At 37.9% G+C, this 57,671-nt stretch carries 50 protein-coding genes and 6 tRNA genes (2 of these 56 cut by a window edge); 31 read left to right on the forward strand and 25 right to left on the reverse strand.

Annotated elements, in window-relative coordinates; all coding sequences use genetic code 11:
* Positions 1–837, forward strand: partial view of an alpha/beta hydrolase gene (locus F960_RS10545; protein WP_004863825.1) — the 3' portion only. Its footprint begins 54 nt before the window's first position; the window shows 837 of its 891 coding nt (coding positions 55–891); its start codon lies beyond the left edge, outside the window; its stop codon occupies positions 835–837.
* Positions 838–868: 31 nt separating this feature from the next.
* Here the strand turns inward: F960_RS10545 and nudC are convergent, their stop codons facing one another.
* From nudC to dnaQ, 3 genes are all read right to left on the reverse strand, one after another.
* On the reverse strand, positions 869–1,621 hold the full coding sequence (gene nudC / locus F960_RS10550; RefSeq protein WP_004863827.1) for an NAD(+) diphosphatase: 753 nt from the start codon (positions 1,619–1,621) through the stop codon (positions 869–871).
* 5 nt (positions 1,622–1,626) lie between these two features.
* Complete coding sequence (locus F960_RS10555; protein ID WP_004863831.1) at positions 1,627–3,264, reverse strand: hypothetical protein; 1,638 nt, start codon at positions 3,262–3,264, stop codon at positions 1,627–1,629.
* Positions 3,265–3,402: 138 nt separating this feature from the next.
* A complete protein-coding gene (gene dnaQ / locus F960_RS10560; RefSeq protein WP_004863834.1) occupies positions 3,403–4,860 on the reverse strand; it encodes a DNA polymerase III subunit epsilon in 1,458 nt (485 codons plus the stop codon).
* Between the two features lie 215 nt (positions 4,861–5,075).
* Between dnaQ and F960_RS10565 the strand changes: the two genes are divergently transcribed.
* From F960_RS10565 to F960_RS10590, 6 genes are all read left to right on the forward strand, one after another.
* Positions 5,076–8,330 (forward strand): LysM peptidoglycan-binding domain-containing protein, encoded by a 3,255-nt coding sequence (locus tag F960_RS10565; RefSeq protein ID WP_004863836.1) that lies wholly within the window; start codon positions 5,076–5,078, stop codon positions 8,328–8,330.
* A 35-nt stretch (positions 8,331–8,365) separates the two neighbouring features.
* The gene (locus tag F960_RS10570) at positions 8,366–10,210 is read left to right on the forward strand and encodes an extracellular solute-binding protein (RefSeq protein ID WP_004863838.1); all 1,845 of its coding nucleotides are present in this window, start codon (positions 8,366–8,368) and stop codon (positions 10,208–10,210) included.
* 101 nt (positions 10,211–10,311) lie between these two features.
* Positions 10,312–11,382 (forward strand): microcin C ABC transporter permease YejB, encoded by a 1,071-nt coding sequence (locus F960_RS10575; protein ID WP_004863840.1) that lies wholly within the window; start codon positions 10,312–10,314, stop codon positions 11,380–11,382.
* Position 11,383: 1 nt separating this feature from the next.
* Positions 11,384–12,397, forward strand: a complete 1,014-nt coding sequence (locus F960_RS10580; protein ID WP_004863843.1) for an ABC transporter permease — start codon at positions 11,384–11,386, stop codon at positions 12,395–12,397.
* Complete coding sequence (locus tag F960_RS10585; protein WP_004863848.1) at positions 12,372–13,964, forward strand: ABC transporter ATP-binding protein; 1,593 nt, start codon at positions 12,372–12,374, stop codon at positions 13,962–13,964. Before F960_RS10580 ends, F960_RS10585 begins: the two co-directional genes overlap by 26 nt.
* A gap of 189 nt (positions 13,965–14,153) precedes the next feature.
* The gene (locus tag F960_RS10590; protein WP_004863850.1) at positions 14,154–15,398 is read left to right on the forward strand and encodes an NADH:flavin oxidoreductase/NADH oxidase family protein; all 1,245 of its coding nucleotides are present in this window, start codon (positions 14,154–14,156) and stop codon (positions 15,396–15,398) included.
* 36 nt (positions 15,399–15,434) lie between these two features.
* On the opposite strand, the gene F960_RS10595 is transcribed toward F960_RS10590, so the two are convergent.
* Positions 15,435–16,142: a glutathione S-transferase gene (locus F960_RS10595; RefSeq protein ID WP_004863852.1), complete on the reverse strand. Its 708-nt coding sequence runs from the start codon at positions 16,140–16,142 to the stop codon at positions 15,435–15,437.
* 190 nt (positions 16,143–16,332) lie between these two features.
* On the opposite strand from F960_RS10595, the gene F960_RS22975 reads away from it, so the two are divergent.
* Together F960_RS22975 and F960_RS10600 are read left to right on the forward strand one after the other, a co-directional pair.
* On the forward strand, positions 16,333–16,557 hold the full coding sequence (locus tag F960_RS22975; RefSeq protein WP_020846412.1) for a C40 family peptidase: 225 nt from the start codon (positions 16,333–16,335) through the stop codon (positions 16,555–16,557).
* Positions 16,544–16,939: a YiiX/YebB-like N1pC/P60 family cysteine hydrolase gene (locus tag F960_RS10600; RefSeq protein WP_020846411.1), complete on the forward strand. Its 396-nt coding sequence runs from the start codon at positions 16,544–16,546 to the stop codon at positions 16,937–16,939. Before F960_RS22975 ends, F960_RS10600 begins: the two co-directional genes overlap by 14 nt.
* Positions 16,940–17,001: 62 nt before the next feature.
* Here F960_RS10600 and F960_RS10605 read toward each other — a convergent pair.
* From F960_RS10605 to F960_RS10625, 5 genes are all read right to left on the reverse strand, one after another.
* Positions 17,002–17,077, reverse strand: a tRNA-Glu gene (locus F960_RS10605).
* 111 nt (positions 17,078–17,188) lie between these two features.
* Positions 17,189–18,112, reverse strand: coding sequence for a lipase family protein (locus F960_RS10610; RefSeq protein ID WP_004863856.1), 924 nt, complete (start codon positions 18,110–18,112; stop codon positions 17,189–17,191).
* Between the two features lie 126 nt (positions 18,113–18,238).
* A complete protein-coding gene (locus F960_RS10615; protein ID WP_004863858.1) occupies positions 18,239–19,660 on the reverse strand; it encodes an amino acid permease in 1,422 nt (473 codons plus the stop codon).
* Positions 19,661–19,776: 116 nt separating this feature from the next.
* Positions 19,777–19,852 (reverse strand) — tRNA-Glu (locus F960_RS10620).
* Positions 19,853–20,292: 440 nt separating this feature from the next.
* Positions 20,293–21,726 (reverse strand): amino acid permease, encoded by a 1,434-nt coding sequence (locus tag F960_RS10625; RefSeq protein ID WP_004863861.1) that lies wholly within the window; start codon positions 21,724–21,726, stop codon positions 20,293–20,295.
* Between the two features lie 119 nt (positions 21,727–21,845).
* On the opposite strand from F960_RS10625, the gene F960_RS10630 reads away from it, so the two are divergent.
* Positions 21,846–22,469, forward strand: coding sequence for an FMN-binding negative transcriptional regulator (locus F960_RS10630; RefSeq protein WP_004863865.1), 624 nt, complete (start codon positions 21,846–21,848; stop codon positions 22,467–22,469).
* A 47-nt stretch (positions 22,470–22,516) separates the two neighbouring features.
* On the opposite strand, the gene F960_RS10635 is transcribed toward F960_RS10630, so the two are convergent.
* From F960_RS10635 to pyrC, 3 genes are all read right to left on the reverse strand, one after another.
* Positions 22,517–22,592 (reverse strand) — tRNA-Glu (locus F960_RS10635).
* 20 nt (positions 22,593–22,612) lie between these two features.
* Entirely contained in the window at positions 22,613–23,272 is a 660-nt protein-coding gene (gene rnt / locus F960_RS10640; protein ID WP_004863871.1) for a ribonuclease T, read from the reverse strand.
* Complete coding sequence (gene pyrC, locus F960_RS10645; protein WP_004863874.1) at positions 23,257–24,291, reverse strand: dihydroorotase; 1,035 nt, start codon at positions 24,289–24,291, stop codon at positions 23,257–23,259. Before pyrC ends, rnt begins: the two co-directional genes overlap by 16 nt.
* 1,263 nt (positions 24,292–25,554) lie before the next feature.
* Here pyrC and F960_RS10650 point away from each other — a divergent pair.
* Positions 25,555–26,826 (forward strand): GGDEF domain-containing protein, encoded by a 1,272-nt coding sequence (locus F960_RS10650; RefSeq protein WP_004863878.1) that lies wholly within the window; start codon positions 25,555–25,557, stop codon positions 26,824–26,826.
* 116 nt (positions 26,827–26,942) lie between these two features.
* Here the strand turns inward: F960_RS10650 and argG are convergent, their stop codons facing one another.
* A complete protein-coding gene (argG, locus tag F960_RS10655) occupies positions 26,943–28,286 on the reverse strand; it encodes an argininosuccinate synthase (RefSeq protein WP_004863881.1) in 1,344 nt (447 codons plus the stop codon).
* A gap of 235 nt (positions 28,287–28,521) precedes the next feature.
* On the opposite strand from argG, the gene F960_RS21530 reads away from it, so the two are divergent.
* Both F960_RS21530 and F960_RS10665 read left to right on the forward strand, forming a co-directional pair.
* A complete protein-coding gene (locus F960_RS21530; RefSeq protein WP_004863884.1) occupies positions 28,522–28,875 on the forward strand; it encodes a hypothetical protein in 354 nt (117 codons plus the stop codon).
* Between the two features lie 370 nt (positions 28,876–29,245).
* Positions 29,246–29,569 (forward strand): hypothetical protein, encoded by a 324-nt coding sequence (locus tag F960_RS10665; RefSeq protein ID WP_004863888.1) that lies wholly within the window; start codon positions 29,246–29,248, stop codon positions 29,567–29,569.
* Positions 29,570–29,581: 12 nt separating this feature from the next.
* Here the strand turns inward: F960_RS10665 and F960_RS10670 are convergent, their stop codons facing one another.
* Positions 29,582–30,445: a LysR family transcriptional regulator gene (locus F960_RS10670; protein WP_004863890.1), complete on the reverse strand. Its 864-nt coding sequence runs from the start codon at positions 30,443–30,445 to the stop codon at positions 29,582–29,584.
* Positions 30,446–30,564: 119 nt separating this feature from the next.
* Here F960_RS10670 and F960_RS10675 point away from each other — a divergent pair, with 119 nt between their 5' ends.
* From F960_RS10675 to F960_RS10730, 12 genes are all read left to right on the forward strand, one after another.
* The gene (locus F960_RS10675) at positions 30,565–31,473 is read left to right on the forward strand and encodes a DMT family transporter (RefSeq protein WP_004863893.1); all 909 of its coding nucleotides are present in this window, start codon (positions 30,565–30,567) and stop codon (positions 31,471–31,473) included.
* Positions 31,474–31,515: 42 nt separating this feature from the next.
* On the forward strand, positions 31,516–31,842 hold the full coding sequence (locus F960_RS10680) for a hypothetical protein (protein WP_004863896.1): 327 nt from the start codon (positions 31,516–31,518) through the stop codon (positions 31,840–31,842).
* 74 nt (positions 31,843–31,916) lie between these two features.
* Positions 31,917–32,426 carry a P-loop nucleotide/nucleoside kinase family protein gene (locus tag F960_RS10685; protein WP_004863900.1) on the forward strand — a complete coding sequence of 170 codons (510 nt, stop codon included), beginning with the start codon at positions 31,917–31,919 and terminating at the stop codon, positions 32,424–32,426.
* A gap of 369 nt (positions 32,427–32,795) precedes the next feature.
* Positions 32,796–34,466: an L-lactate permease gene (gene lldP, locus F960_RS10690; RefSeq protein WP_171066259.1), complete on the forward strand. Its 1,671-nt coding sequence runs from the start codon at positions 32,796–32,798 to the stop codon at positions 34,464–34,466.
* Between the two features lie 21 nt (positions 34,467–34,487).
* Complete coding sequence (lldR, locus tag F960_RS10695) at positions 34,488–35,231, forward strand: transcriptional regulator LldR (protein WP_004863904.1); 744 nt, start codon at positions 34,488–34,490, stop codon at positions 35,229–35,231.
* A gap of 2 nt (positions 35,232–35,233) precedes the next feature.
* A complete protein-coding gene (gene lldD, locus F960_RS10700) occupies positions 35,234–36,388 on the forward strand; it encodes an FMN-dependent L-lactate dehydrogenase LldD (protein ID WP_004863906.1) in 1,155 nt (384 codons plus the stop codon).
* Positions 36,389–36,679: 291 nt separating this feature from the next.
* Positions 36,680–38,377 carry a D-lactate dehydrogenase gene (gene dld / locus F960_RS10705; RefSeq protein ID WP_004863909.1) on the forward strand — a complete coding sequence of 566 codons (1,698 nt, stop codon included), beginning with the start codon at positions 36,680–36,682 and terminating at the stop codon, positions 38,375–38,377.
* Between the two features lie 281 nt (positions 38,378–38,658).
* Positions 38,659–39,162, forward strand: a complete 504-nt coding sequence (locus F960_RS10710) for a chorismate--pyruvate lyase family protein (protein ID WP_004863913.1) — start codon at positions 38,659–38,661, stop codon at positions 39,160–39,162.
* A gap of 8 nt (positions 39,163–39,170) precedes the next feature.
* Positions 39,171–40,049, forward strand: a complete 879-nt coding sequence (gene ubiA / locus F960_RS10715) for a 4-hydroxybenzoate octaprenyltransferase (RefSeq protein WP_004863918.1) — start codon at positions 39,171–39,173, stop codon at positions 40,047–40,049.
* 211 nt (positions 40,050–40,260) lie between these two features.
* Entirely contained in the window at positions 40,261–40,710 is a 450-nt protein-coding gene (locus tag F960_RS10720; RefSeq protein WP_004863920.1) for a hypothetical protein, read from the forward strand.
* A gap of 366 nt (positions 40,711–41,076) precedes the next feature.
* On the forward strand, positions 41,077–41,325 hold the full coding sequence (locus tag F960_RS10725) for a hypothetical protein (RefSeq protein ID WP_004863923.1): 249 nt from the start codon (positions 41,077–41,079) through the stop codon (positions 41,323–41,325).
* Between the two features lie 125 nt (positions 41,326–41,450).
* Complete coding sequence (locus tag F960_RS10730; RefSeq protein ID WP_004863928.1) at positions 41,451–41,891, forward strand: hypothetical protein; 441 nt, start codon at positions 41,451–41,453, stop codon at positions 41,889–41,891.
* 124 nt (positions 41,892–42,015) lie between these two features.
* Here the strand turns inward: F960_RS10730 and F960_RS10735 are convergent, their stop codons facing one another.
* Positions 42,016–44,217, reverse strand: coding sequence for an OsmC domain/YcaO domain-containing protein (locus F960_RS10735; RefSeq protein ID WP_004863931.1), 2,202 nt, complete (start codon positions 44,215–44,217; stop codon positions 42,016–42,018).
* 455 nt (positions 44,218–44,672) lie between these two features.
* Here F960_RS10735 and F960_RS10740 point away from each other — a divergent pair, with 455 nt between their 5' ends.
* The gene (locus F960_RS10740) at positions 44,673–45,551 is read left to right on the forward strand and encodes a metal-dependent hydrolase (protein WP_004863935.1); all 879 of its coding nucleotides are present in this window, start codon (positions 44,673–44,675) and stop codon (positions 45,549–45,551) included.
* A 126-nt stretch (positions 45,552–45,677) separates the two neighbouring features.
* On the opposite strand, the gene F960_RS10745 is transcribed toward F960_RS10740, so the two are convergent.
* The 4 genes from F960_RS10745 to F960_RS10755 form a co-directional block, all read right to left on the reverse strand.
* The gene (locus tag F960_RS10745; RefSeq protein WP_373855039.1) at positions 45,678–46,121 is read right to left on the reverse strand and encodes a DUF2726 domain-containing protein; all 444 of its coding nucleotides are present in this window, start codon (positions 46,119–46,121) and stop codon (positions 45,678–45,680) included.
* A gap of 45 nt (positions 46,122–46,166) precedes the next feature.
* Positions 46,167–46,242, reverse strand: a tRNA-Asn gene (locus F960_RS10750).
* Positions 46,243–46,440: 198 nt separating this feature from the next.
* The gene (locus tag F960_RS22665) at positions 46,441–46,614 is read right to left on the reverse strand and encodes a hypothetical protein (RefSeq protein WP_004863940.1); all 174 of its coding nucleotides are present in this window, start codon (positions 46,612–46,614) and stop codon (positions 46,441–46,443) included.
* Between the two features lie 183 nt (positions 46,615–46,797).
* Positions 46,798–46,873: transfer RNA gene (locus tag F960_RS10755), tRNA-Asn, on the reverse strand.
* Positions 46,874–47,026: 153 nt separating this feature from the next.
* Here F960_RS10755 and F960_RS10760 point away from each other — a divergent pair.
* Complete coding sequence (locus F960_RS10760) at positions 47,027–47,563, forward strand: hypothetical protein (RefSeq protein ID WP_004863943.1); 537 nt, start codon at positions 47,027–47,029, stop codon at positions 47,561–47,563.
* Positions 47,564–47,621: 58 nt separating this feature from the next.
* Here F960_RS10760 and F960_RS10765 read toward each other — a convergent pair.
* The 3 genes from F960_RS10765 to F960_RS10775 form a co-directional block, all read right to left on the reverse strand.
* Positions 47,622–47,697, reverse strand: a tRNA-Asn gene (locus F960_RS10765).
* A 202-nt stretch (positions 47,698–47,899) separates the two neighbouring features.
* The gene (gene sodB / locus F960_RS10770; protein WP_004863946.1) at positions 47,900–48,526 is read right to left on the reverse strand and encodes a superoxide dismutase SodB; all 627 of its coding nucleotides are present in this window, start codon (positions 48,524–48,526) and stop codon (positions 47,900–47,902) included.
* 264 nt (positions 48,527–48,790) lie between these two features.
* Complete coding sequence (locus F960_RS10775; protein WP_004863947.1) at positions 48,791–49,549, reverse strand: Nif3-like dinuclear metal center hexameric protein; 759 nt, start codon at positions 49,547–49,549, stop codon at positions 48,791–48,793.
* A gap of 235 nt (positions 49,550–49,784) precedes the next feature.
* Between F960_RS10775 and F960_RS10780 the strand changes: the two genes are divergently transcribed.
* A complete protein-coding gene (locus tag F960_RS10780; RefSeq protein WP_004863950.1) occupies positions 49,785–50,975 on the forward strand; it encodes a S1C family serine protease in 1,191 nt (396 codons plus the stop codon).
* A gap of 101 nt (positions 50,976–51,076) precedes the next feature.
* Here F960_RS10780 and F960_RS10785 read toward each other — a convergent pair whose 3' ends face one another.
* From F960_RS10785 to radA, 3 genes are all read right to left on the reverse strand, one after another.
* A complete protein-coding gene (locus tag F960_RS10785) occupies positions 51,077–51,310 on the reverse strand; it encodes an EF-hand domain-containing protein (RefSeq protein ID WP_020846406.1) in 234 nt (77 codons plus the stop codon).
* Between the two features lie 364 nt (positions 51,311–51,674).
* On the reverse strand, positions 51,675–52,637 hold the full coding sequence (locus F960_RS10790; protein WP_004863957.1) for a Tim44 domain-containing protein: 963 nt from the start codon (positions 52,635–52,637) through the stop codon (positions 51,675–51,677).
* Positions 52,638–52,785: 148 nt separating this feature from the next.
* Positions 52,786–54,177, reverse strand: coding sequence for a DNA repair protein RadA (gene radA / locus F960_RS10795; protein ID WP_004863960.1), 1,392 nt, complete (start codon positions 54,175–54,177; stop codon positions 52,786–52,788).
* Between the two features lie 290 nt (positions 54,178–54,467).
* On the opposite strand from radA, the gene F960_RS10800 reads away from it, so the two are divergent.
* The 3 genes from F960_RS10800 to lysA form a co-directional block, all read left to right on the forward strand.
* A complete protein-coding gene (locus F960_RS10800) occupies positions 54,468–55,871 on the forward strand; it encodes an amino acid permease (protein WP_004863963.1) in 1,404 nt (467 codons plus the stop codon).
* Between the two features lie 189 nt (positions 55,872–56,060).
* Positions 56,061–56,288 (forward strand): LPS translocon maturation chaperone LptM, encoded by a 228-nt coding sequence (gene lptM, locus F960_RS10805; protein ID WP_004863965.1) that lies wholly within the window; start codon positions 56,061–56,063, stop codon positions 56,286–56,288.
* Between the two features lie 151 nt (positions 56,289–56,439).
* Positions 56,440–57,671: the 5' portion of a diaminopimelate decarboxylase gene (gene lysA / locus F960_RS10810; RefSeq protein ID WP_004863966.1), read on the forward strand. Its footprint extends 13 nt past the window's final position; 1,232 of the gene's 1,245 nt are visible here — the first part of the coding sequence; the start codon lies at positions 56,440–56,442; the stop codon falls past the right edge of the window.

Consider the following 57,671-nt stretch of genomic DNA (forward strand, 5'->3'; position numbering starts at 1 on the left):
TTGGCTAAAAATCGCTATAAAGATTTTCGATATTATGACATTCCAAGTTATGCGATAAATGGTTTAACACCTAAAAAAGGCTATGTCTTACAACAAAATATTGCATTTGGACTGAAAGCCAGACAACGTCTAGATTTGTATAAATCAAACAAACCCCATGCAAAAAAGCCGCTGATCGTTTTTGTTTACGGTGGTGCGTGGACGCATGGCGATAAAAGTTCTTATAAATTCCTCGGCGAAGCTTTTGCCAAAGAGGGCTTTGATGTTGCGATCGTCAATTATCACCTTGCCCCTGAGTATATTTTTCCAAGTTACGTTGATGATATTTCACTGGCACTCAATTATTTGCAGCAAAATGCTGAAAAATTGAAAATTTCCACTGAAAATACCATGTTAATGGGGCATTCAGCAGGTGCATTTAATGTCATGTCGTTGATGTATCAAGCACAGGCTTATCATAATTTTAATCAAGCGCATATCAAGGCAATTTTTGGAATTTCAGGTCCTTATCATTTTGATTATAAAGGAGACCCAATTGCTCAAGATGCTTTCGACCAATCGATTCCTTATGCTGAAGTGATGCCTTATTATTTTGTAGATAAGAATCACGTGAAACATTATTTATTTTTAGCTGCAAATGATCTCGTAGTCAAAGATCAAAATACTTTGGATATGCATCAAAAGCTGACTGAAGTAGGCAATCATAGTGAAATCATTCGTATTGCAAAAACTGGTCATAAGTCGATTATTGGAAGTGTTTCCAGTCTTTTTAGCCGCTTTTTTAGTACTAAGTCTGAAATTTTAAAACGAATGAATGAAGTACTTGATCAATCATAAATTCAGCATAGATTTATATAAAAAAGATGCCTTAAGGCATCTTTTTCGCATTGATCACATGATCAATCATGGCATGCGCAATACTTCCTGAAAAAGGTGTTTCAGGTAATTGATCAAATTTGAAGAATTGAGCATCACTGATTTCTTCTTCTTGTAAAACGATCTCACCAGATTCATATTCAGCTTTAAAAGCTAACATGAGATTGCTTGGAAATGGCCAAGGTTGACTTGCAAGATATTGAATGTTTTTAACTTTTAAGCCTACTTCTTCAAGAGTTTCACGAGAAACTGCTTCTTCTAGGGTTTCGCCTACTTCAACAAAGCCTGCAATAAGACCGTACATATTGCTTTTATTATTTGCATTTTTTGCCAATAAAATCTCATCCTCACCACGTGTAATCACGGTAATAATACACGGTTGTACGCGTGGATATTGATGATAGCCACAAGCAGGGCAAACCATTGCATATTCAGTCTTATGAACTTCAGTTTCGTGTCCGCAATGGCTACAAAATTTATGGTTGCGTCGCCATTCGAGAAGTTGCACGGCACGGCTCGCTTGTTCAAATTGCGCTCGCGTCCATGAGCTAATCAGTTGTCGGATGGGAACAAGTTGATATCCTTCTGGAATTTGTTCTTCATCTAATAAATCTCTGGCGATCACCTGATCACCAGAGCTAAAACTTAAATCATTTTCTAATTTTTCGACTTGTGGAAGTTGTAAATTTTCATCTACAAGGAGTTGATGGTGACGAAAGATATAGGCAAGTGATAATTTTGACATTTGGCTCAGTGTTTTAAATTATGGCTACTCGCTAATGCTACATTAAACATAGAATGTAAAATAGGTTGTTTATTTTGCAAATTGTCAATCATCAGGTCTAAACTCGCTAAAACATCTAGTATGTGCTCGATATGGATTGATGAAAGATCAATATTCTTGTGAATTTTCAACAAAATAAAGTTTGAACAATCAATTAAACTCTGTTGTAAAACCTGAACATTTACAAAGAGCGCAGCCCCACTTAATTCTTTTAAAGCGATTTGGCTTTTATTGAGCAATTCTGTATTTGGTTCAGATAGATATTGCACAAGATTTTTATGGGTTTCTTCGATGAGATTTTTACTTTCACTACAGAGTACCTCATAGGCATGATCTAAATGATCCAGTGAGATTTGAGTATTATTCACTTTAATTTTTATATGATTCGAAGTGTAATTTCTTTCTAAAATATCTAAAAAATTGATCGCATTTAAAATAGATTTCATCATGTTTTTTAGAAAAGTCTCATTTTCTTTGATATTTTCCAAAGTGATGTTTTGGTTGAGTTGTTTTAAATCATGATCAATATTTTGTAAATTGAGCACTGAAAATATATTGGAAAGTTGTTGTATCGAGAGCTTAATCTTTTCGACTTTTTCTGCTGTCATATTTTGATAATTATATTCAACATCACGTGAAATAGTTTTTAGTTCAAGGCTAATCAATTCTACGACTTTATGAATGGTTTCATAATCTGGACCATAAAGTTGTTTGGCAAATATCGTAAGCTGAATATCCGTTAATATCTCATCTCCAATTTTTAATTCTTCTCGGATCGTTTGAGAGGAGGGATGTTCTAGGCTGATCGCAAGGCTTAATGCATTTGCAAGGTCGTGTGAAGTGACTTGGAATTGCTCAGGATGCTGGTAGAAAAGGGCGATATTTTTTTCGATTTCTATCAAGCTGCGATAGCGTGGTTGATTTAGTGCAATTTGTTCAAAATTTTCAAAAACTAAATTGAGAATTTTCCAATAGTGCTTACTCGGTAATTCATGCGAATGTAGAACTAAATATTTACCGACAATCTCTAAGCCTTGTAGGTCTAAATCAGATTCTTGTTGTTGTAGAATGTTGTTTAAACAGTATTTATAAAGTTTATGGATATAGATCGTTTTTTCTAAGTCAGTAATCTGACTTTGAGGTTGATATTTCAGTTTGGAAATATCGTAATTTTCTAGTTTAGCACCTTCACTGCTAATGGGTTTTTTTAAGGCAATTTCTAAAACATTTAGGGTATCAAGTAAAAATTGTGGAACGTGAACTTCTCTTAGGCAGATGAAACCAATATATTTTTTGAGCATCGTCGTGCCTTCGGTGAGCGCTACGACTTGATCAGTTTTGATATCTGCAGGGTTTTGCATGATTTTTTGCATCAATTCTGCTGAATAAGCTGCAATATTTGCCAATAAAGGCATTTCTATCAGGTGTAGAACTTGGGCGCATTGTTTGATTTGGATAAGTGCATCGTCTATTCCAAAGGCTAATGTTTTATCTTCGACCAGATGCTCGACAGCATTTTCTACAAGTTGGATTGAATTTTCAACTTCATTTTTGATCATCAATAAACGGGTCGGATCAAAATGAATAGATGTTTGGTAAGACATAAATCTGCACCATCCCCAATAAAATTTTGTATAAATCAATTTATCTTTGACCACTGATTTTGTGGTCTTTTATAGCTTTGATTTACTATAACTGAAGTCGGGGATGTGTGTAGATTTATTCCTGCTTTTTACAGAAAATTATTTGGCAAAAATACAAGGTTCTCCGTGTTTTTCTGCAAATTTTTTGACCCAGTTCTCATGTGCTTCGAGTTCTTCTGGGCTTGGTAAAATGACGGGTAGATCAATTTGAATCGCTTGGCGAATATTTTGACTATGACTTTCATCTGAGGATTGTGACAGGGCATCTATGTCAAATGAGACCTGTCCACCTGTCATCGCTAGATAGACATCTGACAAAATCTCAGCATCGAGCAAGGCACCGTGGAAGGTACGATCGCGTTGCACAATTTCATAACGTCTAACCAACGCATCTAAGGAGTTCTTTTGCCCCGGATGTTTGCTTTTTGCAAGTGCTAATGTATCAGTTACTTCGCAGACTTCAGAAAGTGCAGGGAGTCCAGCACGTTTGAACTCCATGTCTAAGAAGTTCATGTCAAAGCTTGCATTGTGTGCAATGATTTCAGAGCCTTTTAGGTATTCAAATAAGTCTTGAGCAATCTCTTGATATTTGGGTTTATCTTTGAGGAAATCATCGGTGATACCGTGGACTTCGACCGAATCACCGACTTCTTTTTCTGGGTTGATGTAGATATGAATCGAACTGCCGGTCAATTTTCGGTTGATCATTTCGATTGCACCCACCTCGATGATGCGATCGCCATCTTGATAATAAAAACCTGTGGTTTCTGTATCGAGAATTAATTGGCGAGGTCCATAGGCTTCGATCGTTTGTGGTGTAATCACGATGGCAGGATGGACGTTGCTTTGCGCATGGGTCATTGGGGTTGGATCTTCTTCTTGTGTACGAGGTTCATTTTCAGGATCAAAATGCTGCTCTTGAGCTAAGTCTTGTTCAAAAACTGTATTTTCTACTTCAAGACTTGCTTCGGCATCTTGTGCATCTATATTTTCAGCTTCTAACAGTGTTTCATTTTCACTGTCATCATCATCTGCAAAACCTAAACCAAAGGGATCGTTTAGTAACCAATCATCCTCTTTTTTTTTAGGGTCAGCCATTGATGGGGCAGGTGTTTGCGTTGTATTTTTAATTTTGGCTAAGGTTTCGTCTGCACCTTGGTTGGCGAGTTGATCTGCCATTTCGTTACCCGCATGACCAGCATGACCTTTGATCCAGTTCCACTCGATTTCACGGCCTTGGCAAATACTGTCTAATTTTTTCCAAAGGTCAGGATTTTTGACGTCTTTCCAGTTTTTCTTTTTCCAGCCTTCGATCCATTCGGTGATACCACGTTTGACATAGTTAGAATCTGTCCAAATGATCAATTTATCTTCGGGTGAGCAAAAGGCAATGCCTTCAATCGCTGCAGTTAATTCCATGCGATTGTTGGTGGTTTCAGGCTCACCACCACATAGTTTATGTTGCTCAGTTTCGCTAATGATGTATGCACCCCAGCCGCCTAAGCCCGGGTTACCGCGACAGGCTCCATCAACATATAGTGTGATTGTTTGCGACATACACAAATCCTAACGTAAATTTGGGTTGAACAATAAACTCAGAAATCTTATTGTATACGCAAATCTGACATTTTCAGTGTGCGATCCTGAGTTTTTTTTAATGTCTTGTAACATTTGTCTTCAAATCGCGTTAAATTCGTCTTGTATCGACGACAAGCTCTACTAAAATGGCTTATCTAAAAAATAAATCGACTACGCGTTGTTCGGAAATTTGTATGTATAAACCAACCACAGCAGTGTGGCAGTCTTCTGCGGCATCTTTATTTAAAATTACTTTTTTAGCTTCTGCTCTTGCAGCACTTGGGCTTACAACTGGTTGTTCTTCAACTCCGAGTAAACCGACCGCGCAATCTTCTGGATTGTTGGATGCGGGAAGTTTTGATTCGATGGAAGACTTACTTTCAGCAACTGACATGCGAGCGGTGGAAGGGGATCGCTTACTCGTTTTAAAACACGGTGATGTTTGGAAACGTATGACAGTTGGTTTTAAAATGGATGAAAACCATTGGGATTCACGTATCGAGGCTCAGCGTAGTTGGTTTGTATCACGTCAACCCTTTTTGGATCGTCTGAGTGCTCGTGCTTCACGTTATTTATATCACACAGTAAAAGAAGCTGAACGTCGTGGTTTACCGACTGAATTAGCCTTATTGCCGATTATTGAAAGTTCTTATGACCCTGCAGCGACCAGTAGTGCAGCGGCAGCGGGGATGTGGCAGTTTATTCCAAGTACGGGTCGTATTTATGGACTGAGACAAACGGGTCTATATGATGGACGCCGTGATGTAGTCGAGTCTACACGTGCAGCGTATGAGTTTTTAGGTAGCTTATACAATCAATTCGGTTCTTGGGAACTTGCATTGGCAGCCTATAATGCTGGTCCAGGACGTATTCAACAAGCGATTAACCGTAACCAAGCTGCGGGATTGCCAACAGATTATTGGTCACTGCGTTTACCGCAAGAAACCATGAACTATGTACCTCGTTTTATCGCGGTTGCTCAGATTGTAAAAAATCAGAGTAAATATGGTGTTTCTTTACCACCGATTGCAAACCGTCCTCACTTTAGAGAAGTACAAGTGCAAGGTGGTGTAAGCCTTAACCAGATTTCTCAAATTACAGGTTTAAGTCGTCCTGAATTGTATCAATTAAATCCGGGTTATCGTGGTGAAGTGATCGATCCAGCAAGCCCAATGCGTATATTGATTCCTGCTGATCTCAATCCGAATGTGGATACTAAGCTTCGCGCATTAAAAGGTACGGGTGATAGTGGTTTTTGGGCGAGTAATAATACACCTGCTGCAACAACTACGACTACGCCATCTGCCAGTTATTCTTCAGGTGGTGTGACCAGTTCAGTGACTACACGTACAAGTGCAACGACCCCGTCTTTGAGCCAGACTTTGAGTACACCAACAGCGACCACTGTTAAGACAACGCCTAAGCCTGCTGTGACTTCAAATACAACAGCTGCGGTAACTAAACGTGTTACTACACCGAATGGGGCTGACGAGTTGGCTGCATTTGCGGCTAGAGCTGATGTACCAAGTGCACCACGTATCCCTGTAGCAGTAACACCTGTGACGAATGTTAAGCCTGTTAACGTCGAACCACCAATTTCAGCTCAAGAACGTAAAGATATCTTGGCTGATGTCAAAGCTGAGGGTGCTAAAACTTCTGTAGCGCAAGCTTTACAACCTGAGGCAAGCAAAGCTGAAACTGAACAAGTTGTACAAGAGATTAAAGCGATTGCACCGCAAGGCACAGAAGTTGTTGATCCTTATGATGGCAAAATTAAGTTAACTGCGATTCAAACCAGCCAATCAGTTGCCGATTTACAAGGTAAAGAAAATACAGTAGGTTTCGCTTATCCTAAAGGTTTGGCAGCTAGTGCTGATTCTGACGAAGCAAAACGTAACCAAGACAAAACCTTTATCAAAACAGATACTGATATCGTCGTGGTTCCTCCTCGAGGTAAACGTAGTACTTATACTGTTTTACCGGGCGATACTTTGGCGATTATTGCAGCTAAAAATAATGTCAATTGGCGTGATATTGCAAAATGGAACCAAATTGATCCAAATGGGACATTATTTGTTGGTTCTAGTTTGTATTTATATGATGCTAAACCTCAAGTGGATGCACCGAAGCCAAGTCAAGCAGCTACGCCAACGAGTTATGTGGTCAAACCAAATGACAGCTTAACAGGCGTTGCCAATGAGTTTAATTTGACCGTTCAAGAGCTTGCGAGTTTTAATAATTTAACACCGACCAGCAATCTATTTGTAGGTCAAAAGCTCTCACTCAAAGATATGGGCACAAAAGCGACAGCGAGTGCGGTAAAAGCTGAAAATAAAACACCTAAAATTAAAACCAAGGTATATGCCGTTAAGCGTGGTGAATACCTAAAATTGATCGCTGATCGCTATGCATTGTCAAATCAGGAATTGGCTGATTTGACTCCGGGTTTAAATGCGGGCAGTAATTTAATGGCTGGTCAAAAGATCAATGTTCCATTAAATACGGTCAATGCTGATGATGAAACGGATACCCGTTTGACCAGTAAAGTCGCGGAAAAAGTTAAAGCTGAAAGCACGATTAAAACAGAAAGCTATAAAGTTCAACGTGGTGATACACTTTCAAGTATTGCGGCTGAGCATAAAATTAGTTTGTCTGACTTGGCTGAGTTAAATAATTTTGCAGCCAATAAATCGTTGATGGCAGGTCAAAACATCAAAGTCCCAGCGGGCAATAGTGTGCCTGATAGCTATACCGTCCAATCAGGGGATAGCTTAAGTGCAGTCGCAAGTAAATATAATTTGCCAGTCGCAAAACTTGCTGATTTAAATGGTTTGAGTACAAATTCTGGCTTATTTGTTGGGCAAAAATTGCAGTTGACTGGTGATGCCACTCCTGCAAAAGCTAAAACCACTGTATCTGCAAGTAAACAAGCGGATGAGCCAAATGTTCATACTGTTAAATCTGGTGAAACTTTAGCAAGCATTGCCAAGAAGTATCATTTGCAATTGGCATTTTTAGCTGAGTTAAATGGTTTAAGTAAAAACTCTGCAGTACGTGTAGGTCAACGTTTGAAAGTAGATGGTGATTTACCTGAAAAATCAAACAAAAATGATGATAAGCTTGTTGCAAAATCTACAGCTAAAGTCACCAAAAATACCCAAAAATACACCGTACAATCAGGTGAGTCATTACACTCGATTGCAGGTCGTGTTGGCTTATCTGTAGGTGAGTTGGCGGATTTAAATAATCTAAGCGCTAAGGCAAATCTGATGCGTGGTCAAAGTATTGTCATCCCTAAAACCACCACAGAATATAAAGTGAAAAGTGGCGATTCCTTGATTCGTTTAGCTAGCAAATATGGCATAGATACCAATCAGCTCGCAGAAATGAATGATTTGAAACCAAACTCACCTCTACGTATTGGTAGTGTGTTAAAAGTTCCAAATTGATTCGATACTTGATAAAAATAAAGGAATAAAGCTGTATGCAACAGAGATTTGCGAAAGCAAAACCAATGGGTTTTGCTTTGGGCATAAGTTTAATGTGTTCGAGTGTTTGGGCTGTGGTGCAAACAACACCTTATATTTCAATATATGGTAAGCCTTTGTACTCAGCCCAAAGCATAATGCCTTATGCAAATCCTAATGCACCTAAAGGTGGCATCTTGAGTACCTCGAGCAATGGTACTTTTGACAATCTCAATAGCATGAATGGTAAAGGTCGATATGCCGAGGGCGTAAACTATCTATTTGATACTTTAATGGATAGTTCACTTGATGAACCTAATGTCATGTACCCACTTTTAGCTGAAAAAGTGACCTATGATCCTGAACATGCAAATTATATTATTTTTCATCTAAATCCAAAGGCACGTTTTAGCAATGGTACGCCTGTGACCGCTGAAGACGTCAAATTTAGTTTTGATACTTTTCAGACTAAGGCCAATTTAGGCTTGCAGATGTATTTATCAGATTTGGCAAAGACAGAAGTTTTGTCAAAATATGATGTCAAAATGACATTTAAATCCAAAAATAATACGGAAATGCCGCTGATTTTGGCGCAAATGGCGATATATTCCAAAGCGGATTGGGCTAAAAAAGACTTTGGTAAAGTGACCATGCAGCCAATTTTGGGGTCTGGTCCATATCTGATCGAACGCATTGATGCAGGACGTAGTATTACCTATAAGCGTAATCCCAATTATTGGGCGAAAGACCTACCAGTCAATCGCGGACGCTATAATTTTGATCGTTTGAAATACGTCTATTATCGTAGTTTAGAAGTAGCGTTTGAAGGTTTTAAGACAGGCCAATTTACCTTGCAAGAGGAAATGTCTGCTCGAAATTGGGTGACGAACTACGATTTTCCTGCTGTAAAAGCTGGAATGATTGTCAAATACAATGCCAAAGTAGAAAAACCCAAAGATCTACAAAGTTTTGTGATGAATACACGACGTGCGCCGTTCAATGATATTCATTTTAGACAAGCTTTGACTTATGCCTATGATTTTGAATGGCAAAATAAAGCTTATTTTTATGGGCAATATCAGCGATTACAAAGTTATTTTTCAGGTAGTGAACTTGCGGCAACAGGCAAGCCTAGCGCCAAAGAATTAGAAATTTTAAAACCTTATTTGGCAAAATTAAGCCCTTTGCAGGCGCAAGGCGTTTTGGCTAACTGGAAATATTCTGCTTCTGATGGTGGTGGCTTTAATCGCAACAATTTATTGATTGCACATCGAATTTTGCAAAATGCAGGCTATCGTTATCAAAATGGTCTATTGCTTGATCGTCATGGCAAACCAATTCGTATTGAATTTATGATTCATCAAGATAATTTACAACGAACATTGATGCCTTATGTGCGCAATTTGAAAAAACTGGGTATTAGCGTCAATATTCGTGTGGTTGATGTGCCACAGTATCTTGAGCGTACACGTAAAAATGATTTTGATATGATCACTTTACGTATGCCGATGAGTATTACTCCCGGCAACGAGCAACAACAACTTTGGGGTAGCAAAGCCGCTGATGAAGTTGGAAATTACAATTTTGCAGGGATAAAAAATCCTGCAATTGATGCCATGATTGAAAAGATTATCCAATCGAAAAATCGTGATCATGTGGTGCTTTATTCGAGAGTATTAGATCGCTTGTTACGTGCAGGCTTTTATCAAATTCCAACTTATGGTAAAGATGGTTCATGGTTTGCATATTGGAATATGTATAAACAGCCGACGATTAAGCCGAAATTATCAACAGGTATTGATTATTGGTGGTCTGATCCAGTACAGGCTGCAAAAGTTGGGCAATACCTCAAGAAAAATTAAAAATAGGCACTTGGGTTTATTGATGATTTTTCAATTTTATGATGAAAGACTTGATCAATATTGTTTTATAAATACGTGAAGTCACAAGGAACCTCGTTTCGATGGGCACATATATACTAAAAAGACTTCTTCTGATTATCCCTACATTGTTTTTAATCTTATTGATTAACTTTGTAGTGGTACAGATTGCACCCGGCGGTCCTGTAGAGCAGGCGATTCAACAGGCTGAAAGCTTTCAAGGTGTCGGAGCTGCTCAAGGAGGCGGTGAGGTTGCTAAATCTTCAAATAGTAACTATCAAGGCGCACGTGGTTTAAGTGATGACATGGTTGAAAAAATCAAAAAACAGTATGGTTTTGATCAACCTGCGTATCTACGATTTTGGATCATGCTCAAAGGTTATGCGCATTTAGATTTTGGGACGAGTTTCTTTAAAGATAAACCTGTCACTCAGTTGTTATTGGAAAAAATGCCAGTGTCTCTCTCTTTGGGGTTATGGAGTACGTTGCTGATTTATCTGGTTTCGATCCCATTGGGAATAAAAAAAGCCAGACAGCATGGACAGTTTTTCGATAAATCTACATCCTTACTTTTGGCTGTAGGCTATGCTGTGCCTGCCTTTGTATTTGCTATTTTATTGATTGTATTTTTTGCTGGCGGTACCTATTTCCAATGGTTCCCATTACAAGGCTTAGTATCTGACAATTTCCATGAATTGAGTGTTTTTGGCAAAGTGAAAGATTATTTTTGGCACATGACTTTGCCTTTAATTACAATGGTTTTGGGTGGTTTTGCTGGATTGACCTATCTGACCAAATACTCATTTATGGAAGAACTTTCCAAACAATATGTGCTCGCAGCCAGAGCCAAAGGTCTAAACGATCGACGTGTCTTGTATGGTCATGTTTTTCGTAATGCGATGTTGATCGTGATCGCAGGTTTACCTGAAGCATTGATTGGGATTTTCTTTGTCGGCAATTTATTTATTGAGATTATTTTTAACCTTGATGGGTTGGGATTGCTTGGTTTTGAAGCGATTCAACAACGAGATTATCCATTGATTTTTGGAACATTATTTTTATTTACCTTGTTAGGATTGGTGCTCAGATTAATCAGTGATGTGCTTTATCAAATCATTGATCCTCGTATTAGCTTTGAGTCGCGAGGAAATTGATATGTCACCAATAATGCAGGCACGTTTCAAACGATTTAAACAAAATAAGCTGGGATTTCGCTGTTTTATCCTTTTTGTGATTATTTTTATTCTGTCTTTGGGTTCAGAGTTTCTCGCCAATGATCGACCACTCTTGGTGAAATATGATCATTCGTTATATTTTCCAGTATTTAAGGATTATCCAGAAACGACATTTGGTGGGGTTTTCCAAACTGAAACGGATTATAAAGATCCCGCTGTACAGTCTTTGATTGATGAGAAAGGTTGGGCAGTATGGTCGTTGATTCCATTTTCGTACCAAACGCCAAATTTTGCTTTGGCACAACCCGTACCTTCTCCACCATCTATGCAAAATTGGCTCGGTACAGATGATCAAGGTCGTGATGTTTTAGCTCGGATTTTATATGGGCTTCGGGTGTCATTGCTCTTTGGTTTGGCCTTAACTTTTTTTGCTTCGATTATCGGTGTCATCGTTGGCGCAGTGCAGGGCTATTATGGTGGATGGGTTGATCTGATCGGTCAACGAATCTTGGAAGTTTGGGGCGGTTTACCCACTTTATTTATGGTCATGGTACTGGTCAGTATGTTTACGCCAAGTGTGTATTGGCTATTTGTGATCATGTTGATTTTTGGTTGGCCAAGTTTGGTTGGTTTGGTGCGTGCAGAATTTTTAAGAGCAAGAAATCTGGACTATGTACGTGCAGCTCGTGCCTTAGGTGTTCGAGACAGTACGATTATTTTTAGGCATATTTTGCCAAATGCCATGAGTTCAACCTTGTCTCAACTGCCATTTATGTTGACTGCAAATATTACTGCGCTGACCGCTCTAGATTTTCTAGGTTATGGTTTGCCGCCTGATGCAGCATCTTTGGGTGAGTTGTTATTACAGGGTAAAAATAACCTCAATGCGCCGTGGCTTGCGCTTTCAGGCTTCTTTACTTTGGCTCTGGTCCTATCATTATTGATTTATATTGGGGAGGCGACTCGTGATGCATTCGACCCAAGACGAAACTGATTCACAAAAAGCGATACTCTCCGTTCGCCATTTACATATCGAAAGCCAACAGCAGGTTTTGCTTGAGGATCTCAATTTTGAGCTAAGAAATGGAGAATGTCTGGCGATCGTCGGAGAAAGTGGTTCTGGAAAATCAATCAGTAGTTTGGCGATGCTGGGATTATTACCTGAAAATCTCAAATCGACAGGGCAAATTATTTTCGAAAATGAAGATATTTGCAAAATGTCGGATGAGCAATTACGTCCAATCCGTGGCAAACGTATTGCAATGATCTTTCAAGAGCCGATGACAGCACTCAATCCACTGCATAAAGTGGAAAAAATCATTGGTGAAACGCTATTTTTACAAGGGCTAAGCAAAGAAAAAGTCCGTAAAAAAGTACTCAGTTTACTGTGTGATGTGGGAATGCCTGATCCAGAAGATAAACTGGATCGTTATCCACATGAGCTTTCAGGCGGTCAAAGACAGCGTGTCATGATTGCCTCAGCACTTGCCTTAGATCCTGATATTATCATCGCTGATGAGCCTACAACGGCTTTGGATGTGACTTTGCAGGCGCAAGTACTCAATCTTTTACAGCTGTTGATCGAAAATCATCAAATGTCGATGTTATTGATCAGTCATGATTTGAATTTGGTCAAACGCTATGCAGATCATGTCATCGTGATGAATAAAGGTATCGTTGAAGAATCAGGTACGGTAAATGATATTTTCCAATATCCGAAATCTGACTATACCAAACACTTACTTGATCATGATTTTGGACAAGCAAATCCCTTGCCTGAACCACGCGAACGGGTATTGGCACTTGATCAGGTTGGGGTGAAATTTCCAATCAAACAAGGATTGCTCAATCGTGTCGTAGATCATTTTGTCGCAGTAGAGCCATTGGATCTACGACTAGATCAGGGTGAGTCGATTGGTATCGTGGGGGAGAGTGGTTCGGGTAAAACCTCATTGGCGTTGGCAGTTGCACGTTTGATAAAAAGTGAAGGTGATATTTATATATCTGGGCATAACCTCAATAAGCTTAATCAAAGACAGCTCAGACCCTTGAGAACTGATTTTCAGATTGTTTTCCAAGATCCTTTTAGTAGTTTGAATCCACGTATGACCGTAGAGCAAATTATTGGTGAAGGCTTGGTTTTGAAAAAACTGAAAAAGGATGAAATCGCTCAAAAAATTGAAGATGCGCTGACTCAAGTTGAATTGCCTGTTTCTTTTAAAGATCGCTATCCACATCAATTGTCTGGTGGGCAAAGACAACGTATTGCACTGGCGCGTGCTTTGATTTTACAGCCTAAATTGATCATTTTAGATGAACCGACTTCTGCTTTGGATCGTACGACGCAGCGTGCAATCGTCAAATTATTGCGTGATTTACAGCAGAAATTTCAAATTAGTTACATCTTTATCAGCCATGATTTGAAAGTGGTACGGGCGCTTTGTCAAAAAGTTTTAGTGCTACGGCATGCGAAAATGGTGGAGTTTCAAGATACTGAAGCTTTATTTGAAAAGCCAAAAGATAAGTATACTGAGCAATTGATTAATGCGAGTCGTTATTAACGGCACGATTTAAAAAGATGCTTTAAAAGTGGTTTTATACGTCATTTTAAAATAGTGCTTGAACAGAACTTAAACTCGCGTTAAAACAATGACTGGTAAATTTGACATAATTGATTGTCAAATTTTACTTGACTGATCCAATAATTTCATTAGAGTAAATACTCTAAAATAAAACAAGAGAACATGTTCATGAGCCATCTTGCTGAAAGTATCCAAATTCGAAATGTCACATTTAAAAATCGCATCATCAAGGCTGCGATGAGTGAAGCACTGGCAAACCATGCAGGTGAGCCAAATCAAATTCATTATGGATTGTATGAAGCTTGGGCAAAAGGTGGGCTTGGCTGTGCGATCACAGGCAACGTCATGGTTGATGCTCGTGCCAAAAATGAGCCGGGTGTTGTTATTGTTGAAACAGAACGTGATTTAGACAAGTTAAAACATTGGGCTGATATCGGTAAAAAATACGGTATGGTTCAACTGATCCAGTTATCGCATCCGGGTCGTCAATGTCCAAAAGGTCTTAATAAAGAAACTGTTGCACCTTCAGCAGTACCATTTAGTCCTTTATTGGCAACGACTTTTGCAACGCCACGTGAACTGCATGAAGATGAAATTTTAGATATTATCCAACGTTTTGCAGAATCAGCACGTATTTGTGAAAAGGCTGGTTTTGAAGGGGTGCAATTACACGGTGCACATGGTTATTTGATCAGTCAATTTTTATCCCCAATCACCAATAAACGCCAAGATCAATGGGGCGGTTCGATTGAAAATCGTATGCGTTTCTTGCTTGAAATCTATAAAGCTGTGCGTAGTAAAACGTCAGAGCAATTTATTGTTTCAGTAAAATTGAACTCTGCCGATTTCCAGCGTGGTGGTATTACTGAAGAAGAAGTGATCCAAGTCTTTAAAGCAATCGATGCTGCGGGAATTGATCTGATCGAAGTTTCTGGTGGAACATACGAAGCACCTGCAATGGCTGGTGCAAAAGCAGAAAAACGTAAACCTTCGACCATCGCACGTGAAGCATATTTCCTCGATTTTGCTGACAAGATCCGTAAAGAAGTGAAATGTCATTTGATGGTGACAGGTGGCTTCCGTACTGTTGTAGCGATGAATGCTGCTTTGGATAGTGGTGCATGTGAGTTTATCGGTATCGCACGTCCGTTCGCAGTAGAGACTGATTTGACCAACAACCTAATTGCAGGTCAAGACGTACGCTATGCTGTTGAGCAAATCAAAACAGGTATTCCATTTGTCGATAAAATGGCAATCATGGAAATCATTTGGTACGCAGCGCAGTTTAAATCCATTGGTGAAGGTAAACGTCCAAATCCAAAACTTTCACCTTTAAAAGTATTTTTCAATTATGCGAAAAATAATGTGAAAGCCGTGATCAAAGGGCGTGTTAATTCACGTAAAAGTGCTTAGTTGCTGCTGATACTTGATCAGAAAATAGATTGAATATTACCAAGCTTTAGACCAATAAGTTTGGTAATCCAAAGTCGACCAATTGCCTTTCGCCAATGCGTTTTGGAAGGCAGGTCGGCTTTTTATTTCATTCAAATAATGCTGAATGTGTTCAAATTTAGCAAATTCAGGATTGGCTTGGACACAGGCCTGCAATGGAAACCAAAGTAAAATATCTGCGACAGTAAACTCAGAGCCTGCAATCCATGGGTAATTGATCAATTGACGATTGATTAAAAAAAGTTGTTGCTCTAATGCCATGTTTAAATAAGCCCGATCAACGCCATATTTAATCGCACGCGTGATAAAACCAAGTGGAAATGGAGTACGCGCGACGATTTGTGCAAAGACTTGCTTTTGTACGATGTTGGGCATCAAAGAAGCTTCAGCAAAATTTTTCCAATAAAAATAATGCAACTGTTCTGCTGAGCTCAAATCACGTAAACCAATTCGTGGAAAACGATGGCTTAAAAAATCTGTTATTGCAGATGTTTCAGCAAGGACGATTCGTTCTAAATTTTTATATTCTTCAATGACTAAGATCGGGGCTTTGCCAAGTTCATGAATTAGTTTAAGATCATCTGTGATTTGACCATCTGCTTTGGTTTCACAAAAAACCAATTGGTAGGTCAAATTCAGTTCTTCTAATAACCAAATGATTCTTTGTGAGCGTGAGTTTGGTAAATGAAATAAAGTGAGTTGCATAATAATTACAGTTAATGTCAATTTTTGAGAGGCGCTGATTCAAAGATCAATCAAGAATGCCAGTTTGCCCTAAGAAAAAAAGATTAAAAATAGTTTTGATTGCTTGCTTATACAGGAGAATTGATCAATCAAAACAACAAAAAATACGCTATATTAATTTTTATCATATTAAAAAAATGACGTATAAACAATGAAAATGATACAGCAAATCTATTTGGGCTTTTTACTGAGTATTTTATGTGTTTTGGCAAGTGCAGCCGAAGATTTTCAAACAGGGGATATTATTTTTCAAACTTCAAAATCAGCACAGAGCTTGGCAATCCAAAAAGCCACACATTCTCCTTATAGCCATATGGGAATGTTGGTATACAAATTCAGGTCAACTTTGGGTCTTAGAGGCTGTGCAGCCCGTTAAATACACGCCATTTCAGCAATGGGTTAATCGTGGCGTAGGTCAACGCTATACCGTAAAGCGATTGTATAAAAGCTTAAATCCAGCACAACAACAAAAACTTCAAATCGCAGCAGAGCAATATTTGGGACAATCTTATGATCTATATTTTGAATGGAGTGATCGATCTATTTATTGTTCTGAAATCGTATGGAAAGCTTATAACCAAGCGTTAAATATACAACTTGCTCCCTTGCAGCAGCTTAAAGATTTTGATTTGTCTGATCCATCAGTTAAAAAATTGATGCAACAGCGTTATGGAAAAAATATTCCACTTCAAGAAAAGGTGATTTCACCTGATGCATTGTTTCATTCAAAATATCTGATCACGGTCAAGAGCAAATAAGTGAGGCATAAAAAAACCAGAGTCATAATGCTCTGGCTTTTTTGTGAGATTACTCTCGAATGTGGCGACCCTACGGGGATTCGAACCCCGGTTACCGCCGTGAAAGGGCGATGTCCTAGGCCTCTAGACGATAGGGTCACTGCAGAGGTGGGCGTATATTAGGGTGAATATGACAAGCTGTCAAACCTTTTTCTGCGATTAATGCCGAAATCGAGAATGAATGTGTAAAAATACAGCAATTTTACCAAATTAGCCGTGACAAGGGCTTAATAGCGCAGGATGAACGATCGGTTCTAACAAACTTTTTACCACTGATGGATGCTGTAGATATCCCATAATTTCATGAGGTTTACTGATAAAAGTTGAAATCGGTTTATTGATAATTGAAGGATGAAAATTAAATGGTGAATCTATGAGCGGAAATGTTGTTAAGAAATCATCATGTGAATAAAAATTGTACCAATCACCATTTAAAATATTTGGACGCGAGATCGGCTGAATCAGTTTGGACTGTACGACACGGAAAGCCAAAGGTGAGCCCATAGTGATAAAACGTTGAATACAATACTTCGGTTTGAGCTGCTGGAGTAGGTTATATGCAATCACAGTCCCTAGAGAATGCGAAACAATAATATGTTCTTTACTTTCATCCAAACTATTCAGTACACGCTGATGGACTTCCTCAACAAATACAGGATTGGCAAGATACATATAAGTTTCGATGAGAAAGCGGTGGATCAGTCCTTCATGTAATTTTGGAAAATTGTTGAGCAACATAATAAATTCTTTCAATGCAATATCTTTGGCAAGCTGTGATGCCAGAAATAAACGTGTTGAAAGTTTAATGGTCTGTTCTTTGGCAAAATGCGGCAAAAGCGGAATGAGTGTAGCTTGAGCCTCTTCGATCGAAATGGTTTTTTTACTGCCAAGCCCAAGTGGAAGTCTAAAATTCATTAAGGATTTTGGGAGGAAAGCACCCAAATCAAAGTTGTTATTCATGCGATGTTTGGTAATTAAATCACCGTAAAAAGGCATCGCAATATCAATTTTTGATAAATCGACATTGAGCCTAGATTCTTTAATCCCTTGATTTAAAATATTGATCCAGTGCTGACGCAGGGTATTTTCCGTATAGCTCTGCTGATTCATTCCATGGATAAATATAATTTTCATTTTTGAATAAATATTTATGTGATTGTAAAAGCTTAATTTAGTAATAAATGCGAACCAATTCCAGTATTAATGCAAAAAAAAGTGTAGCTTTTTTGCTACACTTTTTAAAAATTAAATGTTTAAAAATTATTCAGTTGGCTTGGATTTATATAGCAGCGCATAACTGATATAGCATCCGGCTATAAAGATCAAACAACCAATAAAGCCTGCAAGCATCGAACTGTCAGCCGCCATACTGATACAAGTGATCAGACAGAAGGCAAATCCTAAAATCGGCACAACAGGAAAGAGTGGTGCAGCAAATTTCAGTTCAGCTTTGGTATGACCTTGTTTATACCATTGGCGACGGAAATTAAACTGACTTAAACAGATACTCATCCAAACCACAACCATGGTAAATGCAGCAACACCGAGTAGGTTTTTAAAGATGGTTTCAGGTGCAAACTGTTCAGACAAAAGCCCTGGAATTGCACCAAACATGGTGACGATTAGGGCAACGATTGGTGTACCTGATTTTGACAATTTTGAAAAAACGCTTGGCAACTGTTTTTGCACTGAGAGCGACCACATCATACGAGATGCCGCATATAAGCCAGAATTTGCCGCAGATAACAATGCAGTGATAATCACAAAGCGCATGATGTCTTCAGCATGTGGAATACCAATAAAGGTAAATACGGTCACGAATGGACTGCTACTGACACCTTGAGCATTCAATCCTGACATTTCAGGTGGTAAAAGCGCACTGATGACGATGATCGTACCCACAAAGAAAATCAACAAACGCCAAATCGCTGTGTTAATCGCTTTAGGCACATTTTTCGCTGGATCTTCAGTTTCACCTGCTGCAACCCCGATCAATTCAGTACCTGAAAAGGCAAAATTGACGATGAGCATGGTAGTAAAAATAGGCCATACCCCTTGAGGTAAAAAGCCATTTGCGGTGAGGTTATGAAATAACGGAGCAGATTGCATACCGTTAAACGATAAAATCCCGAAGATTGCCATTAAGCCCAATACGATGAAACTAATGACCGTGATGACTTTAACCAGTGATAACCAAAATTCTGATTCTGCAAAAAGGCGTGTTGAACTGACATTTAAGCTAAAAATTAAGGCTGCAAAAATGATCGTCCAAATCCAAACTGAAACATGCGGAAACCATTCTTGCATCAACAATGCGGCAGCAGTAAATTCAGTTCCGAGCGTTGCCGTCCATGTCAGCCAATACAACCATGTGATCATATAGCCAGTTGCAGGACCAATAAAACGATTTGCATAAGTACCAAATGACCCAGAATCAGGCATTTGAACAGCAAGTTCCCCAAGGCAAAGCATTACCATATAGGCAATGATACCTCCTAAAATATAAGCGATAATCGCACCAATTGGTCCAGTCTGCGAAATCACTTCACCTGAACCAAGAAAAAGACCAGTACCGATCGCACCACCTAAAGACAACATCACGAGGTGACGGGTACTCATCGCACGTTTTAACGGGCGAGAATTATTTTGATGCATCGCATCGTTTGGATCTGATGAGTGCATAACAGAAAAACATTACAGAACAATGAAGCAGGATATTTTAGTGAAAAATAACAATAGTGCAATCAATAATGAAGAAATGATGAGTATATGAAGAAATAATAATTATTATTTTAAAATGGCGACCCTACGGGGATTCGAACCCCGGTTACCGCCGTGAAAGGGCGATGTCCTAGGCCTCTAGACGATAGGGTCGTTGTGAGGTGTTGCTATAATATGGAGAAATGCTTATCTTGTCAAAGTTCTTTTCATAAAAAATCATTTAAGCGTTTAAATAACAGTCATTTAATCCAATTTCTATATTTAAAAGTGAATCGAGCGTGCTTAAACATGACAAATAATGTCAATGGAGAGAAGGGATGTTATTGCTAGAAAAATCATGTGACGATTAAATGAGTTTAATAAAAAATAAAATCTGTGAATTTTTTGGGAAATATTGAATTTTTAAAAGCTAGTCTAAGAAAATAAAGAGAGTACATTATATAGTAAAAAATACTGATAGCGATGGGGGTATGCATTCCAAAAATTCAAAATTCTCAAGAAGACTTAAACGTCTTAAAGACATGGGGATCTAGCGGTATTGTGTGGAAATAAACCGAAGTTATTTCCACACATGTAATGGGTGCGGTAAAGAATTAGTCTATTTTTTTGTGATAGAGCCAATAATAGCTAACATAACAAAATGCCATGAAAATCAAACAACCGATAAAGCTAGACAGCAAGTCAGGTTGGAATGCCATACTGATCCCAGTGACGGTACAGGTGACAAATCCAAGTATCGGTACGAGAGGGAACCATGGGGTTTTAAACTTGAGTTCTGCAAGCGTATGGCCTTCTCTGAGCCATTTTTTACGGAAGTTATATTGGCTTAAACAAATACTCATCCATACAGGGATCATAGTAAAAGCAGCGACGCCCATCAGGTTTTTAAAGATCAGATCAGCACCGAATTGTTCAGATAAAAGACCCGGTAGACCACCGATCATGGTCACTAAAATCGCGATGACAGGTGTACCTGATTTGGTCAGTTTAGAAAAAATCTTGGGTAATTGCTTTTTGGCAGAAAGTGCCCACATCATGCGTGAGGCACCATAAAGCCCTGAGTTTGCTGTAGAAAGCAGCGCTGTGATGATCACAAAACGCATAATATCTTCAGCATACGGAATCCCGATAAAATTGAATACCGTTACAAATGGACTGCTGCTTAAACCTTGTGCGTGATTGCCTGAAAGTCCTGCATTTTCGAAAGGTAATAATGCACTAATCACGATAATGGTTCCCACAAAGAAAATCATTAAACGCCAAATCGCAGCATTGAGTGCTTTAGGGACATTTTTCTCAGGATTTTCAGCTTCACCTGCAGCGATACCGATCATTTCAGTACCATTAAAGGCAAAATTGACGATTAGCATGGTGGCAAAGATTGGAAATAAACCATTTGGAAACCAACCATGTGCAGTCAAATTATGAAATAAAGGTGCTGTTTCATGCCCTTGAAATGGGATTAAACCAAAAATGGCAGCCAGACCTAAAAGAATAAAGACCAATACGGTTGCGACTTTGACAAAGGATAACCAAAATTCGGATTCAGCAAAAAACCGTGTTGAGGTTAGATTTGAAATCAGTACAGCAACAATAAAAACTAGCGTCCAAAGCCAAATTGAAGTGGTTGGAAACCATTCCTGCATCAGCAATGCTGCTGCAGTAAACTCTGTACCTAGTGTCGCTGACCAACCGAGCCAATACATCCACGACACCATATAACCTGTGCCCGGTCCAATATTTTCAGCAGCAAATGCGCCAAAAGAACCCGAAACAGGCAGGTTAACCGCAAGCTCTCCCAAACACAGCATGACCATATAGGCAATTAAACCGCCAATGATATAAGAAATGACTGCACCAATCGGACCTGCTTGTGCAATCACTTCACCTGAACTTAAAAAAAGTCCCGTACCGATTGCACCACCTAAGGACAGCATGATGAGGTGACGCTTGGTCATTGATCTTTTTAGGGCAATAGAATTCCCCTCAGCAGATCTTTGCTGATTAGGTTGATCGGGAGATTGCATATTCGTTGTATAAATATTAAAAAATGTATTTTAAATAAAGTTGAAGATTAAGCCAAATCATAATGATTAAAGCTTAAACAAGATGCTATAGCTATTGGTCTTAACAATAAGGAAAACTGATGTATTTACCAGAACACTTCAAAGAAAGTGATCAAGAAAAACTTTTTGAGTTGATCAGAGCGTATCCATTAGGTGCATTGATTGTCTATGTTGATGGAGATTTTGAAGCAAATCATCTGCCTTTTGAGATCGTCGCAGAAGGTGAGACATTTAAGTTAAAAGCACATATTGCCAAAGCCAATTCTTTATTTGAAAAATTAAAACTTCAAACAGGTATCGAGGTACTTATTATTTTTCAGGCTGAAAGCCAATATATTTCACCGAATTGGTATCCCGAAAAACACATTCACCATAAGGCTGTACCGACATGGAATTATCGTGTGGTGCATGTGAAAGGGAAGTGTTATCTGATCGACGAAGAAAAGTATTTAAGAGGGATTTTAGCGCGTTTAACTCGTCAACATGAGCAAACTCAGACGAAACCTTGGAGAATGTCAGATGCGCCAGAACAATATTTACGGGAGCAGTTAGAAAAGATTGTAGGGATTGAGATTGAAATATCTTCGATCATTGGTAAATCAAAACTTAGCCAAAATCGTAGTCAGGCAGATATAGAAAATGTGATTGAAAAATTACATGAAAATGGTGCTGAAAAAATGGCAAATATAATGCGAAAAAAATAATAAAAATAAATCGAAAATGATTTTATATGAGAATTGAAATCATAAGATGGCGACCCTACGGGGATTCGAACCCCGGTTACCGCCGTGAAAGGGCGATGTCCTAGGCCTCTAGACGATAGGGTCGTTGTGAGGATGGCGGTATCTTATTGATCCGCCACCAAAGTGTCAAGTAAGTGAGGAGACAGTTTGTTCAAAATATAGCAAAACAGTTCAGCAGTCTTTTGCGTATCGTATAAAGCAGAGTGAGCTTCTTTACCATCAAACTCGATTCCAGCTTGGATACACGATTTAGCAAGTACAGTTTGACCAAACATTACAGCACTTAACGTCACTGTATCAAACACAGAAAAACTGTGAAAAGGATTTTGATTTTTTGTACCAGTACGATCAATTGCAGCTTTTAAAAAACCTAAATCAAAATGTGCATTGTGACCGACCAACACAGCATGCGTACATTGCTGTTTGCGACGCACTTCCGTGACTGCTTTGAAAATACGTTTTAATGCCGTTTTTTCATCTTCAGCCATAGCAACGCGCATAGGATTAAACGGATCTACTCCGATAAACTCCAAAGATCTTCGATCTAAATTTGCGCCTTCAAAAGGGTTAATATGTGCATGGTGTGCTTCACCGGGTACAAAATTGCCCTGTTCATCGTATACGATTGGAATACATGCTATTTCTAACAATGCATCTGTTTCGGCATTAAAACCTGCTGTTTCAACATCGACAACAACAGGTAAAAATCCACGAAAACGTTGCCCGATAACAGGTTGAACGCTATCTGTCACATTTTTCTCCATTGAATGGTATTTCCAGCATAAAGTGGAATAATTTTTTCACCATCCAAATAGTCTAAACTTTCAGGAATAACCTGATCTTCTTTCACTAGTGTAATCGTTTTTGTATTGCGCGGTAAACCATAGAAGTCAGCACCGAAATGGCTAGCAAAGCCCTCAAGACGCTCAATACGACTCACTTGGTCAAATGCTTGAGCATAAAGCTCGATTGCGGTCGGCGCACTATAGCAACCAGCACAACCACAGGCATTTTCTTTTGCATTTTTAGAGTGTGGCGCACTATCAGTTCCTAAGAAAAACTTAGGATTGCCACTCGTTGCCACTTCAAGCAAAGTTTGCTGATGAGTTTGGCGTTTTAAAATTGGTAAACAATAAAAATGCGGTTTTACACCACCGACCAACAAATCATTTCGATTAAATAATAAATGTTGAGGGGTAATGGTTGCCGCAACATTACGATCTTGTTCTAAAACAAAATGAGCTGCATCACTCGTTGTAATATGCTCTAAAACAACTTTTAATTCAGGGAATTGCTGTAAAAGAGGTGATAAAATATCATCAACAAAGCGTTTTTCACGATCAAAAATATCAATATGATTGTGTGTCACTTCACCATGCAATAACAACGGAACTTGATGTTTTTCCATTTGTTCGATTACGGCGTAGACTTTGCGAATATCGCTCACACCACTATCTGAATTTGTCGTTGCGCCTGCAGGATAAAGTTTGATTGCATTGACATATTCAGAGTCTGCAATTTTACGAACTTCGTCTGGAGCAGTATTGTCAGTGAAATAAATCACCATGCGCGGATCAAAATCTACGCCTTCTGGTACATGTGCCATGATTCTTTCACGATAAGCATTTGCTTCATCGACTGTTTTTACTGGCGGAACCAAATTAGGCATACAAATCGCACGAGAAAATTGTTGCGCTAAATCAGGGACTGTACGTTTAAGAGCGAGACCATCACGAAGATGCGCGTGCCAATCATCAGGCTGAAGAAGAGTAATCGTGTTCAAGGCAATTCAAACTGAAAAATAAATCCGATGATAAAGCAAAAATGCTTAAAAGGGTAACAACAATTTCGATTAAAAAGTGGAAGTGATCTATTAAGAAAATATTAAAAGTTTATTAATTGGTCAAAACATACTGAATGCAAACAAGTTCAATCTATTTTATAGAATATGTTTCATGAAAGTGTTGTAAACGTAGGATAAAATGATTTTTTAATTAAATTTAATAGAACTTCTTGATATTGATTTAAATGAGTTTTTAATTTCTTAAGTCATTCATTACGTGGTTTTTAAATACAGATGATTTAAAAATGCTCACGATAATGATGCAGTAAATAAGAAATTAATTAAAAGAACGGGTAATAAAATATAATTAGAAGAAGATAAACGTTATTTTAAAAAAATATTTTGTATGAGTCTTTTATAAATATCATTAATCATAAATTAACACTAGAGTTATCTGATTTTCTCAACTAGGTTTTAATAATAAAGAGTATTATTTTTTTAAGTTATTTATTTATATGGTAATTTATTTTAATTAAAAATATCATGACATTCTAAAACCCCTGTCTAAGATGAAAAATGACTATAAAGTGTCTAATAACTAGAGATTTTAGCAGATAAGAAAGATAGATTTTTAGAAGATTTTAGAGTGTTTGTACCCGCAAAAGAACTCAATCAAGATTTCTTATAGGATAAAGGGGGAATTTAGAATATTTAAATCGTTAGAATGACACTATAAAAAATACTTTTAGACATTTAAGCAGGATGTGAAATATTATCATTTTTATTTACTCTCTCGATATTGCTGTTGGATAGTTTTAATTGTACTTTGAATACGATTGCAAAAAAAATATTTTAATAAGATTACTTATCATATGAATTGTGGATTAATATAAAAAGATTAAATCAATAATAAAATTAAGGTTTATTCTGTGATTTATATCACTATTTTGCGATACAATTTGCATAATATTTACAAAGTTTCCTGAAATTAATCTATTGTTTTTTAAATATTTAAACTATTATTAATGAATGTTATTCCTGAAATTTATTGAAATTGATTTAATAACAGAGATTTTAAGGTTAATTTAATCCATAAAACTTTTGTATACATTAATATAAAGTCTAGTTTTATTTGTTGTAGTGACAAAATAATGTAGAAGTATAGCAGTGGTTTAGTATTACAGCATTTATAATGACATCGATGAAGGTGTACATATTGAGTTGATGTGATCTGGTTGATATGGATATTGCTGAAAATTAGATATGATTAAAGATAGAAGTAGAAATGTTGAACAACTTCAACAAGAAAAGCATCAAATCGAAGTTTTGCTGGAAAAACAGCAGAAAAGGATGCGCTCTATTTTTTCAGCAGACTTAGAAAAGCAGTTTTGGCAGGATCGCGAGGATCGTCAAACCAATTTATTACTGAGAGCTTTTTTACCTGCATCTATTATTTATTTTATATTTGAAATTATTAGCCTACCTATAAATTACTTTACGACAGAGTTAGCTTATCGGACCCATGATGTATTACTGACGATGGTTTCCTATAGTACAGGGTGGTTTGCTTTACTGTTCATGTATTTTATGGCGAAAAAGCCGAAACGAAGTGAAAATTATAGTACCATCATAGCGACGATTATCTGTCTAAGCTTAGCTCTAGTGCAGATCGTATTATTTTCTACACAGTCTTTAGCTATGACATGGCGAGGATCTTTGTTAATTGTTTTAGCACAGATTTTTGCTTTTTTATGTACTGCAATTAAACCATTAAAAATTTTTATGGCAACTCTTGTTGCTGCGATTATTTGTTGCATCGTATTATCATTTTCTAAAAAGGTGATACCGCATTGGGTTTTATTCAATGTAATGATTTTGGGCAATTTGGTTGGTCTTGCTTTAGCAACTTTGTCGGTATCGATAGAGCGAATCCGCTTTTTACAGTCGATTATTATCAATCTGGATAAACAGATCACAGAAACACTCAATCAACATCTATTTGAGCTTAGCCAACAAGATACCTTGACTTTATTGGGCAATCGTCGAGGCTTTGAACAACATCTGAAACAAAAAATGGAAGATGTGAAAAAGACCAAGCAAAATTTGGCAGTTTTATTTATCGATGTAGATTATTTTAAGCTTTATAACGATAACTATGGTCATCTCAATGGTGATTTGGCTTTGATTCAAGTTGCGCAGATTATCAGTCGCCATATTGCAGAAAATGATCTTGCAATTCGTTATGGCGGCGAAGAGTTTGTGATTTTATTGGAAGATACCAATGAAATTGATGCAAAGTTGATTGCTGCGATTATTATTCAAGATATGTTTGACCGAAAAATACCCCATGATTTTTCTAAAATTTCAAATTATCTCAGTGTGAGTATTGGTTTAACGATTTATGGTGGCGAACAGGATTTTGATGCAGATGATATTTTAAAAGCAGCTGATTTTGCCTTATATCAAGCCAAACGCAATGGGCGTAATCAATCTGCATTTGTCGCCATGAATCATCAAGCAATTTTTAATAGTTAATTAAATTTTCGATCGTGATTTTCTACTGATTTTACTGTGACAATTAAATTTTGATTTTCATCAAAACGGCATAAAAAAACCGCCATAAATGACGGTTTTTTTTATTGAATCATCAATTATTTATTTTTGTCTTTCAATTGTGGTACAGCAGAACCTTGTGCAATTGAAAGTAAGCCAGCACCAGTGTAGATACCCAATTTTGCACGTGTATCTGTGATGTCGAGGTTACGCATAGTCAACTGACCAATACGATCCATAGGCGTAAACATTGAATCACCTTTTTCCATTGTTAAGCGTTCAGCTTCATAGGTAAGGTTAGGTGATTCTGTGTTCATAATCGTGTAGTCATTACCACGACGAAGTTCTAAAGTCACAGTACCAGTGATTGCTTTAGCAACCCAACGTTGTGAAGTTTCACGAAGCATAAGCGCTTGAGAATCGAACCAACGACCTTGGTACAACAAACGACCTAAACGTAAACCGTTGATACGGTATTGTTCAATGGTATCTTCGTTGTGAATACCCGTAACAAGACGTTCATAAGCGATATGAAGAAGTGCCATACCTGGAGCTTCATAGATACCACGAGATTTTGCTTCAATGATACGGTTTTCGATTTGGTCAGACATACCTAGACCATGACGACCACCGATACGGTTTGCTTCTAAAATAAGCTCAACTGGGTTTTCGATACGTTGACCATTTAAAGCAACAGGCATACCTTCTTCGAAAGTTACAGTTACTTCTTCAGGTTTAATCGCAACTTCATCTTTCCAGAAAGCTACGCCCATAATAGGGTCAACGATTTTGATACCTGCATTTAAGTATTCAAGATCTTTTGCTTCGTGAGTCGCACCTAACATGTTTGAGTCAGTTGAGTACGCTTTCTCTTTCGACATTTTGTAATCAAAACCATTGTCGATCAAGAATTGTGACATTTCTGCACGGCCACCCAACTCATCAATGAACTGTTGGTCTAACCATGGTTTATAAATTTTAAGATTTGGGTTGGTCAATAAACCATAACGATAGAAACGTTCAATATCGTTACCTTTATAAGTTGAACCGTCACCCCAGATATTTACATCATCTTCTTTCATTGCTGTAACAAGCATAGTCCCTGTTACTGCACGACCTAGAGGAGTTGTATTGAAGTAAGGAACGCCACCAGTACTGATATGGAATGCGCCACATTGAATCGCAGCAATACCTTCAAGTGCAAGTTGTAAACGACAGTCTACTAAGCGCGCTTTTACAGCGCCATAAGCTTCAGCTTTCTTTGGAATCGCATCATAGTCGTCTTCATCAGGCTGACCTAAGTTTGCAGTATATGCATAAGGTTCCGCGCCTTTTTGTTTCATCCACAATAAAGCAGCTGAAGTGTCTAGACCACCAGAGAAAGCGATACCCACTTTTTTGCCTACTGGTACATGCTGCAAGATCGTTGCATTATCAGTCATTGCTATTCCTAACTTTTATGAACATCGGCACACGCATGGGTGGCCTTATAGAATCTTTAAACCGCATATTATAGCACTTTTCGTTTAAGATGTTTTCGTTTGGAAAAGAGAAATCCGAAAATTTATGATTATTCACATTTTGTCAAAAATAAATAGGAATCTTTCTTAAAAAATATTGATTCTTAAGTGTATATTTTTTAAATTAAAGTCAATTAAAACGATTAAAGATAAAAAAATGATGACTTTTCAGCCCAAAAATCGTTTACTTTACTTCATTCACTCTCTATTTTTATTGATTTATATTTTCTTTTTTTTAATCGCTGTTATATGTCTAAATTTAACACTATTTGACCGATCAGATCCTTCATTTGGCCTTAATAAAATTCTAGTGTTAATGATTGGAACAGGGTTACTTTCTTATTTGCATTATTTGGCTTCTATAGAAGTTTTAAAAGGTTCAGTAAAAGGTCGAAGACTATCAATGTTGTTGGGTTGGTTTATTACGATTGTTGGTTTTCCAATTTTTACAATTATTGGAATAATTATTTTATTAAATAGCAGAAAGAAAAAATTTCAAACAGAAGAATAGGGTCTGTTGACATTTCAAATTGGTTGCGACGTGAGGAGTATACTCCGCAAGGTTTTTTAGATGATATTAGGCGTAGATTCAGAAATTTAGTGATCTAAATGATCAAGCTACAACGTAATAGCATCAAAAAACACTCTCGTCCTTTCGCTTCGCCTTGCGCTGTGAACAAAGCAGTGCTTTGTTCTTGCTCAGGTTGTGGCTAAAATTATCTCAGGCTGCATTACGAAACTTGAAAATGGTCTCGCCATTCTCTGCATTGCGTGCCTTGCCTGCTCACTTTTAGCCGACAACGCAATTCACTTATGAAATGTCAACAGACCCTATTTATCGGATCAAAAAAATATCTAAAAATTCGAATAAAAGGAAAATAATGAAATTAAATAATACACTTGCAGGTTTTCACCTCGGTATTGGTCTTTTTTATTTATGCGCTTTAATCTTTGTCACTTTGTTTACTTTCTTAGAAAAGAGTTGGAGAACAGATATTGTCTCTGTCGTTTTCTATATTATTTTTATTGTAATCATCGCTTTACATTTTAAAGCCTATGTTGAAGTCAAAAAAGGAAGTAACTTGGGAAGAATTTTGACGAGGATCTTGGGTACAATTCTTCTATTTGGATTTCCTATCGGTACTTTGCTCGGATGGTTAATTTTATCTTATGCAAATGAAGACAGTTGGCAAACTAAAATTTGATTCAAAAAGTGATTATGAATCATTTTCCAGAACATCATTTAGCTCAATAAAATGCTTTTCTATCGGAGTAAAAGTATGCTCACTTCGCGCAATAAGATAATAATCAATCTGACGATATTGCGTAGGAATTTCAATAAAATAGTCGATATTGTGCCGTGCAACCAAAGACTTTGTGGCTAAGGTTATGCCAAGCCCTAATTGTGAAAACTGGATTAGGCTTTCTATATCACCGATATGAACAAAATTGCCTTGCGGTAAGTCGAAATCCTCATAGATTTTATTGAGTGTAACTGAATAACAGCAATGATCTGATAAAGATAAAATATTTTGATGGCTCAAGGCTTCTTCGATAGTTTTTGGACCATCTTGCTGTTTGCATAGCAGAACCAGTTCATCCTGACCTTTGCCGATATATTGCAGGTTTTTATGATGCGCACTGCCATAAACATAGCCCAAATCTATATTGCCACTAAGCACTTCTTGTTCGATAAAATCAGTGGTGCCTGTTTTTAATGTAATCGATAAATTTGAATAATATTCATATAATTTATTGAGTGAAGTTGAAAATTGAGTTGCACCTAAACTGGTATTGGTTCCAAATTTAAGCTTTTTATCCTGTTGATGAATTTGATTTTCGGTCTCTTCCCAAATCAAAAAAATCTTTTTATATTGTTGATAGAGATCAAGCCCAGCATCTGTAAGATCAACACCTTTAGGCTTTCTGATAAACATCTGACGTTTATAGTGGTTTTCTATTTTTTTTATTTTTGCCGTCATATTGGATTGTAAAATATTTAATTTATGCGCAGCCCCAGAAATACTTTTGATTTCTGCCACGGTAATAAAAGATTTTATATCGCTGATATCAATGTTCATGACTGACCTAAAAATTTGAAAAAAGACATCAAAAAATATGATGGATATATCAAAACATAACATTATTCATGATATCAAAATTTTTTTAAACTTGCTTTAAATCCTAACGAGATATTGAAATGGACATAAAAATCGTTGGTGGTATCACGCTGTTATGCCTGATCTGGGGCTATCTATGGGTAATCATCAAACTGAGTCTGCAAACCTTTCCACCATTTTTATTCTCATCATTGCGTCTGTTGTTTGGTGCACTGGCGTTATTACTTTTGCAAGCCTTGTTAAGAAAGTCGATTTTGCCGAAACATGGTGAGTGGGGCAAATTGACGATTGCAAGTTTATTGCTATGTATCGGTTTTTATGGCGGATCAACATTTGGTATGCAATATGTCGGTTCGGGTATTTCTGCGGTGTTGGTCTATACCATGCCGATCATGATTGGCATATTGGCGCATTATTTCCTCAATGAAAAGTTAACTTTCAACAAAACCATTGGATTATTGATGGGAACAATTGGCTTAGTTTTCATCCTTTGGCCAGAACTCAAACAATTTAAATTCAACCAAACTTTATTTGGTGAATTGCTGTTAATCATCGCTGCATTGTCATGGGCAGGTTCAACGGTCTATATCAAAAAATATTTGGCTAGCTATGACAAAATCAAGTTAACGCTTTGGCAGATGCTGATCGGTGGTGTGATTTTATTTGTTGTTGCACTTGTGACAGAGCCAGTTACACAGGTACATTGGAATACACCGATCAATATTTTTTATGTGTTCTATAGTGCAGTACTCGGTACAGGTGTCGCCTTTGCTGTATGGAATTGGATCATTAGTAAAATTGATGCATCGGTTGCATCTATATCAATTATGAGTGTACCTTTACTGGGTTTACTTTTTGGACATTTACAACTTGGCGAAGCTTTACATCAAAATATTTTGTTTGGCGCAATATTTATATGTATAGGTATCCTGTTTAGTTCAATGAAAGTGAACATGAAAATTGGTGTAAAATCTAGAAAGTCGATCTAAACGTCGAATAGCCAGAAATCAGTAATATTGGAAGTGATAATCATGCCGTTAAATAAGCCCTTAACTTATATTCATCGCTTTTTTATCGCATTTTATTTGCTTTTATTGCTTGCAATGTTACTGACCTATGCATTGGGTTATTTGCAAAAATTTTCGACAACGACGATTGCTTTGATGAGTGTGATTTATGCGGGGCTGTCTTTTTTACATTTTAAAACTTCGGCCGATGTTGCAAAAGGAACCAATAAAGGTCGTGCCTTGTCCGTTATTTTGAGCTGTATTACATTGTTGCTTTTCCCGATTGGGACGCTCATTGGGGCAGGGATGTTATTTTTGTTGAGTCCAAAATGTTGGCAAGAAAGTCGATAATTTATTTATTTTTATTTCTCATTATTTAAAATATCAGCAAATCCTAACAATCATAAACTGGAGCAAATCAAAACATGCTCATTGTATTTGCGGGAAGACCTGGGGTAGGCAAAACCACACTTGCCAAATATCTCGCAGTCAAATTGCAGACTGTTTATTTAAGAGTAGATACGATTGAGCAAGCCCTCATTGATTCTGGAGATATCGCCAAAGAGAATATGGGCGGGGCAGGTTATTTTGTTGCTTATGCGATTGCCAAAGAAAATTTAAAAATGCGTCAAACAGTTATAGCGGACAGTGTTAACCCGATAACACTCACTCGAACAGCTTGGGATCAAGTCGCAAAAGTCAGCAAAGTACCGATATTTAATATCGAAGTGATCTGTTCTGATCAAGCTGAACATCGAAACCGTGTAGAAACTCGACAAGTAGATATTGAAAATTTACAGCTTCCGTCATGGCAAAGCGTGTTGGATCGTGAGTATGAGCACTTCAATGATGTCGATTTGCAAATAGATACAGCGCACTATACGGTTGAACAAGCAGTCGACTTGATCATGAGCTCTATTTCAAAAATTAAATAATTTAGTATAAATTTCATGTTTAACAATCAAGCAAAAGCATGTTTTATGACGACTTAGACTAAAGTATAAAGTCGTTTTTAATCTTCATTTTCAAATTTTCATAACTATCTTAAAAATAAATAAATTCATCCAATTAAATATATTCGTATGAAAAATAAACTATGACTAATTTCACAATTTATTTATTATATTGGTCATACCAATAATTGTTTAGATCAGACCAATATTGCCTTTTTTCTCAACTATTATTAACATTGCGAGGTTATTTATAGATCTAAGCTTTGTTTTAGTGTAAATTGGTAATACCAATTTAGGTAATTCAAATTTATAGACATACCAATTCTAAGTTCTAGCAAGCATTTCAAGGAGATGACAATGCTTCAACATTGGCAACAAATTTATGATCCGATGGGCAATATTTGGGTTTCCAGTATTGTCGCGCTGATCCCGATTATCTTTTTCTTTTTAGCCCTTGCTGTATTTCGCATGAAGGGAAGTATTGCGGGAACAATCACGGTTATTTTAGCGTTATTGGTTTCACTTTTTGCTTATCAAATGCCTGCAGGTATGGCATTTGCTTCTGCAATTTATGGTTTCTTTTATGGTTTATGGCCGATCTCTTGGATCATTATTGGGGCGGTATTCTTATATAAAGTTTCTGTAAAAACAGGCCAATTTAACATTATTCGTTCTTCTATTTTATCTTTGACAGAAGATCAACGTTTGCAAATGTTATTGGTCGGTTTTGCCTTCGGTACTTTCCTTGAAGGTGCGGCTGGATTTGGTGCGCCAGTGGCGATCACTGCAGCACTTTTGGTGGGCTTGGGCTTTAAACCGCTGTATGCAGCAGGGCTTTGTTTGATTGTAAATACTGCACCTGTAGCTTTTGGTGCGATGGGGATTCCAATCATTGTGGCAGGTCAGGTTTCTGGTGTGGATACACACGAAATCAGTCAGATGGTTGGTCGTCAGTTACCATTTATGGTGCCAATCGTATTGTTCTGGATCATGGCGATTATGGACGGTTGGCGTGGTATCAAAGAAACTTGGCCAGCGGTAATTGTGGCTGGTGGTTCTTTTGCGCTCGCTCAATATTTGACTTCCAATTTCGTTGGTCCTGAATTGCCAGATATTACGGCTGCGATTGCATCATTGATCAGTTTGACTATTTTGCTTAAATTTTGGCAACCGAAACATATTTTCCGTTTCAACCAAGAAGATGCAAATGTTGATGCAGATCTTGAAGCTGAAAAACAGAAGAAATATAGCGCAGCTCAAATTGTAAAAGCGTGGTCTCCATTTGCAATTTTAACGGCAATGGTGACGATTTGGAGTATCAAACCGTTTAAAGATTTGTTTGCTAAAGGCGGTGCTTTACAAGATTGGATCATTTCAATCAAGGTGCCTTTTTTACATCAACTTGTGCAAAAACTTCCGCCTGTTGTACCTGAAGCGAAAGATTATGATGCAATCTTTAAGTTTGACTGGTTCTCAGCAACGGGTACGGCCATCATTATTGCTGCGATCATTTCGATCATTTTCTTAAAAATGAAAGCAAGTGATGCTGTGAAAACTTTTGCTGAAACTGTGAATGAATTGAAAACACCAATTTACTCGATTGGTATGGTTTTAGCGTTTGCATTTATCGCGAACTATTCTGGTATGTCTGCAACTTTGGCTTTGGCACTTGCGCATACAGGTCAGGCATTTACATTCTTCTCACCATTCTTAGGTTGGATTGGAGTGTTCTTGACAGGTTCAGATACTTCTGCAAATGCGTTGTTCTCAGCATTGCAAGCAACTACAGCTCAGCAAATCGGTGTTCCTGAAGTATTACTTGTGGCTGCAAATACCAGTGGTGGTGTGACTGGGAAAATGATTTCTCCTCAGTCTATTGCGATTGCTTGTGCGGCTGTGGGCTTGGTGGGTAAAGAGTCTGATCTATTCCGCTTTACCGTAAAGCATAGTATTACCTTTACAGTGATGATCGGTATAATCATTACCTTACAAGCTTATGTGTTCCCATGGATGATTCCATAACACCAATTTAAGGAATGCCGAATGAAAGTCTCCGATCAGGTTGTGAAAAACTTACGCATGTTGATTGAACAAAATAATATGCAAGTCGGAGATCGTTTACCCGCTGAACGGAAATTGTGTGAACAACTCGGTGTCTCTCGCTCCACTTTACGTGAAGCTTTGCAACAGTTGATCAGTTTGGGCATGCTGGTCAGTAAAGTTGGAGCGGGAACTTATTTGCAGCAGTTGCCAAATAGTTGGTCGCAGTTGCAGATTGTGCAACCCCTGAGTGATTTGATCGATGAAGATCCATCTTATCGCTTTGATGTACAAGAAGCACGTATGGTGCTTGAAGGGGGGACGGCATGGTACGCGGCACAGCGTGCAACCGAGGACGATATTTTAAAAATTCGTGAATATTATGATCAAATTGCCCATTTTCAATCAATAGGCGATGCAGATCGAGCATCAATGGCTGATGCTTATTTTCATCTGGCGATTGCCGAAGCTTCGCATAATTTGGTTTTGATCCAAGTGATGCGCGGTTTCTTTGATTTGCTCCAATACAATGTGGTGTTGGGGCGTCGTAAAGTCTATTCAGAATCACATCGTTTTGATCAATTACATGACCAACATTTTAAAGTTATGGATGCGATTGAGCGTAAAGATCCAGAAGCTGCACGTGATGCAGTCTGTGGACATATAGAGTTTGTCATTCAACAAGTGCGTTCGATCGATGAGGAAGAAGCTCGTCGTCAACGTGCAAGTCGATTAAACAGGATTTAGGTATGATTATTTCTTCTGCAAACGATTATCGCGAAGCTGCTCGACGTCGTTTACCTCCGTTTTTATTCCATTATATTGATGGTGGCGCATACGCAGAATATACACTGAAGCGTAATGTAGAAGATTTATCAAAAATTGCGCTTAGACAACGTGTACTCAATGATATGTCTGAGCTTTCGCTTGAAACCAAATTATTTGATGAAACATTATCCATGCCTGTTGCTTTGTCACCTGTTGGTTTGACAGGGATGTATGCACGTCGTGGAGAAGTTCAAGCTGCGGTAGCTGCGGATAAAAAAGGTATTCCATTTACACTTTCGACAGTATCTGTTTGCCCAATCGAAGAAGTAACCCCTGCAATCAGTCGTCCGATGTGGTTTCAGTTATATGTACTTCGTGATCGTGGCTTTATGCGTAATGCCTTAGAACGTGCGAAAGCTGCAGGTTGTTCAACACTTGTATTTACAGTGGATATGCCAGTTCCGGGTGCGCGTTACCGTGATGCTCACTCAGGTATGAGTGGTCCAAATGCTGCAATGCGCCGTTATATGCAATCATGCTTCCATCCGCACTGGGCTTGGAATGTTGGTTTGATGGGACGTCCGCATGATCTTGGAAATATCTCTAAATATCTAGGTAAACCGACAGGTCTTGAAGATTATATTGGCTGGCTCGGCAATAACTTTGATCCATCTATTTCTTGGAAAGATTTGGAATGGATCCGTGAGTTTTGGGATGGTCCAATGGTCATCAAAGGCATTTTAGATCCAGAAGATGCCAAAGATGCTGTACGTTTTGGTGCAGATGGTATCGTGGTTTCTAACCATGGTGGTCGTCAGTTGGACGGTGTGTTGTCGACAACACGAGCACTTCCTCCGATTGCGGATGCTGTCAAAGGGGATATCAAATTACTTGTGGACTCAGGTATTCGTAATGGTCTAGACGTGGTGCGTATGCTGGCAATGGGTGCAGATACTTGTATGCTTGGTCGTGCCTTTGTTTATGCTTTGGGTGCAGCGGGTGGAGCAGGTGTATCTAACTTACTTGATCTGATTGATAAAGAAATGCGTGTTGCGATGACTTTAACCGGTGCAAAAACGATTTCTGATATTACTGCAGATTGTTTGGTGAAACTTGAAAACGAGTTGGCTCAATAATCACATCGTTTTTAAATGATAAGCTTCATTTGATACACGAAAATGTCGTCCGCAACTGTCTGAGGCAGACCTCAATATGAAAATAATGTTTCTGTGAATTATTTGATTAATGATGGAATATGGCGAGTTTTGCGGATGACAATGCCTTTGGTTACTTTGGGCTTATCCAAAGTAACAAATGAGCTCCGATAATGAGATGAGTAGAAAGTAAGACTCCGCTGTGTAAATCAATTTAATCTGAGAGTTTGAATTGATTATATTGGTACAGTAAAACAGATAAGGTCTAAGTTGATGCAAACACAAAACCAACCTGAAAATGCACTTCAACAATTCATTGATATTGTTGGAAAACAATATGTTTTGACCAACGATAACGACACACGTCTTTACCGTCAAGGACGCCGCTATGGTTCTGGAAAAGTGTTGGCTGTGGTTGTGCCAGGTTCATTACTTGAACAATGGCAAGTACTGAAAGCTGCATTTGCAGCAGATTGCATCGTGATTATGCAAGCTGCAAATACAGGGCTAACAGGTGGTTCGACACCCTTTGGCGATGATTATGATCGCCCTGTGGTGGTGTTGAGTACCAAGCGTTTGGCTGGTATCCAAGTGATCAATGACGGTAAGCAGGTGATTTGCTTGCCAGGTGCGACCTTAGATGCTTTGGAACGTGAACTTTCAGGTTTCAATCGTGAACCACATTCGGTGATTGGTTCCTCATGTATCGGGGCATCCGTATTGGGTGGTGTGTGTAACAACTCAGGTGGGGCATTGGTACGTCGTGGTCCTGCCTATACCGAACTTGCACTCTATGCACAAGTGAATGCAGAGGGTGAACTCGAATTGGTCAATCATTTAGGGGTTGATCTTGGTTCTAGTGCAGAAGAAATATTATCCAAACTAGAAAAGCAACAATATCAAGCGATTGATGTTAAAAATAATCAAAACTGCTGTGCCTCTGATCATCGCTACGCACACGATGTTAAACAGGTAGATGAAAATACACCTGCACGTTTTAATGCAGATCCGTCACGTTTATTTGAAGCTTCAGGTTCTGCAGGGAAAGTCTGCGTATTTGCAGTACGACTCGATACCTTTGAAAAGATTCCAAGCCAAGTGTTTTATGTTGGTACAAATTCACATGATGATTTAACTGAAATTCGTCGTTTTTTATTGAAAGATTTACCACGCTTACCGATCGCAGGTGAATATATTCATCGTGTTGCTTATGACATCGGTGCCGAATACGGTAAAGACACTTTCATGTTTATCGAAAAGTTTGGTACTGCCAAAGTACCTGCGGCTTTTGCCATGAAAGATAAAGTCGATGGTTATCTTGAAAAGCTCGGTATGAAAGGCTTTTCAGATAAAGTATTACAATTGGTGACTAAATTTTTACCTTCGCATTTGCCTAAGCGAATGAATGATTTTCGTGATTTGTATGAGCATCATTTGGTGTTACGTATAGAAAATCAAGATGTAGAGCAAGTCGATCAATATTTAAAACAGTATTTTAATTCACGTGATACGGGTGATTATTTTCATTGTAATGATGAAGAAGGTCGCAAAGCATTCTTACATCGTTTTGCTGTTGCTGGCGCTGCTATCCGTTATCGTGATACCCATCGAAGCGAAGTCGAAGATATTGTTGCATTGGATATTGCCTTACGCCGTAATGATCGACAATGGGTTGAAACATTACCGAGTGAAATGGACGAGAAAATTATCCATAAACTCTATTATGGACATTTTTTATGTCATGTTTTTCACCAAGATTATATCGTGAAAAAAGGCGTTGATCCTTTGGAAATGGAACATCAGATGTGGCATTTGCTTGATGATCGAGGTGCTGAATATCCTGCCGAACATAATGTTGGGCATCTCTACATCGCCAAACCTGCGCTAAAAAATCATTATCAAAAACTAGATCCAACCAACAGTTTTAATGTGGGTATTGGCCAAACTTCAAAATTAAAATATTGGAAATAACACTTAATTTTTCTACAAAAGTTGATGTACTAATTAGGGTCAATAGACCCTATCAATTTTATACGCAAAATAGCCTGAAAGTTCCTATCTCAAACTGGCTATTTTGCGTTTTTTTATTGTATTAACTGTTTCTTTTAATGCTAGATTTTGATGCTTCAATGCAGCATAAAAGGGTTATAAATTGTCAATTAGAACAAAATTATCTGAATTGATTGCTAATAAGTTTAATATTCAAGACTGATTTCCGTTACACTAAGTTAATCCTTTTAGAGAGCCTAATTATGCAATTACAGCCATCGTTTAGACAGGAACTCGATCCTGAACTGAGAACATGGTTATATGCACAAGGCTCCTTAACACAACAACTGACTGATTTAGCAGGGGGGATTTTTAAAGTTGAGCCCACTGCTGAATATTTCCAAAGACTGACATTTTTAGATAGTCAATGGATGAAACAGCCCCATCATCATACTTCTTGGGTACGTGAAAGCTTACTTTATGGCTCGGAACAAACGCCATGGGTACAAGCAAAAAGTATATTTCCAATTCAAAGTCTACATGCCAAAGCACGCATATTTAAGCACATTGGGAAAAAGCCGATCGGCTGGTTTTTATTTGATAGAACAAATCCCAAATGTGAGCGACGTGTGATTTTATTAAAAGAAGGTTGGACCAGACAAAGTTGTTATACTTGGCATGGTTGTAAGTTTATCGTGCAAGAAACTTTTTTAGCTGCTTTTGTGGATTTCCTGAAAAAGCAAAAACTTGAAAATGAATATCGTTAAGGAAAGTTATGGCTGCTGTACAACACATCACTTGGCGTGAACGCTTAGAAGCTTATTATTATTTATGTCGTTTTGATAAGCCGGTTGGAACGGAGCTGGTGCTTTGGCCAACGATGTGGGCGCTATGGATTGCGGCAGATGGGATACCGGATATCACAACGTTGATCGCAATGGTCTTGGGTACGATTTTTATGCGTGCAGCAGGCTGTGCGATCAATGATTTTGCTGATCGTAAAGTCGATGCGCATGTTGAACGTACCAAAAATCGCCCCCTTGCAACAGGTGTGATTTCAGCAAAAGAAGCCGTTTGGGTTTTTATCGCTTTAGTCGCGGCCAGTGCTTGTACTTTATTTTTCTTACCGATAGCAACTTTTTACTGTGCGCTTGCAGGATTGGTTTTAGCTTTTATTTACCCATTTATGAAGCGTTATACTCATTTACCACAAGTGGTTTTGGGAATGGCATTTTCATGGGGTATCCCGATGTCTTTTACTGCAATGGGTAAGCCACTCGATGCAACTTGTTGGTTACTTTATTTTGGTAATTTGGCGTGGACGGTGGCTTATGATACGCAATATGCGATTACTGACCGTGAATACGATTTAAAAATTGGTGTTAAATCGACGGCTATTTTGTTTGGAAAATATGACATTCAAATTATTTCAATTTTACAAGCAATCGCAGTAATTTTGATTGGTATGTCGATGTATCGTGCAGATATTTTATGGCCGATAGGTTTGATTGCATTGCTTATGGTGGTGGCTGATTTTATCTATCAATGGACCAAGACCAATGATCGTGATCCACAGCGTTGTTTCTGGGCATTTAGACACAATCGCTTTGTTGGGATTATTATCTTCATAGGTATTGTGATTGCTTATTTGTAGATATATTTGAATAAATCACTGTAAATTATAATTTTTACTTCCCCCTCAGATGACGTTTTGAGTGTTAAAAGAGGGGAATATTGCTGAGCTTTATCACTTTAAAAAGAATAAAAAATACCTTGTATAATTCGCTTTTAAAATAAGATCAAAGCTCTTAGTTGATACTCAATAATTAAGCTCTCGATTTATAGATAATAAATAGGAAAATATAATGGATATCGAAAAATATAGTTTTATAGATGGTCTAAAAAGAAAGCATGCAAATTTAATTTTTGGTTACAACGGCAATATTTATGATCGGCATTTAATCGGATTTATCACGACTGAAGCAGCAGTTTTCAGTCCAAACGCAGTCAGTGTAAGAAAAATAGGGAATATGTGGTTTGTGACATCAAGTTTAGACTGGATTAGTCATCTATGTAATGATGATAGTTACCTTTTAAAGCCTAATTATATGCCAGATACAGAATTGTTTTATCATTTATCGGGAACTATTCTTGCTGCTTTTTCAAATGGCGTTGGATTGGCTTTAGATGGGAAAATTACTATTTCACATCATATTTCTGAAAGAGAATTAGAAACGATTCAGCTTGAAATTGATCAATTGAGTGGTCGCACTGTATTCTTTAAAAGTGTTGAAACGTATGAAAAGAAACTTTAATTCACAAGATTAAGTACCCTAGAGGATTTCTAATCAAGAGAATAGACTTCTCGTATAAGCCGGATTTTTGGTAATACTCATTTGCACTATATGCGCCACCTTAGCAGAAGGTTTGACGAATACAGAATTTGATCGATTAGCATGTTAGGAGGGAAGGTGTTTCACCAACATGGGTAAAGTCGGATCTGGATATTCTGCTATTTAAATAGAAGCGATTAAAGAGGCATGAGCTTTTCGTACTAAGATTAAATGATGGAAAAATATTTATTCAATGGTATCTCGTTAAACAGAATTACATAGCAATCCTAAAAAACTCCAGTTACAAGAGAAAAACCTATGCAACAAATTTTAAATGGATGTTAAGCGATGAATATTATTTATAGGAATGACACCGATAAAGTGATTAGAGTCTTTATTGAACCATCTACTGATGAATTTTTTTTAAATAAAAATGATGAAATCAAAATAGTTTGTAATTCTTTAGAAAGTATATCTGAAATAAGCCATACATATAATAATGAATCAATCATTATATGGCTCCCTAGATCAACAAAAGGAACAGTATTTATTAATGATGTTCACGTTGAAAGCCTTACTGAAAGTCGTTATTGGTAACGAATTTAATTTTTATTTTTTATTTAGTATATAAAATCGCCTTCGGGCGGTTTTCCACATAAGAAATCCATTGTTCAAAAAATATTTATTTAATACAACAGTTTATGGCATTAGGAAATTTTAATATGACTTTTGATAAACAATATTATATTAATGCACTTAAAAAAAGACATTCTCATCTTGTCTTTGGCTACAATGGGACTGTCTACGATCATCAGCGTATTGGTTATATTGTCACTGAAGCGACCCTTTTAAGCCCTAATTCGATACATGTTAAAAAACAATCAGATATTTGGTATGTGGTATCAGAACACGACTGGATCAATGAGATATGTGATGATGAAAGCTACTTATTTACAGAAAAATATTTCGGTGATCCAGATGATTTTTATCATTTATCTGGGGTTGTTTTAAGTGCTTTTTCAAACGGAGTTGGATTAGCTTTAGATGGGAAAATCACTATTTCACATCATATTTCTGAACGAGAATTAGAAGCTATTCAGCCTGAAATTGATCAATTGAGTGGTCGAACTGTATTCTTTAAAAGTGTTGAGAATTTACAATAATATATTATGAAGAGTGATTAACAAATATCTATCTTGCATTCTAATTTTTAAATTATTTGACATTGAAATTTGTTACAGTGATTCATCTCATCATATGAGATGGAATGAATCACCTTAAATTGACTTACTTCACCGCTACAGCTTTCGCTCTTGCCGCATGCAATTTTTTATAACTTTCAATCAAACGCAAATGACGATCTAGACCTTCAAGTTGCATATTGGTTTCAGTCAAACCATAGAAACGAATACTGCCATCCATTGAGCCAATGACAGCATCCATACGTTCATCACCAAACATACGACGGAAATTGGCTTCATAATCATTGAGATCAAGCTCATCATCGAGCTCAACTTCTAGTACCACATTTAGGCATTGATAGAACAAACCACGTTCGACAGTATTGGTGTTGTATTGCAAGAACTGTTCAACCAATTCCTTAGCTTCTTCAAACTCTTGTAAAGCAATATAAATGAGGAGTTTAAGCTCTAAAATGGTCAATTGACCCCAAACCGTATTGTCGTCAAATTCAACCCCGATCAAGGTCGTGATATCGGTATAGTCGTCGACTTCAACTTCCTCTAAACGTTCAGCCAAAGCTTCAAGTTGCTCTTCGTCTAAACGGTGGAGATTTAAAATATCTTCACGGAAAAGGAGGGCTTTATTGGTGTTGTCCCAGATCAGATCTTCTACCAAATACACTTCAGAATAATCAGGCACCAAGATACGACAAGCAGTCGCACCTAGATGCTGATAAACCGCCATATATGCTTCTTTACCCATTTCTTCAAGGATATTGAACATTTGCGCTGCTTCATCGGCATTGGCATGTTCGCCTTGACTGCTAAAGTCCCATTCCACAAAATCATAATCAGATTTTGCACTAAAGAAACGCCAAGAAACCACACCGCTTGAGTCGATAAAATGTTCAACAAAATTGTTTGGCTCAGTCACAGCATTTGAGCTAAAAGTCGGTTTTGGTAGATCATTTAGACCTTCAAAACTACGACCTTGTAACAATTCGGTGAGGCTACGTTCTAGAGCAACTTCCAGTTTTGGATGCGCGCCAAATGATGCAAAAACACCACCAGTACGAGGATTCATCAAAGTCACACACATGACAGGATATTGACCGCCAAGTGATGCATCTTTAACTAAAACAGGGAAGCCTTGTTCTTCTAAACCTTTGATGCCTTCAACGATGCGAGGATATTTGGCAAGAACCTCGGCAGGCACATCAGGAAGTGCAATTTCACCTTCTAAGATTTCACGTTTTACCGCACGTTCAAAGATCTCTGATAAGCACTGTACTTGAGCTTCAGCAAGCGTATTACCTGCGCTCATCCCATTACTTAAGTATAAATTTTCAATCAAATTCGATGGAAAATAAACAACTTCGCCATCAGACTGACGTACAAAAGGTAAAGAACAGATACCACGTGCAGTATTGCCTGAGTTTGTATCGTATAAATGTGTGCCTAATAATTCATCATCAGGATTGTAGATGGCCAATGTGTATTCATCTAAAATTTCTTTCGGCAATTCACCATTTGGTCCAGGTTGGAACCATTTTTCATCTGGATAATGGACAAATTCTGCATTGGCGATTTCTTCACCCCAGAATTGATCATTATAGAAAAAGTTACAGTTTAGACGTTCGATAAATTCGCCGAGCGCAGAAGCCAACGCGCTTTCTTTGGTAGAGCCTTTACCGTTGGTAAAGCACATTGGTGATTGAGCATCACGAATATGCAAAGACCATACATTTGGTACGATATTGCGCCATGAAGAAATTTCAATCTTCATGCCTAGACCTGCCAAAATACCAGACATATTGGCAATGGTTTCTTCGAGCGGTAAATCTTTCCCTGCAATAAAAGTTGTATTTTCAGAAGCCAAGTTTGGCATTAATAACGCTTGAGCATCCGCATCAATACTTTCAACTTCTTCGATGACAAACTCAGGACCTGTTTGGATCACTTTTTTAACGGTACAGCGGTCAATGGAACGCAAAATACCTTGACGATCTTTTTCTGAAATATCGGCAGGTAATTCAACTTGGATTTTAAAAATTTGCTTATAACGATTTTCAGGATCGACGATATTGTTTTGTGAAAGGCGGATATTATCCGTCGGGATATTACGTGCCAAACAATATACTTTGACAAAATATGCTGCGCAAAGTGCAGAAGATGCTAGAAAATAATCAAATGGTCCGGGTGCTGAACCATCACCTTTGTAGCGAATCGGTTGGTCAGCAATAACTGAGAAGTCATCGAACTTAGCTTCTTGTCGAAGATTGTCGAGATAATTAACCTTGATTTCCATGCTGCTACCTAATGATTTCTGAGTGATTTTTCAGACACAAAATGTGATGAATTAAGCCGAAATATAATGTGAATATTGACTTAAAAAATAAGATGAGAGGCGTTATTTTCTATATGCAATATCAATAGCGCGCTCAATGATGGGCATTATTATAGAGCTATTTTAGCAATTTGATAACTTTAGTTGGTTTTTCTCTGTTTTGCTTGGAAATAAGTGCATAAATTTGGCGGGGATTGTGGTGTTAGAAATGCTCAGTAGTATTTTAACGATCTGAATCTTCTAAGAGAAAAGGTCGTGTGGGTGCAATATCAGTGCAATTGATCGGAAAAATTGGCTAAAATTTATACATAAAATGTATAATTAGAAACGTGTAAATTGGGCTGAAATAGAATGAAAACAGTTTGATTTATATAAAGGGCGTGTTTCAAGAAAAATAAATATAGGAAGGAACGATAATGGGTATTTTCAAGTTTTTTACCAAAGGCAGTGACTATAAAGAACCACTGCCGATCAGAAGAGATATCAGATTTGATCTTCCCGAAGATCAGATTCAAAAATGGCATTATACAGCAGGTCCGATTTTTACAGCATTGCTCAACACTTTTTCTATCGTGCTCCCAGTCGGCGAGCGATTTTTTATTGATTCTGTAAGGGCGCAGCGGCATCTCATTCAAGATCCTGAACTATTAAAAGCCGTTACAGCATTTATCGGGCAAGAGGCGATGCATGGCCGTGAACATGAAGCCTACAACAATGCACTTTTTGCACGAAGCCCGATTGCACCAAAGTTTGAGCAATTGGTTTTGGATATTTTTGGGCAAATTCAGAAATATTTACCTTCATATATGTGGTTGAGTGGCACCATTGCACTAGAGCATTTTACTGCGCTTTTGGCTGATGGCGTTTTGAAAGATCCTCGACTCTTTGAAGGGGCAGAACCACATTATGCCAATATCTGGCGTTGGCATGCTTTTGAGGAAACCGAACATAAAGCCGTGGCATTTGATGTGTGGAATAGTGTAAAAGGGCATGGGCCACGTGCTTATATTGAACGCAGTGCAGGATTGATTATTGCAACTATTATTTTTTGGAGTTTGGTGATTCCAGTTTTTCTAGTGATCGTTAAAGACGAGAAAAAACTGACGGATTTACCAAGTTGGAAAAAAATGTTCCGTTATACATTTGGAGAAATCGGTGTGTTGCGTAAACAATTAAGAAATTACGCAGATTATTTCCGCCCAAATTTCCACCCTTGGGATCATGACAATCGTCAATATATGGAACAAATGCGCCAGTTTATTTATGCATTGGATAGTACAAATAAGGTATCGTAAAAGATAAGTTCGAAGATTGATTTGGTTTAAAAGGCAGTTTAGTGAAAATGCTCGCTAAACTGTTTTTTTATGCCAAAAATTTGGCTATCTTTTTATTTCCTTAGATTAGCATTTAAGTCATCACTTTTAGTGGATGTCTTTCTTTAAATGACGCACCGTAGGGATGTCGGTATAACGTAGCACCAGATAACCCGCTTCATGCAACATCGCATCACGTTTGGCATCCTCAGCTTCTTTACCAAAATGGCTCGGATCGTCCAACTCTATAATCGCAATGACATCCAAACTTTGATTAAGTATCACAAAGTCAGTCACTTTACGATTGAATTGATTGCGAATTTTAAAATTTTGACTGGTAATCAGTGCGCTAAAAGCCACTTGAGCAAGCACATGATATTGAGGGAAGGCTTCTTTTAGTCGAGCAAACATTTTACTTTCAAATTCAGTAATCACTTTTTTGGGATAAAACTTTTGCTTTGATCTGAGGTATTGCTGTACGCACAGAACAATGAGTAAAACTGTAGCAAAACAACCAATCGTGATAAACATTTGAATAGATAAATGAAAAATGCAGGGCAAGAAAAAACCCACTCGAAAGAGTGGGCTTTTAGAATCTGGCTCTCCAACCTGGGCTCGAACCAGGGACCTGCGGATTAACAGTCCGTCGCTCTACCGACTGAGCTATTGGAGAATCTGGAACGCATTTTATGTGGCACTGGCAGTTTGGTCAAGCAAAAAATGCTGTTAAAGACTGAGATTTGGTTTGGATGCTATATAAATAACCATTTTGATGAAATATAGTATGAATCTTCAACACTTTAGCTACATAGCAATGCATTGGGATTGCTTGAAAATACATTTGAATGCGATATAAATACAGGGTGAAGTATCAATAATACCAAACTTCATTTTGCCAAATCACCGATCTAGCACGTGGATTAATCGGCAGTGCGCCACCATCAAAATCAAATATTCTGATGACTTCGTTATTGGCATCGCGTTGGCAGTTTAACTCAGCAGCTTTACCTTCATTTTGCATGATATGAACTTTGTTATCTAACATCGTCTTTCTCCTTTTTCGGTTTATTGTAAACATTCGAGGATGATAAAAAAGGGTAGTGCGACACAGCTTGGCGTTTTAACTAAGTTCTAGTATCTGTTGTGATTATTTAACTGCGATGACAATCTGAACAAAAGCGAATGACAAAAAAAAGCCCACTTCAATAAGAGTGGGCTTTTTAGAATTTGGCTCTCCAACCTGGGCTCGAACCAGGGACCTGCGGATTAACAGTCCGTCGCTCTACCGACTGAGCTATTGGAGAATCTGAAGCGCATTTTAGAGATGTGGGGCAAGTTGGTCAAGTAAAAAATATGAAAATACTAAGATATTGAAATTGTTTGCTATATAATTGAACAAATTTAAAAAACCATTCAAAAAACACATGAAAAATTGAATTTATATTCTTATTTTAGCTGTGTCATTAGCCGCTTGCTCTAAGTCAAATGAAACGAAAAAAGCAGCTGAAACTCAAGGAAAATCATACCTATCTAGTGAAAAAAACTGTAACCAATTAAAATATAAAGATTTGATTGATCAGCAAGAGTGGAATGATACGTATCAGATATTTCAAATTGATAAAAAAGATCAGCTAAATACAAAGAGCATCATTGAATATAATCAGGAAAATTTTAATATTTTACTGGGAGTTGGGCAGGGAAATATTGGCGTACCGCTTGAGGATAATGATCTAAAGCTTAATTCTGAATATGCCATTATCTCTAAGCAAGGTTCAGACTATGTGATTAATCTGCCTAATGATTATCTTAGTTTTAAAATCAAACAGAACTTCAATCAGGATTCAAATATTCAGTTTAAAAGCCCTGATGATGAGCAGTTTACAGATTTATGTACGGCAACATTACCTCAATATATTGAAACTATAAAATTTATTTTATTTAGAAGCGCAGCGGAGACTTATATGTTTCAGCTGAAAGAGCAAGGTGATTTGTAAAATATTTTCATCAGCCATAAAAAAAGCCCACTTCAATAAGAGTGGGCTTTTTAGAATTTGGCTCTCCAACCTGGGCTCGAACCAGGGACCTGCGGATTAACAGTCCGTCGCTCTACCGACTGAGCTATTGGAGAATCTGAAGCGCATTTTAGAGATGAAACATAATGTGGTCAAGTCAAATCAAGTGAAATCGCGTTTGAATGTTTTTTTATTATCCATATTTTTGAGAAAGGCTTAAAATTTGTATAATTATCAACGTATTTATATGTTTAGTATTTTAATTAAAGCAAAAAAAAATCACCCTGAGCGGGTGATCTTTATTAGAAAAATAACGAATTATTTTTCAACACCAGCTTCTTGACCAGCATATTTAGCATTTGCATAGTCCCAGTTCACTAGACTTTCTAAGAAAGTAGAGATGTATTTAGGACGTGCATTGCGGTAGTCGATGTAGTAAGCGTGTTCCCAAACATCAATTGTCAATACTGCAACTTGACCGTGAGCAAGTGGAGTATCAGCATTTGACGTTTTAAGGATAGAAAGGTTGCCATTTACTTTGTCAGCAACTAACCAAGCCCAACCTGAACCGAATTGAGTTGTTGCTGCAGCAGCGAATTCTTCGGCAAATTTTTCATAAGAACCGAAAGCTTCGTCAATTTTAGCAGCCAAAGCGCCAGTCGCTTTACCGCCACCGTTTTTAGCTAAACAGTTCCAGTAGAAGGTATGGTTCCAAACTTGAGCAGCATTGTTGAATACACCAGCTTTAGCAGCATCACCAGCTGTCGCAACGATGATTTCTTCTAAAGATTTAGAAGCAAGGTCAGTACCTTCGATTGCTTTATTAAGGTTTACAACATAAGTGTTGTGGTGTTTGTCGTGGTGATATTCTAAAGTTTCTTTACTGATGTGAGGAGCGAGGTCTTCATAACCGTATGGAAGCGCTGGTAAAGTAATGGTTGTCATGTCTTTAATTCCTTGCAATTTGCTGGGTTTTAACATTAAGTGGCTTTATTGTAATGGATTCTTCCCGTAAATGTGCATGCTTTTAAATAACAATACACAATTTATTTCGAATTTATACGTATAAAGAAAATGTTAAAAAACAGCCTATAATTTATCACCTATAAAACTTGCAATTTATGGTATTTTTTGTACATAAATTGGCTAGGCTTAGTGGATATTTCAAGTGATTTAAATATACAAAAAGCCTCAAGCTATGGCATTTGATTAAATCGGATTGTTTAATTCGAAGTAACTATACTCAATATTGAACTGCTGTGAAATAGCTTTTGCAAGTCGTTGCACACCATAGCGTTCGGTGGCGTGATGCCCACAAGCATAATAATGTACATTCAATTCTTGTGCTTCATAATAGGTGCGTTCGCTCACTTCACCCGAAATATAGGCATCACAATTTTGCTCAAAAGCTTTGGAAATAAAGTCTTGAGCAGCGCCCGTACAAAATCCGATTTTTTGTATGGAATTTCTTTCAGCATTCAAGTGAATAGTGTCAAAACCTAAACGAGAAGTTAACAATGCTTTAAATGCTTCAGGTGACATCGCCTGTTTAAGATAAGCGATATTGCCGATTGGGTTACGCTCAGAAGGATCTAATGCTTCGATATTTTCAAGTTCGAGTATCTCGGCAATGGCTGCATTATTGCCAAGCGTAGGGTGCGAATCGAGAGGTAAGTGATAGCCAACCAATGAAATATCATTTTTAATCAAAGATTTGATTCGATGACCGCGCATTCCTGTGATCGGGTAGGGTTCACCTTTCCAAAAATAACCATGATGAACCAACAATAAATCAGCATTTTGTTCAATTGCAGCATCAATCGCCTGTTGAGAAGCGGTGACTGCACACAAAATTTTATTGACCTCGCTACGACCTTCGATTTGTAAGCCATTCGGTGCATAGTCACGAAATTCATGTGATTTTAAAGTTTGATTACACCAATGGATGATGTCATTTAACTGAGCCATAAATAAAAAATCTAATGAAATATATAGAGATATAAAAGCACAATTTAGCAGATAAATCTAAGTAGAATTTCAAAACAAAGTAAAATGACAATTTAAAAAATAGAGCGAAGAAAAATAAATTGTAACTAAAGTTGAACAAATCTTCTTGTGATTTTGCAGAATATATATTTAATTGGATTACAATATTGAAAATGCTTTGTCATCAATGAATTAAAATATTTTAGAGGAAAAATAAGTGCGCCGTTCCTTTGCTTGGTTACCTTGGGTATTACTCATTCTTGTAATCCTAAGCTTTATCGCATGGCAAAAAATTCACCAGCCAAAAGCGCCGATCGCTGCTGATGGTGTAAAAATGCCTGCAGAAAAAGTTGAACCTTTGGTGAATACTTCACGTTCTGGTGGCGTGGTTTCATATAGTGCAGCTGTTAAAGTTGCCGCTCCCGCTGTGGTCAATATCTTTACGACTCAGAAAGTCAATAATCGAACTATAAATCCATTATTAAATGATCCTGCATTTCGTGAGTTTTTTGGTGACCAGTTGCCAAGACAAAATGAAAATGAGAAAGAAAACAGTCTAGGTTCAGGGGTTATTGTTCGTCCAGATGGTTATATTTTGACGAACAATCATGTGATTGCTCAAGCAGATCAAATTGTAGTTGGTTTACAAGATGGGCGTCGTGCAGTTGCAAAAGTCATCGGTACAGATCCTGATACTGATTTGGCAGTCATTAAAATAGAGCTTGATAAATTGCCAGTATTGCCATTTAAATTGAGTGGTAATGAAGTTGGCGATGTCGTTTTAGCAATTGGTAATCCGTTTGGCGTCGGTCAAACTGTAACGCAAGGGATTATTTCTGCGTTGGGTCGTTCAGATCTAGGGATTAATACTTATGAAGACTTTATCCAAACTGATGCTGCAATCAATCCGGGGAATTCAGGCGGTGCATTGATTGATGTCGCAGGAAATCTAATCGGTGTTAATACTGCAATTTTCTCTCAATCTGGTGGAAATCTGGGTATTGGTTTTGCGATCCCTGCAAAAGTCTGCGAACAAGTATTAAATGCCATTTTAAAAGATGGTCGTGTGATTCGTGGTCAATTAGGTATCCAACTGAGTGCAACAACGCAAACTGATGAAGATGTACTTGCACCTCGTCAAACTGGCGTGGTTGTTGCAGGTATTTTGAAAGGTGGTCCTGCTGATCAAGGTGGCATCAAAGTTGGCGACAAGATTTTAAAAGTGAACAATGAAGCTGTGGATTCAGTTTCACATTTGATGAATTATGTTGCTTTACAAGCGCCGGGCAGTGTAGTCAAAATCCAAGTACAACGAGGTGATCAAACTTTACAAGCGGACGTAAAAGTCACTGAACGTAAAGCGCCATCAAATAATAATGCTCAATATATCCCATTGCCACATCGTTAAGATATTTTGTCCTTAATAGTTTGGCTTAGAGATATTGTCAGCAATTAAAAACAGCACATTTTGTGCTGTTTTTTTTTATCTGCTTTAATTTTAACAAAGCATTATTTCCATGGCCATCCTGCACATGGATTGGGCAGTAGGTTATAAACCTCATACAATTCCTGTTGTGAAAGTTGCCCATCATTATTCTGATCAAGATATTTAAATAATTTGGTATGACCTTCTTTACCTTGAAATTGCATACTGCTGGGCCATTCATAGGGCACAAAATTTTGTATGTGTGAAAACTCATGCTGCGAAATTTTTTGGTCTTTATTGAGATCATAATCTTTCATAATCAAATCCCAATCTACAGACGCTGGTTCACAGGCAAAGCTAATGGTGGAAAGAAAAAAAAAGGAATAAATGACAAGGTGGAGATATTTTTTCATTATGATTTGCTCCCGTTTTTATTGTTTGAGCTTAGTCATGATCAGTTATGAAATACAAGTAGAATAATGAAAATATAAAATCTTGATTCTTTTTTTATAAAGAATAGGTTAGAAATTTAATGCTAGATAGCCAAAGCTAATGATTTATTTTATAACAGAATTTGGATTTTAAACTTGCAAGTATTTGTTTATTTATCAGATAAAAAACACAAAAAAAACAGCAACCGAAGTTGCTGTTTTAGATTTATCTAAAGCTTAGCCCTAAGACTTAGTCTTGCTGAATACCTGCAACGATCCAATCTTGTGTTGAACCTGCTGGTTTTACAAAATGCCAAACTTCTGAGAATGGAACAGGTTGGCTATTTAAATCTTCGCTTACAGAACCTGTAAAGCGAACACTCACCACATATTGACCATTTTCAGTTGAGCTATCAACGACCATTGCATTCAAATTGCTAAATTCGGCAACATCTTGATCTTGGTTTGCCATGATGTCGCTATACATTGAGTTATATAGCTCAGGCGTTAAATAGCGACGGATTTCTTCAACATTACTTGCTGAGTTAACAGACTGAATGTGATTGAAACGCTGACGCGCAACACGTAAAAATGCTGCAGGTTCAGTGCCATCAGGAAGTTGGTTACCACTTTGAGTAAACGCACCACCGACTGGAGCTGCACCGCCACCAACTGACTGACCAAAAATATTGGTGTTGTCATTTGCACGTGGCGCTGCATTGTTGCCAAATGGTCCATTATTCGGCGTTGAGTTTGGAGCCGAACCTCCTGGAGCATATGGATTAGTTACTGATTTTTTTTTTGCGCCGATTTTACGGAAAATAAAGAACGCAATCGCAGCAATCAATAGAATCCAAATCCAGCTTGGAATTCCACTTTTTTTCTCTTCAGGTGCTTGAGCACTTGAAGTCGGTTGTCCATCACGATCACTTGCCAAAGCATGACCTGCTACAGCACCTACAGCAGCACCGGCTACACCAGCAGCAACCATTGAGCCTACACCCGGACCTGATCGTTGCGGAGCAGTATTAGGAGAGACAGGCTGTGGCGCAGGACTAGCTGGACGAGATTGTGAATAAGACTGACTAGAATTCATAGAACGGCTCATGCCATGGCTTTTACCACCACCTGCACGTTTTGCTTCTGCTAATGGAGCAAAAGCCAAAGTTGCCATTAAAACACCTGCGATCAAGCCACGCTGTCGTACTTCCATTGAAAATACCTTCATATAATAAAAAGTTAGAAATTCTATTTTGGTCTATTCGCCATCATAGATAGTTTATTTATGCAGTTATTTACTCAAAATTTCAATAACAAAAGCCAAATTTTTTATGAAATTTTTACATTAATGCATCAAACGCTTAGCAAAGTTCTTCGGAAAGTCGCATTGCTTCGGTTAAAGCTTCATGTAGACGCGCGACTGCGATCACTTCAATTCCTGCCATTGGCTTTTGTGGTGCATTTCCACGAGGTAAAATCGCATATTTAAATCCATGCTTTGCCGCTTCTTTGAGTCGTTCTTGTCCATTTGGAACTGGACGAATTTCTCCGGATAGACCAACTTCGCCAAATACAGCCAATTGTTGTGGAAGAGCCTTGCCTCTTAAACTTGATGCGCAAGCCAGTAAAACTGCGAGATCGGAACCTGTTTCAGTGATTTTCAAACCACCCACGATATTGACATAAACATCTTGACCTTGCATCTGTACGCCACCATGTCTATGCATTACTGCCAAGAGCATACTCAATCGGTTTTGTTCTAGACCGAGTGCTACGCGTCGAGGTTGACCTTGGGCATCATCAACCAAAGCCTGCACTTCTACCAGTAAGGGGCGTGTACCTTCACGACTAATCATAACGACAGAACCAGGGATGGCTTCATCATAGCGACTGAGAAAAATCGCAGAAGGGTTGGCAACTTCTCTTAGACCTTTATCAGTCATGCCAAAAACACCAAGCTCATTGACTGCGCCAAAACGGTTTTTGACTGCGCGAATCATACGGTATCTTGAGTCAGACTGACCTTCAAAATACAGTACGCAATCCACCATGTGTTCTAAAACACGTGGACCTGCCAATGCACCTTCTTTGGTCACATGCCCCACGATAAACAGTGCAGTGCCACTATTTTTAGCAAAACGCGTTAGGAGTGCAGCCGATTCACGGATTTGAGAAACACCACCCGGCGCAGATTGTAAAGTTTCTGTGTAGAGTGTTTGGATAGAGTCTAGTACCGCAATAGCAGGGCGTTCATGAGCCAAAACTTCACAAATTCGTTCAACACAAGTCTCTGCCATGACTTTGAGTTTATTGGTTGGCAGATCTAAACGGTTGGCACGTAGCGCAACTTGAGATAAAGATTCTTCACCTGTGACATAAAGTGCAGAACTATTGCCATCTGCCATATGCGTCGCTGTCTGGAGTAAAATGGTTGATTTACCAATGCCCGGATCACCCCCGATCAAAACAACAGCCCCCGTGACTAGACCTCCACCGAGTACTCGATCAAACTCACTAATGCCTGTGGCCAAGCGGGTTTCATTTGAGACAGTGACTTTATCTAAAGTGGTGATGTTTGCTGACTGTCCTGCATAACCGCCACCAATATTGACTTTGGCACGGTGATTTGAAACTGGTTCGATACGGATTTCAGTTAAACAATTCCATTCACCGCATTCGCCGCATTGACCTGCCCATTTGGGATGATCTGATCCACATTGTTCGCAACGATAAATGGTTTTAACTTTAGCCATGATGATATATGTGCCTATCTAAAAGACGAGATGTAAATAAGCCTAGAATGTAACAATTGCAGTTTTAAAAAACAATTTTTTGTAGTACATATCGCCAAAATCAATTTTGGCACGTAAACTGCAAGTTCGAAGGAACGGTAAAATACAAAGAATAAAATGGGTTTTTTGATTAAATTGTACGCTAAGAAGTGAAAAACTGGAGAAAAATTGAATAATTAGTCGAAATTCTGTTTTATTTTTTTGGTTTTAGGATACTTTTACATAACGAAATTTGAGAGAAGAAAATAAAAATGTCAAATGAAAACCTCCAATCATCTGCTGAAACAGGTGAGCTAAATCGAAGTTTGTCAAATCGACATCTGCAATTGATTGCAATTGGCGGAGCTATCGGAACAGGATTGTTCATGGGCTCTGGTAAAACCATCAGCTTGGCTGGTCCATCAATTTTATTCATTTATATGATTATTGGTTTGATGGTGTTTTTTGTCATGCGTGCATTAGGGGAGTTGTTACTTTCTAATTTGCAATACAAATCATTTATTGATTTTTCAACTGATTTAATCGGTCCGTGGGCGGGTTATTTTGTCGGTTGGACCTATTGGCTGTGTTGGATCACGATTGGTATCGCAGATCTTTCAGCCATTATCTACTATCTACAGTTCTTTAATGGTGGACAAGAGTTTACGCCGCTCGGCGGAGCCATGATCAGTTTCGCTGCAATTGTCTTCATTATGGGGCTAAATCTACTGACTGTACGCTTGTTTGGTGAGCTTGAGTTCTGGTTTGCATTGATCAAAATTATTGCAATTGTGGTATTAATTTTGGTTGGTTTGTGGATGGTATTTACAGGCTTTACTTCTACAGCAGGTGATGTTGCATCATTTAGTCATCTCTATGCCAATGGTGGATTTTTCCCTACTGGAGCTCATGGCTTCTTGGCGGGTTTCCAGATTGCAATTTTTGCCTTTGTAGGTGTGGAATTGGTCGGTACAACTGCTGCTGAAACGAAAGATCCTGAAAAGAACTTACCAAAAGCGGTTAACTCGATTCCAATTCGTATTATTTTCTTCTACGTTTTGGCACTTGTGATCGTGATGTCAGTGACACCTTGGAATCATATTGATCCTAAAGTCAGCCCATTTGTAAACTTGTTTAGCCAAGCAGGTATTGCCGCAGCTGCAATTATCATGAACTTGGTGGTGCTGTCTTCAGTGATGTCTTCGATGAACAGTGGTGTATTCTCAACGAGCCGTATGTTATTTGGTCTTTCTCGTGAAGAACAAGGTCCAAAAGCATTTGGTGTGTTAAACCGCCGTGCTGTGCCTGCAAATGCACTTTATTTCTCTGCACTTTGTTTGGTTGGTGGTGCTGGTCTGCAGTATTTTGTACCAAATACAGTTGAAGCATTTACGCTTGCTACGACACTTTCTACGATTTTATTTATCTGTATCTGGTTGATGATCATCTGGAGCTACGTGATTTATTATACAAAACGTAATGAATTACATCAGCAATCAACCTTTAAACTTCCTGGTGGTTTGTTTACTTGCGCCATCGTTGCAATCTTCTTCATCGGCATGATTTATGTGCTTTCTTTAGAAGCAGATACCTTCAAAGCGTTAAAAGTCAGCCCAATTTGGTTTGTGATTTTGATCATTGGTTATTTCGGTTTTGTACGTAAGAAAATCAAATAATCCAAGTGATTTGAAAATGTATCGCTGAATCATTCAATATATTTTCAACTTTATCTTTAAAATCACGAAAAACGTCAGTTTAAAACTGGCGTTTTTTTTATGATGAATATACTCTTGAATGCTCATAATACTTTGGTCATTTTTCTTGATCAGGGTATAATTCGCAAAAATCTATAGATAGGTGGTCAGATGCGTTTTGCCATTTGCTGCATGAGTTTATTGGCGACTTCTTTTGCTTTGGTTGGTTGTGGTCAATCAGGCGATTTAATTTTGCCTAAAGATATCAATGGCGATAAGCGTCCAAAATATTTGTTGTACAAATATTCAGATCAAGACAATCAAGCGAAACAAGCTTCAGACCAAGTACAGTCACGTGCTAGTTCTGAACCGGTCGATACGACTCCTAACGCGCAATAATTGTTTTATTACAGAGCAGATCGCGCATTTATTGATTGCTGAAATACGATATTTCTAACGTATTTTGCTGGATGAATGGATGCCATAACTCTGTGAATAAGCACTCTACAAGACGTATTATTTTCATTGCATTTACGACAAGGACACATACATGAGTTTTACCCGCATCAATGGGGTTTTGCACGCTGAACAAAATTCGTTGAATCAACTGGCTGAACAATTTGGCACTCCACTTTACGTTTATTCAAAAGCTGCTTTTGAAAAAAATTATTTGGATATGGATCGTGCATTTAGCTTTATCGATCATCAAATTTGTTTTGCGGTCAAGTCAAACTCAAATATTGCGGTGCTTAATGTACTTGCAAAACTTGGTGCTGGTTTCGATATCGTGACTGGTGGTGAGTTAGCACGCGTATTGGCTGCAGGCGGGGATGCTTCGAAAATCGTTTTTTCTGGTTTAGGCAAATCTGAAGCAGATATCGAAAAAGCGTTGAATGTTGGGATTGCATGTTTCAATGTCGAGTCTTATGCAGAGCTTGATCGTATCCAAAAAGTTGCAGCAAAATTAAATAAAAAAGCACCAGTTTCTTTGCGTGTGAATCCAGATGTAGATGCTAAAACACATCCTTATATTTCAACAGGTTTAAAAGAAAACAAATTTGGTATCCCATCAGATGTCGTTTTTGAAACCTACCAATATGCTGCATCACTTCCAAACCTTGATGTGGTTGGGATTGATTGTCATATTGGATCGCAATTGACAGAAACCAAGCCTTTTGTTGATGCGCTTGATCGTATTGTACTTATGATCGAAAAATTGAAAGAAATGGGTATCAATCTTCAACATGTTGATATTGGTGGTGGTTTAGGGGTGACTTATAAAGATGAAGCTCCTCCTACTGTTGAAGAATATGCAAATGCGATGAAAGACGCTTTGCTCAAACTTGGCTTAAAAGTCTATATGGAGCCAGGTCGTAGCATCAGTGCAAATGCAGGTATTCTTTTGACGAAGGTTGATTTGCTTAAACCAACCAATCATCGTAATTTTGCCATTATTGATGCAGCGATGAATGACATGATTCGCCCATCTTTATACCAAGCTTGGATGGATATTCAGCCTGTTAGCCCACATGATGATGTTGAAGCTAAAGAATGGGATATCGTCGGTGCAATTTGTGAAACTGGTGATTTTCTTGGTAAAGAACGCAAACTTGCGTTAAAAGAAAATGATCTATTGGCTATGCTCGGCGCAGGTGCTTATGGTTTTGTCATGAGTTCAAACTACAATACTCGTGGTCGTGCTGCTGAAGTGATGGTAGATGCTGACCAAGCCCATTTGATTCGTGAGCGAGAACCCATTGAATCATTGTGGGAAAGAGAACG

This window comes from Acinetobacter gerneri DSM 14967 = CIP 107464 = MTCC 9824, from assembly GCF_000368565.1.
Taxonomy (GTDB): Bacteria; Pseudomonadota; Gammaproteobacteria; order Pseudomonadales; family Moraxellaceae; genus Acinetobacter; species Acinetobacter gerneri.

What these genes read in the sequence shown, in the direction of transcription:
- nudC (WP_004863827.1), bottom strand. Translation starts at nt 1,621, where the DNA reads ATGTCAAAATTATCACTTGCCTATATCTTTCGTCACCATCAACTCCTT.
- F960_RS10555 (WP_004863831.1), bottom strand. Translation starts at nt 3,264, where the DNA reads ATGTCTTACCAAACATCTATTCATTTTGATCCGACCCGTTTATTGATG.
- dnaQ (WP_004863834.1), bottom strand. Translation starts at nt 4,860, where the DNA reads ATGTCGCAAACAATCACACTATATGTTGATGGAGCCTGTCGCGGTAAC.
- F960_RS10565 (WP_004863836.1), top strand. Translation starts at nt 5,076, where the DNA reads ATGTATAAACCAACCACAGCAGTGTGGCAGTCTTCTGCGGCATCTTTA.
- F960_RS10570 (WP_004863838.1), top strand. Translation starts at nt 8,366, where the DNA reads ATGCAACAGAGATTTGCGAAAGCAAAACCAATGGGTTTTGCTTTGGGC.
- F960_RS10575 (WP_004863840.1), top strand. Translation starts at nt 10,312, where the DNA reads ATGGGCACATATATACTAAAAAGACTTCTTCTGATTATCCCTACATTG.
- F960_RS10580 (WP_004863843.1), top strand. Translation starts at nt 11,384, where the DNA reads ATGTCACCAATAATGCAGGCACGTTTCAAACGATTTAAACAAAATAAG.
- F960_RS10585 (WP_004863848.1), top strand. Translation starts at nt 12,372, where the DNA reads ATGCATTCGACCCAAGACGAAACTGATTCACAAAAAGCGATACTCTCC.
- F960_RS10590 (WP_004863850.1), top strand. Translation starts at nt 14,154, where the DNA reads ATGAGCCATCTTGCTGAAAGTATCCAAATTCGAAATGTCACATTTAAA.
- F960_RS10595 (WP_004863852.1), bottom strand. Translation starts at nt 16,142, where the DNA reads ATGCAACTCACTTTATTTCATTTACCAAACTCACGCTCACAAAGAATC.
- F960_RS22975 (WP_020846412.1), top strand. Translation starts at nt 16,333, where the DNA reads ATGAAAATGATACAGCAAATCTATTTGGGCTTTTTACTGAGTATTTTA.
- F960_RS10610 (WP_004863856.1), bottom strand. Translation starts at nt 18,112, where the DNA reads ATGAAAATTATATTTATCCATGGAATGAATCAGCAGAGCTATACGGAA.
- F960_RS10615 (WP_004863858.1), bottom strand. Translation starts at nt 19,660, where the DNA reads ATGCACTCATCAGATCCAAACGATGCGATGCATCAAAATAATTCTCGC.
- F960_RS10625 (WP_004863861.1), bottom strand. Translation starts at nt 21,726, where the DNA reads ATGCAATCTCCCGATCAACCTAATCAGCAAAGATCTGCTGAGGGGAAT.
- F960_RS10630 (WP_004863865.1), top strand. Translation starts at nt 21,846, where the DNA reads ATGTATTTACCAGAACACTTCAAAGAAAGTGATCAAGAAAAACTTTTT.
- rnt (WP_004863871.1), bottom strand. Translation starts at nt 23,272, where the DNA reads ATGGAGAAAAATGTGACAGATAGCGTTCAACCTGTTATCGGGCAACGT.
- F960_RS10650 (WP_004863878.1), top strand. Translation starts at nt 25,555, where the DNA reads ATGATTAAAGATAGAAGTAGAAATGTTGAACAACTTCAACAAGAAAAG.
- argG (WP_004863881.1), bottom strand. Translation starts at nt 28,286, where the DNA reads ATGACTGATAATGCAACGATCTTGCAGCATGTACCAGTAGGCAAAAAA.
- F960_RS21530 (WP_004863884.1), top strand. Translation starts at nt 28,522, where the DNA reads ATGATGACTTTTCAGCCCAAAAATCGTTTACTTTACTTCATTCACTCT.
- F960_RS10665 (WP_004863888.1), top strand. Translation starts at nt 29,246, where the DNA reads ATGAAATTAAATAATACACTTGCAGGTTTTCACCTCGGTATTGGTCTT.
- F960_RS10670 (WP_004863890.1), bottom strand. Translation starts at nt 30,445, where the DNA reads ATGAACATTGATATCAGCGATATAAAATCTTTTATTACCGTGGCAGAA.
- F960_RS10675 (WP_004863893.1), top strand. Translation starts at nt 30,565, where the DNA reads ATGGACATAAAAATCGTTGGTGGTATCACGCTGTTATGCCTGATCTGG.
- F960_RS10680 (WP_004863896.1), top strand. Translation starts at nt 31,516, where the DNA reads ATGCCGTTAAATAAGCCCTTAACTTATATTCATCGCTTTTTTATCGCA.
- F960_RS10685 (WP_004863900.1), top strand. Translation starts at nt 31,917, where the DNA reads ATGCTCATTGTATTTGCGGGAAGACCTGGGGTAGGCAAAACCACACTT.
- lldP (WP_171066259.1), top strand. Translation starts at nt 32,796, where the DNA reads ATGACAATGCTTCAACATTGGCAACAAATTTATGATCCGATGGGCAAT.
- lldR (WP_004863904.1), top strand. Translation starts at nt 34,488, where the DNA reads ATGAAAGTCTCCGATCAGGTTGTGAAAAACTTACGCATGTTGATTGAA.
- lldD (WP_004863906.1), top strand. Translation starts at nt 35,234, where the DNA reads ATGATTATTTCTTCTGCAAACGATTATCGCGAAGCTGCTCGACGTCGT.
- dld (WP_004863909.1), top strand. Translation starts at nt 36,680, where the DNA reads ATGCAAACACAAAACCAACCTGAAAATGCACTTCAACAATTCATTGAT.
- F960_RS10710 (WP_004863913.1), top strand. Translation starts at nt 38,659, where the DNA reads ATGCAATTACAGCCATCGTTTAGACAGGAACTCGATCCTGAACTGAGA.
- ubiA (WP_004863918.1), top strand. Translation starts at nt 39,171, where the DNA reads ATGGCTGCTGTACAACACATCACTTGGCGTGAACGCTTAGAAGCTTAT.
- F960_RS10720 (WP_004863920.1), top strand. Translation starts at nt 40,261, where the DNA reads ATGGATATCGAAAAATATAGTTTTATAGATGGTCTAAAAAGAAAGCAT.
- F960_RS10725 (WP_004863923.1), top strand. Translation starts at nt 41,077, where the DNA reads ATGAATATTATTTATAGGAATGACACCGATAAAGTGATTAGAGTCTTT.
- F960_RS10730 (WP_004863928.1), top strand. Translation starts at nt 41,451, where the DNA reads ATGACTTTTGATAAACAATATTATATTAATGCACTTAAAAAAAGACAT.
- F960_RS10735 (WP_004863931.1), bottom strand. Translation starts at nt 44,217, where the DNA reads ATGGAAATCAAGGTTAATTATCTCGACAATCTTCGACAAGAAGCTAAG.
- F960_RS10740 (WP_004863935.1), top strand. Translation starts at nt 44,673, where the DNA reads ATGGGTATTTTCAAGTTTTTTACCAAAGGCAGTGACTATAAAGAACCA.
- F960_RS22665 (WP_004863940.1), bottom strand. Translation starts at nt 46,614, where the DNA reads ATGTTAGATAACAAAGTTCATATCATGCAAAATGAAGGTAAAGCTGCT.
- sodB (WP_004863946.1), bottom strand. Translation starts at nt 48,526, where the DNA reads ATGACAACCATTACTTTACCAGCGCTTCCATACGGTTATGAAGACCTC.
- F960_RS10775 (WP_004863947.1), bottom strand. Translation starts at nt 49,549, where the DNA reads ATGGCTCAGTTAAATGACATCATCCATTGGTGTAATCAAACTTTAAAA.
- F960_RS10785 (WP_020846406.1), bottom strand. Translation starts at nt 51,310, where the DNA reads ATGAAAGATTATGATCTCAATAAAGACCAAAAAATTTCGCAGCATGAG.
- F960_RS10790 (WP_004863957.1), bottom strand. Translation starts at nt 52,637, where the DNA reads ATGGAAGTACGACAGCGTGGCTTGATCGCAGGTGTTTTAATGGCAACT.
- radA (WP_004863960.1), bottom strand. Translation starts at nt 54,177, where the DNA reads ATGGCTAAAGTTAAAACCATTTATCGTTGCGAACAATGTGGATCAGAT.
- F960_RS10800 (WP_004863963.1), top strand. Translation starts at nt 54,468, where the DNA reads ATGTCAAATGAAAACCTCCAATCATCTGCTGAAACAGGTGAGCTAAAT.
- lptM (WP_004863965.1), top strand. Translation starts at nt 56,061, where the DNA reads ATGCGTTTTGCCATTTGCTGCATGAGTTTATTGGCGACTTCTTTTGCT.